This is a genomic window from Streptomyces sp. NPDC047917 (assembly GCF_043204345.1).
GTDB classification, from domain to species: Bacteria; Actinomycetota; Actinomycetes; order Streptomycetales; family Streptomycetaceae; genus Streptomyces; species Streptomyces sanglieri.
The window spans coordinates 219,487-274,743 of record NZ_JBIDCA010000007.1; the positions used below are offsets into that span (position 1 = coordinate 219,487).

The window sequence follows — 55,257 nt, forward strand, 5'->3', positions numbered from 1 at the left end:
GGGCGGTAGAGGGGAACGATCGCGTGGGGATCGAGAGCGACCAGCTGGTCTACGACTATCTGAGCCGGGTCGGGGACCTGGCACAGCAGCAACAGCTGTCCTCGGCCGCCCGGATGAGGCTGGTCTCGACGCTCCGGGGCGAGATCGACCGGCAGCGCGGAAAGCAGTCCGGGGACAGCCCGGCGGCGGTCCGCCGCATCATCGGGAGGCTCGGCGAACCGGACGAACTGGTGGCCGCCGCGGCCGCGGCGGGCGACGGCACGGTGGAGCTCGCGGCGCGGCCGGAGCCCGCGCCGGAGGAGGGGCGGGGCATTCCGCGCCCGCGCAAGGGGATGCTCCGCAAGGACGGCCGGAAAGACGGTTCCGGCAAGGGCGCGTCGCGGCCGCAGGAGCCCGGCCCCGGTGCACCGGGCGCCCCCGGTGCCCCCGATGCGCCCGAGGTGTCCGGCGTGCCCGGGGCACGGGGCGGTGGCCGGGTGCCGTCGCCGCCGCACATGGCCGGTACGGACGAGCTGGGCCCGTCCGGGAGCGAGCCCGACTGGTGGCGGGTCGAGCCGGGGCCGTTCGGCGAGGGGGTCGACGTACCGGGGTTCGTCGGCGGTGTCGAGATTCCGGACATGATGCAGCCGCCCCCGTCCCGGGAGGCGGTGCCGCGCCCGCGCAGGGCGGAGAACGGACCGGCGGACGGTGACGGGGACGGGGCCGAGGACGCCGCCCCGGAGGAGGACGAGGAGGAGGCGCCCAGGCGGCGCCGGCTTCCAGGACTGCGCCGCCGCGCGCCGCGCGAGCGCGGTGCGGGCGGCCACGGCTTCTCCCACCCGCTGCTGCTGCTCGCCGCCCTGCTGCTGGTGGCGGGTGTGGTGACGGGTTCCTGGCTGGCCCTGGGGGGTGGCTGGCTCCTCGCGTACAGCTCGCGCACGATGTCCCGCGCGGAAGCGAAGTGGGCCGCGATGGGCCTGCCGGGCGTGGTCGCGGCGGGCGCCCTGGTCTGGCTGTGGGGCAGGACCGAAGGCCGCTGGGGCGAGCCCATCGGGACCGGTCACCTGGGCGACGCGATCGGCGAGATGTGGCCGTGGGTGGTGCGGGGGGCGGCCGTCGCCTCCGCGCTCTACCTGGTGTGGCGGTCACGGAGGCCACGCACCTGACGCCTGACGGGCGCCGGGCCGTTCGCCGTCGCCGTGCGTCCGAGGACCGGGTGCCGGGCTGTTGGCCGTCGGCCGTGTGTCTGGCGTCCGGGCCGGGCTGTTGGCTGTGGGCGGTGCGCCTGGGGACCGGGTGTCGGGTGCGGCCGGTCGTTGCCCGCAGCCCGTCCGGGCCGTTCGCCGTCGCCGTGCGTCCGAGGACCGGGTGCCGGGCTGTTGGTCGTGGGCCGTGTGTCTGGCGTCCGGGCCGGGCTGTTGGTTGTGGGCGGTGTGTCTGGGGACCGGGTGTCGGGTGCGGCCGGTCGTTGCCCGCAGCCCGTCCGGGCCGTTCGCCGTCGCTGTGCGCCCGAGGACCGGGTGCCGGGCTGTTGGCCGTCGGCCGTGCGGCTGAGGACCGGGCGCCGGGCCGTTTGCCGCCGGGCACGGACCGGTCGTCGCCCGTGCCCCGTCCGGAGCGGGCCGACCGCTCCCGCTCCCGCCCCCCGCTCCCGCCCCCTGACCCCGCCCCCTGACCCCGCCCCCGGACCCCGCCCCCGGACCCCGTCCCCGGCTCGGCCGGCTGCTCAGCCCGTCATCTTCGCCTGGAACTCGTCGAGGATCTTGTCCGCGGCGGTGTAGCCGATGCCCGCGATCCACAGCCGGTCGTCGACCTTGAAGACCTTGCCGTTCTTGGACGCCTTCAGGCCCTTCCACAGGCCGCTGTTCATCGTCTTGGTCGTGCCCGCCTTCGCCGGGTCGCCGTACGTCGACGTGAAGACGACGTCCGCGTCCGCGAGGTCGATCTTCTCGGGCGACACGTCGTACGAGAAGCCGTCCTTGGCCTTGTCGGTGATCGCGGGGCGGCCCATGCCCAGGTCGGCGAGGATCGAGCCGATGTAGTTCTGCTTGCCGTAGATGCGGATGTCGGCACCCTCGACGAAGCGGACGAAGTTGACCTCGGTGGCGGCGGCCTTCTCCTTGCCGCCGATCGCCTCGGTCACCTTCGCGACACGGGCGTCGTAGTCGGCGACGACCTTCTTCGCCTCGGCCTGCTTGCCGAGCGCCTCCGCGTGCAGCTGGAAGTTCTCCTTCCAGGCCGATCCGGTGGACTCCGTCATCACGGTGGGGGCGATCGCCTTCAGCTGCTCGTAGCGGTCGCCGTCCCGCACCTTGCTGGTGAGGATCAGGTCCGGCTTCAGCGAGGCGACGGTCTCCAGGTTGGGGTTGGCGATCTCGCCGACCTGCTTGATGCTCTTCGTCCGGCTCGCCGGCAGGTACGAGGGGAAGCTGTCCTCCGACGCCGAGTGCGTCCCGCCGACCGGCTGCACCCCGAGGGTCAGCGCGGAGTCCAGCTCTCCCGTGTCCAGCACCACGACGCGCTGGGGGTGCACGGGGACCTCGACGTCGCCCATGGCCGTTTTGACGGTGTGAGTCTTCGCTTCTCCGGAGTCGGAGTCGGAGGAGCCGCTGGCGCTCCCGCCGGACTCCGAGAATCCGCAGGCGGAGAGGGTGAGCGCGCCGGCCAGGGAGAGGGCGCCGAGAGCGAGGGTGCGGCGGCGGACGGGACGGCGGACGGAGGAGGCCATCGGGTGCCTTTCGTAAGGGTCGGGAGTCAGGAACCAGGAGTCAGGAGCGGGTACGTGCGCCGGGGTGCCCGGGGCCGGTGCGCGGGCTCACGAGGCCGGTCCGGCCTGCCACGGCGCACCCGGCACGACGAGCGGCGAACCCGTCACCGGATCCGGGACGATCACCGCCTCCAGGCCGAAGACCTCGCGTACGAGATCGGCCGTGACGATGTCGTCGGGGCGGCCCTCGGCGACGATCCGGCCGGCCTTCATGGCGACCAGGTGGTCCGCGTACCGGGCGGCCTGGTTGAGGTCGTGGAGCACGGTGACGACGGTCCGGCCGCGGGTGCCGTCCGCCGCCGGGGCGGTGAGCCGGCGCACCAGGTCCAGGACCTCCACCTGGTGGGCGATGTCGAGGTACGTGGTCGGCTCGTCGAGCAGCAGCAGGTCGGTCTCCTGGGCGAGCGCCATCGCGATCCAGACCCGCTGGCGCTGACCGCCGGACAGCTCGTCCACGGACCGGTCGCCGAGCGCGGTGACATCCGTACGCTCCATCGCGTCGGTCACCGCCCGCTCGTCCTCGTCCGACCACTGCTGCCACCAGTGCTGGTGCGGCTGGCGCCCGCGGGCGACGAGGTCGCCGACGGTGATCGCCTCGGGGGCCACCGGGGTCTGCGGCAGCAGCCCGATCGACTGGGCGATCCTGCGGGTGGGGATCTTCGACAGCTCGGTGCCGTCGAGGAGGACCGCCCCGCCGCGCGGCTTGAGCAGCCGGCCGAGCGCGCGCAGGGTGGTCGACTTGCCGCAGGCGTTCGGGCCGACGATGACCGTGACCCGGCCGTCCGGGATGTCGAGGTCCAGCGAGTCGACGACGGTGCGGTCCTCGTACGCGAGTGTCAGCTCCCGTGCGGTGAGCCGGCCGGTACCCGCAGCCTTCGCCGTGGCGGTCTCCGCCGTGGCGGCCTCCGCGGCCGTCTCCGTGCTGCCGGACGTCGGGGTCGAACTCATGCTGTGCCTCCACTACGGCCGCGACCGCCGCCCTGACCGCGGATGATCAGCCAGATCAGATACGGGGCGCCGACCGCCGCCGTCAGTACGCCCACCGGCAGTTCGGTGGGGGAGAAGAGCCTGCGCGCCAGCAGATCCGCGAACACCACGATCACCGCGCCGAGCAGCGCCGAGGAGAGCAGCGGGATCTGCGCGGTCCGGGTCATCCGGCGGGCGATCTGCGGGGCGAGCAGCGCCACGAAGTCGACCGGACCGGCCGTGCCCGTCGCCACGGACGCCAGGACCACGCCGAGCGCGACCAGACCCAGCCGCACCCGGCCCAGCCGCACCCCGAGCGCGGTCGCGGTGTCGTCGTCCAGCGATACGGTGCGCTGGGCGCGGGCCGCCCACAGCACGGCGGGCAGCAGGATCAGCAGCGTCCAGCCGATCGGCGCGGCCTCGGACCAGCCGCGGCCGTTGAGCGAGCCGGTCATCCAGATGTGCGCCTGCTGGGCGACCAGGTAGTCGCCCTTCGTCAGGAACAGCGTGGTGACCGAGCGCAGCGCGATGGCGAAGCCGATGCCGATGAGGACGAAACGGGTGGCGTGCAGCCCGCCCCGCCAGGCGAAGACGTACACGAGCGCCGCCGCGGCCACCCCGCCGATCACCGAGAGGTAGGGCAGCACGGTGTACGAGGTGATGCCGAAGGTCATCGCGCCGACCGTGAGCGCGCTCGCGCCCTGGCTGATGCCGATGATGTCGGGACTGGCGAGCGGATTGCGGGCGACGGTCTGGATCAGCGCACCGGCGATCCCGAAGGCGGCGCCGACCAGCAGCCCCACCGTCATCCGGGGCAGCCGCAGCGTGCCCACGACCAGTTCGTCCGGGGACGGCTGACCCAGCACCACCTTCACGACCTCGCCGGGCGCGACGAAGCTCTCGCCGACGCAGAGGTACGCGACACAGACGGCGGCCAGCAGCACGACGAGGGCGGCGGCGACCAGGGCAGCCCGCCGGTGCAGCAGGAACCGCCCGCGCGCCCCGATCCGTACGACCCGATACCCGGCGGGCCGCACCCGGACCTTCGTACCGGCGCTCATGCGGGCACCGCCTTCCGGCGTACGAGGGCGACCAGGAACGGCACCCCGATCAGCGCTGTCATCACACCCGCCGGGACCTCGCTCGGCGGGAACACGATCCGGCCGATCACATCGGACACCAGCAGCATCACGGGCCCGATGAGGGCCGCCATCGGCAGCACCCAGCGGTGGTCGGAGCCGACGACCGCGCGGGCGATGTGCGGTACGGCGAGCCCGATGAACGCGATCGGCCCGGCCGCCGCGACACCGACACCGGTCAGTACCGTGGCACCGACACCGCCGACGACCCGGACCGTCGCGACGTTCTGCCCGAGCCCCTTCGCGACGTCCTCGCCGAGCGCCAGCGCGTCGAGCCCGCGGGCGACGGACAGCACCAGAACGACCCCCAGCAGCAGGAACGGCCAGATCTGCTGCGCCACATCGGCCTCGCGCCCCGCGATCGAGCCGACCTGCCAGAACCGGAACTCGTCCAGCGCGGACGCCCTGGTCGTCAGCACCGCCGAGACCACCGAGACCAGCAGCGCGTTGATCGCGGCACCGCCCAGCGCGAGTTTCACCGGGGTGGCGCCGCCACGCCCGCTCGACGCGATCGCGTACACGGCGACGGAGGCGATCGCCGCCCCCGCGAAGCCGAACCACACGTACCCCGTCAGGCTGTGCACCCCGGCGAACGCGATGGCCAGCACCACACCCACCGAGGCGCCCTGGCTGATGCCGAGGATTCCGGGGTCGGCGATGGGGTTACGGGTGATGCCCTGGAGCACCGTGCCCGCGATGGCCAGCGCGGCGCCGACCATCAGCCCGATCAGGGTGCGCGGCACGCGCATGTTCCGGATGACTTCGGCGTTGTCGGAGTGCCCGCCGTGCAGCAGCACGTCGAACACCTCGGACGGGGGTATGGAACGGGCCCCCACGGCCAGGCTGAGGAGTACCGCCACGAGCAGCGCCACGACGGCCGCCGCCGTCGCGAGTGCGCGTCTGGAGCGGCGTGGTGCGGCGGCTGACATCGGACCCAATCAAAAGGCGGAGAACATCAAATGGCGAATAACAATGCAAAGGTAAGGCTTGGCTAAGTCTAAGCACCGCCGTTTCGGACCCGAAGGCCGCACCGGGGACGGACCCTGCGCCCACCCGACGACAATGGACCTCATGCCCTCGCACCCCCTGACGGTCGGCTTCGACCTCGACATGACGCTCATCGACTCCCGCCCCGGAATCAAGGCCGCCTACCAGGCGCTCTCCGCCGAAACCGGGACGCCGATCGATGCCGACCTGGTGGTGAGCAGGCTCGGCCCGCCGGTCGAGGAGGAGCTGCGGAACTGGTTCCCGGCCGACGCGGTGGCGGCCACCGCCGACCGCTACCGGGAGATCTATCCCACACACGCCATCACCCCGAGTCCGGCGCTGCCGGGCGCACGGGAGTCGATGGCGGCGATCCGGAAGCGCGGCGGCCGCGCCATCGTCGTCACCGCGAAGTACCACCCCAACGCGGAACTCCACCTGACCCACCTCGGCATCGACCCCGACGCGGTCATCGGTGGCCTGTGGGCCGAGGCGAAGGGCCACGCCCTGCGTGAGCACGGCGCCCACATCTACGTCGGCGACCACACCGGCGACGTACGCGGCGCCCGCACGGCCGGCGCCCTGTCGGTGACGGTCACCACGGGCCCGTGCGACGCGGCGGAACTCCGGGCGGCGGGCGCGGACGTCGTCCTGTCGTCGCTGACGGAGTTCCCGGCGTGGCTGGCGCAGTACGAGGAGTACAGGGGGTAGCGCTTCTCCGGCGGCTCAGGTCCCGCTGCCGGCCGGGTTGCCGGGCGTGGCCCGCCGCAGGAGTTCGATGCCCAGCTCGTCGGTGCGGTCGGCCCGTCCGGTGAGGCGGTGGACCAGCACCCATCTGCCGTCCGGCACGGCCCCGGCGAAGACCGAGGCGTCGCCGGTGGCGCCGTTGTGCCAGAGCAGGGTGCCGGCTCGCTGCCAGGACAGGGCGGGCTCCCCCAGCTTCCGGTCGATGAGGAGCGCGGTCACCAGATCGGCGGTGGCCCGCGGGGTGGCCCAGAGCCCGCCGGCGGGGAGGATGGCGCCGGTCATGGTCCAGGGACGGCGCGGGCGGCCGAACCGGCCGCGGCCGCAGAGCCGTCTGTCCGGCGGCGGAGCGCTTGTCACCTCGGTGATGTCCAGAGGGGCAAGGACATAACGGTCCAGAAGCTCCTGGTAGGGCATACCCGCGGCGGAAGCCAGCGCAGCCCCGAGAACGGCGTACCCGAGGTTGGAGTACTCCTCCGTACGCCCCGGGGCAGCGGTGGCGAGGGCGTCCAGCCCCTGGAGCACGGCGAGCAGCGCGGCGTCGTCGAACGCGGCGTACGGATCCCGCCGTTTCACCCGCGGCGGGAGCCGCGGCAGCCCCGAGGTGTGCTGGGCGAGGTGCTCCAAGGTGATGCCGGTGCCCCGAGGAACGGGCAGGAACCGCTCCAGCAGGTCATCGGGACGGAGCACGTCCGCGGCAGCCAGCCGGGCCAGTGCGGTTCCGGTGAGCGCCTTGGTCAGAGACCCGATCTGGACGTACGCGTCGAGGGCATGGCCATGCAGGACCTGAGGGGCTTCGCCGTTGCTGAGAATGCAGGTGGGGACGGGGCGCATGCCCGAGTACTCCTTTGTTCCGGCTGCTTGTGCCTGGTCGGTTCCGGGGGAGGCCGATTCCGGAGCTCCCGAACGTAGTCGGGTTCTTGGACCATGCGGCTCGGTTCGAGCCACGGCACCGGGCGCGGGACGACGGGCGGCCTCAGCGAAGTGCGCCCGCGGTGCCCGGCGTACGGCCACGGGGCCGGGGACGCGGTTGGTGTGACGGCGGATCAAGCCTTAGGTTCGGTGGCCATGGGGGAATCCGAACGCTCGGCGCACACCGGCATCAACCTCGTCCGGACCAGGCGCCTTTGGGTGGCCGTCGCGCTGGGGGTGGCCACGCTGCTCGTCGCCGGCTGGGCCACGGTGGGCGACAAGTGGCCCTGGAGCCGCCTGCCGGACCGCGTGTGCTGGGGTTCCGTCGACCGATCGGTCCTGACGGAGGCGGCCCCGCCGGGCGACGGCTCGTGGAAGGTCACGGAGGGCAAGGACCACTGGGGCGACCCGGAGTGCACGGTGCGCAGGGGCGACTGGCAGCTCAGCACCACCGTGATGAAGACCCCTCTCAAGTCGCATCTGTGGTGGGACCTCGGCAGGATTCCGCTGCCCCACGACCTGCCCGGGATGATCAAGACGAACGGCGACCGGGTGGACGGCTGGCTCCATCTCCCGCAGTGCCCGAGCAAGCTGGTGAACGTCGACGTCCCCGGCGCGAAGGCGGACCCGCGCGCCGCCGCGGACCTCGCCGCCAGGACCCTGCTCGCCGTCGGCAACGCCCGGATCGCCGAGTGCGGCGGCAAGCCCTTCCCTGTCCCCAAGAGCTTCGACTGGCCCGCGCTGAAGCCGGTACGCCCTGCCGCGGGGGAGCCGCCCTGCGGCGTGGCGGACGCCGCGACCGTACGGAAATGGGCCGGCGGCGAGGTGACCCGGCTCGGTGCGTTCGATGACGCCCCGATCAGCAGGTGCTCGGTGCTCCAGGACGGCGAGGACGAGCTCGACCTGGGACTCTTCTCGGCGGTCGTCCTGCGTGACAGGGCGACCGTGGACGCCTTCTCGCCGACCGGCGTGCGGGCCGAAGTGCCGGTGTCGGCGGGCAGACCCCTGCACCTGACGGCCGAGGCCCTCCGCTACGACCGCGACGCCGTCACGGCTCTGATGTGCGCCGAAGGCCCCGGGAGCCGGTACGTGCACGTGTACGCCTCGGGCACGGACGCCCAGTACGCGGCGATCAAGCGCGCCGTCCTGACCAAGGTCGCCACCACCATGAACTGCCCCTGACACAGCGGCCGCGGCGCCGGACCGCCCGAGCCTCCGCTACACCTTCGCCGCGCACTCCACCCAGAGCAGCTTCCCGCCCTGCCCGGGCAGCCCGCCGCCGCGCATGGGGTACGCACCCCAGGACTCCGCGTAGAGCGTGACGAGATACAGCCCGCGCCCGCGTTCGGCCAGTTCCTCCGGCGCCTGGGGGCCGCCCCACCGGAACGGTGCCGGGATGTGCGGATCGCTGTCCCACACGCTCATCCGTACGCGGCTGCGCCCGGCATCGCGCAGCCGGAGCGAGTACGGCCCCGAGGAGTACAGGTAGGCGTTGGTGACCAGTTCGCTCGCCAGCAGCTCGGCGGTCTCGGTGAGTTCGGGCATGCCGTGCACGCGCAGGACGTTGCGGAGGGTGGCGCGGGCGACGCCGGGGGCACGGGGATCCTGCGGGAGTTGGAGGGTGTATGCCCAGGGCGGGGATACCGTGGAAGCGACCATGGAAGTCTCCGTTCACGGGGAGGAGTTGGATCGCGGATTTCCTGCTGCCCGGTGACGAGGCCGCTCCGTCGAGCGGGGTACTTCCGGGCGGGTGGCCTGAGACCCAAGGTAGCGATTCGCGGTTAACGTGTTAACCGAATCTCGGTGAATCCATAAACTGGCACCCTTGTGGGTGACAAGCCGCTCAAGGAGGCGAGCAAGCCCGTGAGAACCAACCCGACGGGTCGCCAACTCCGTTTTGGCTCCGAGCTGCGCAAACTCCGCGAGCGCGCAGGCATCACCGCTACCCAGGCCGGTCAACTCCTGGGCGTCAAGCAGAATCAGATCAGCAACATGGAGGCGGGACGCATCGGCGTGAGCCCTGAGCGCGTGCGCGCTCTGGCCTGCCACTACGAGTGCGCCGACCAGGACATCGTCGCCGCGCTCGGGCACATGACCAACGACCGCACGCGCGGCTGGTGGCAGGAGTACCGGGAGATCCTTCCCGCCCCACTCCTGGACCTTGCGGAGATCGAACACCACGCCCGTCGGCTGCGGACAGCCGTGACCGTTCACATCCCCGGTCTTCTCCAGACCGCGGAGTACGCGCGCGAGGTCTTCCGCCAGGACGTACCGGAGTTGTCGCCTCCCGGCATCGAGCACCGCATCTCGTTCCGCATCAAGCGACAGGCCGTCCTCTTCGGGGAATCACCGACACCTCACCAGGCCGTCATTCACGAGGCCGCTCTGCGCATGCGGTTCGGCGGCTCGGAAGTGACCCGTAAGCAGCTTCAACATCTCCTCGACATGGGCGAACGGGACCACATCACTCTTCAGGTGATCCCCTTCTCCGCAGGGACCTTTGCCGGGTCCGGCCAGTCGATCTACTACTTCCTGGGTCCGGTGCCGCAGCTCGACACCGTGAATCTGGACCAGTCCCACGGTCCTGTCTTCCTCGACGCCGAGGCCGAGTTGGAGAAGTACCGCGTACTGCTCGGCCGCATGGAAGCAACCGCGCTGGACCACAGCAGTTCCAGGAGCTTCATCCACAACGTCATCCGCGACCTGTGAAGGAAACCGAGATGCTCTCCCCCGCATGGCAGAAGTCGTCGTACTGCGCCCAGGGCAATTCCTGCGTGCACGTGGCCGCACTCGCCCCCGGCGCGGTCGCCCTCACCGAGTCCGCCGACCCCACCGGAGCGATACTCCGCACCACCCCCGCCGCGTGGTCCGCCCTCGTGCGCACCCTCAAGCAGGGCCACCGCGAGGGCTGATCCCCGGCCGCACGTTCTGGCCGGGGTCAGGCACCACTGCTGCCGGCTGCCAAGTGGCCGTTGATCTGCCGCAGGCGCTGCCACGCGGCGGGGTCGGTGCCGTCGCCGAGCGTGTAGTGGAGGGCAGGCCGGGTGGCCGGGCCGATTCGGACGGGTGCGGTGTCGGGGAGGGCCCGGCCGGCGTGGTCGAGGCCGAGGTCGGCTACGGCGTCGGGGCCGAGGGTGAAGGAGAGCGGCACCGGGGGCGGCTCGTGGTGGGCGGGGGTGGTCAGATCCGCGCGTGCGGTGCGCAGTTGGCCGATCATCGTGGCGAGGTTGTGCCTGGCGGCCAGGGATTCGGCCAGCTCGGGCATGGCGTCCACCGGAGCGTGCTGATCGGCGCGGTAGCCGACGGCCAGCGTGATGTGCTCCTCGACGCCGAGACGGGTGCGGGCGGTGCGTACGGTGGCGATCGCCGGGCGGTCGGGGGAGCCGATCGCGACGGCCCAGGTGGGCAGGGACTGCTGGGCACGGGTGCGGGCCAGGTCGGTCAACTGTCGTGGCGACCAAGGGGCGCTGACGGGCTCGGAGGTGGCCCATCCGGCGGGCGGGGCTCCGGTGAGTGTGCGCCAGGCCTGTTCCAGGGCGCCGCCCAGGACGAGATGCTCGTCGGCGGGGTGGACCGTACGGATGGAGAGCAGCAGTTGCCGTTCGCCCTCGGTGCCGGGGCGGGGCCGGAAGGCGTTCGCGACCTGGGGTCTGTCGCCGGTGGCGTGGGTGAATCGCCCCTCGTGCCAGCGCAGTACGGCTCCGGAGAGGCCGTCGTAGTAACCGCACTCGGGGTCGCTCATGACCCAGCGGGAGGGCAGCCCGTCCAGCAGCGTGCGGGCGGGGAAGGTGAGCCGGGTGCCGGGCGGGGTGACGATCTGCAGTTCGCGTTCGGTGCGAGCCGCGTTGCGCACCACGTCGGTCAGCCAGGTCGTGGCAGCGACCACGGGGCGGCCTTGGATGACGATGGCGGCCTCGTCGGTGAGTAGATCGACACCGATGGGGGCCACCTCCGTGACAGCGTCGGCGAGATCGGTCACGACATCGGTGTGACCGGCCTCGCGCGGCCAGACGTCGCCCCCGTGCATGGCGACCAGCCGCCCGGCGACGGACCCGGCCAGCCGCGCGGCATCCTCCACGGCACTGGTCGCCCGCGCCTCGGTCCACCACACGGGCGACTCCGCGTCGACGTCCGGCCCGAGCAACCTGGCTGCCTCACCCGGGACTTGGACGTACCGGGGCGCTTCGACCGACACCAACGCCTGCCCGGCGGCCGTGCACAGCTGAGCGACGGACCCGTCGCCCGCCCGATTCACGAGCAGATCGGGACCGCCGGCGAGGAGCCCGGCCAGCAGCGTCCTCGTGTCCGGCATCTGCGGGGTGAGGGCTATGACGTCCTGGGTCATGTGCGCTCCAGGCAGCCGGATCCGGGAGGCAGGGAAGGCGGTTTGCCCTCGTGAGCGGTCCGGGCTTCTTGTTTCAAGTGCCGGAACATCACTCGCGTCCTGAGAGGTCCTGCAAGTCCTCCAGGGAGGAGGCCTCTTGTTGAGACCCGGGCACAACAGTTCCGGAACGAGCGCTGCCGGGCCAGGACGCCAATTCACGCACCGCTTGGACAGATGTCAGCCCACGCTGCTTCGCCTCGCTGAGACGCATCAGCCAATCCTGTCCGGCGTCGATTGCCGCATCACCGGCCGGCGTACGAGGCTCAAACCCCGCCGCAATGCCATCCTCTGCTGCCCAGAGATAGCCGACTGTGCGCCCGTCTCTAGCCACTTCGGCGAAGCTGACCGGCGAATCGGTCTCCGTTGCAAAGCGAGGTGAGTTCGGCGGCAGAAGTGACTGGAGCCACTCGGTCCGACGTGGAATTTCCGCCATATACCAGGAGTCCAGAATGTCAGGGTCTTCGTCCGGAAGGTCTTCGAACCCGTCCTCGGTCGGGATTCCGTAGGAGGTGAAGTCCGAGGCAACGATCTCAACTCCGAGCATCCGCGTAATCGCGGCAAGTGCAGCCTTGAGGCGTGGAGCATTCTCCTTCTGAACGTCCGGCTGCTGATGGCCGCGCAGATCGTGAGACATCCAGGCATCACCGTAGGTGTCAAGTGTCACGGTTCCAGCGCCGCTTGCCCATTCTTCGACCGACATCACGAAGAGTTTCTCGACCCGGTGGGCTTCCCCGTTGCGCATGCAGGTGCCGGGCATGGTCAGGTTGACCTCCACCACGCCGACCCGCTCCAGGTCTGCCGACCTCAAGGCGGCGAAGAGCTCGCTGTCGTCCGCTGCATCGGCCAGGGCTGCGCGCACTCGCTTGCGCGCGAGCAATACGGAGTGGTCGTCCTCGGCACGCATGGTGACGTCAGCTGTCGCGTTTTCGGTGACGATGCCGAGAGTGTGCATCGCTGCCCATGCCCGCAGGACCGTGCGGCCACAACGCAGCGCGAGGTCTTGCCCCGGTTTTCCTTCGTTGGTCTCCCAGGACCAGCTACCCACAGGATTTGTCGTAATCACAGGACACCTCGCGGGTCGGCCTTGGCGCCCGGAGGGATCGTGATCGTCCCGTCTTCGAGCCGGATGACAAACAGGATGCCACGCCCCTTTCCGCTCTTGATGGCGTGTTCACCTCGGTGAACCTGAAGCAGCTCATCGGGGATTCCTCTGGCCTGCCATTCGGCTACGGTCCCCTGTCCGTCCACGAGCATGATCCTGTGATCGGCAGTCGACTTCGACAGCTGGCCCAGATGATCCGCCTTCGCAATTGATTCGAATGGATTCTTGGGGTTTTCCAGCCGCTTCATCTGGTATCCGTAACTTTCTCCGTTCGCGTCAGTCACCCGAACGTCCAGATCTGCCTTGAAGGCCTGGTTCTTGATCTCGAATTCGATGTCGCGCAGCCCGCTCCGGTAGAACTGGTCGCCGAGCCGGATCTGATCCATGGCCCGAAGATCTTGGCCGCGAACGCCGGATCCCAACATGGATACGACGTCTCTGAATTTGTGTGTCTGCGAGAGATGTCCGGAGGTGATTATGTCGGCGATTTCTCGACCGTGAGGGTACTCGCCCATTCGGGCGACGATCTTCTCCAGAACCTTGGGCTTTATATTGTTATTGGGGATTTTGCGCATTGCTTCGCGGAATTGGTGCTCGGCCTCACCTCCCAACTCCATGGGCCCGGAACCGGAGGGGGAGTCGGATCCGTGATCGCCATCGGCGTGCCCCGGACCGTCTCCGCCACCACCTGCCGTTGGGGAGTCCGCGTGCGCAGCATCTCCATGGCTGGAATCCGCAGCTTCGCCCGAGTGACTGCCGCCGCCCGAATGTTCGGCTGCTCCTGCGCCGTGACCATCCCTGGGGCCGTGCTGCCTCGCAGCGGCATGGCCGTCCTCGCCTCCCGGTCCATGCGGTGCGCTTCCCGAGTCATGTCTGCCGCGCGGTGGCAGTCCGTCGCCCGCGTGGGCGGTCGCACCGGGCGCGCGGCCTCCCACGCCGACCGGTTCGCGATCGCCGTGCGGTCGGCCGGCGCCCCGTTCGGCGGCGGAGGGTTCATGTCTGGCCGGGGTCAGGTCGGGGGTGCCGTCCCGGCCGAGCGGGATGAAGTTGCCGTCCTTGTCGACCCGGAAGCGGTCGCTGAGGTCGAGGGCGCCGTCGGGGAACCTGGTCTTCGGGATCTGGAGGTGGTCGCTGACGTTGGCCAGGACCTGGGAGACCTTGGGCAGGTCCGAGAGGGCCTTGGCGGCCTTGAAGGTGCCGGAGAGGGGGTCGAGGGCGTCGCCGATCTTCGCCATGGTGCCGGCGGCCTTCGCGATCGTGCCGCCCTTGCCGAGCTTCGCGGCGGCGGCGAGCGGGCCGGTGGCGAGGGTGAGGATGTTGAAGGAGAGCACGGCGTGGGCGCGGGCGGGGTCCTCGTTCGCCATGTCGTACGCGATGAACTGCTTGCCGAACTCCTTCGCGTACGCCTTGCTGTCGCGCTGCCAGCCGGACAGGTGCTCGCCCTGGCCGAACAGGTCCATGCCGTAGGCGTAACCGCCGACGGCGGTGCGCCGCAGACCGTCCCAGGCCTGGTCGCGGGCCTCGCCGCTGTGGAAGCCGATCAGGGTGCCCAGGCCGTCGATGCCGCCCCAGATGCTGTCCTTGGCTATGCCGTCCCACGCCCAGCTCTTGGCCCCGTGCCCCCACCACTCCAGGCTCCACCGCTCGTAGGTGCGCCCCTCCGGGCTGCCCCACGGGAGGTCCTTCATGCCCTTGAGCGTGTCGGCGTTCTGGCCGTACATGCCGAGCCCATGGGTGCCGTCGTCCACGATCCACGCAGGACGACAGGCGCCCGGACTGAGCTTGTTGATCTTGTTGGCCGCGTTGCGTTCGGCTTCCTGGAAGCCCTCACGCGCCGCGGCCACGCCGTCCATCAGCGCCTGGTGCCTGTCGGTCTTGTTCTTGTCCTCGGTCCAGTCGTCATCGCCCCTGACGCTGTCGACGAAGTCGATCGCGTCCAGCCTCAGCTGCTTGAGCCGGTCGGCGTGTGGTTTGGCCTCGAAGATGAACGTGTCCAGGGCGTCGGCGAGCGACTCGACGCTCCCCGCGAATTCGTCGGCCGTGTCCATGACCGGCTGGGTCGAGGAGAACAGTTGCTCTGCCTCGGGTGCCTTGTAGTACGCGGCCGTCGCCTGGAAGCGGGAGTGGACGTCCTTCCCGCCGCTCCGGATGCCCGTCGCATGCGTACGGAGACCGGACGCGGCCTTCTCCAACTGGCCGAAGTCACCGGTGTACTGAGGAATCCCGCCCGGTTCGATCACGGCGGTTACTTCCCGCCCCGGTGGCCGGGCTTCTGCCCGACCGCCCTGATCTCGGCGGGGGTCGGGGCCTTTGCCGCCTCGTGCTGGGCGCGCGCGGCCATGGCCAGATCGCCCTCGATGTACTCGGTGGTGGCCTTGACCGTTCCGTCCATCGACTTCTTCGTGCGGGCGGCCATGAACCTGATCTGCTGCTGGGTGTCCGAGATGAAGTTCGCCACCGCGGCTCCCACCGGGCCCGAGGGCGCCTCGCCGCAGTACGGCCCGCTGATCGTGCCGGCGTGCAGCGCGGCATCCTCCACGTTCGTGCCGTAGCCCCTGACACCCTTGCTCAGGTCATCGGCCGCCAGCCCCACCAGCGACAGAACGGACTCCACCCCGCTCGGCCTGATGTCCCACCCCGTCATGCCGTCCCCCCGCATCCCCCGGTCGATACGCCGTGTCAACTGCGCCAGGCGGCACGTGCGCCACTGGCGACAGGATCTTCATCTGTATCAAGGGGGGGGCGTAGCAGTGGCAACGCACTTCCGGCCAAACACGTGTTGGACCACATACCCAGCGTGGGGAGAGAGTGTCGCGGCGGCGGCGCCCCGCTGCCGAGTGAGCAGCTCGAACCGGCTTCTTCGTGCCCTGCAGCCGCCTCGCGCGGTGGCGGCCGGACGGCCGGTCGATGCGAACTGTCGTGTTTGCTTCAGGGAAGAGTGTGGCCGGTGTCCGGCCCGCGCCACCGCTTCGCCGCCCCCGCGCGCACCGACCGGATCACGCCCGCCGCGGCGATCAGGAAGCCGACGCCCATCAGCATGCACAGCGACCAGGCGATGGACGGCAGGGGGCGGGTGCCGAGGAAGAGGGGCGCCATGGTGACCAGGGTGGACAGTGCGCCGAGGAAGAAGACGATCGCGCCGATCCGGACCAGCCGGTCACCAGCGCCAGAAGGTGTAGTACTCACCCGGCCAGGGTAGTTCCCGGCGGCGGCGAACCGCCCCGCGGCCGACCCCGTGGCCAGCGGCTCGGAAAGCAAGCGCCGTTTCCGGACAGAGTCCGGATGACCAGGCTTGACGAGGGGTACTCCCCCTGGGGAGGCTGCTGCCAGCAGGGGAGCACCACCACTGGATAGCCTGACCTGCTGAGGCTTTGTTCCGGGTTCCGGCATACAGGTTGCATACGGGTTGAGATGGGGTGCGTGCTTTGCCGACTGGCAAGGTCAAGTGGTTCAACAGCGAGAAGGGCTTCGGCTTCCTCTCCCGCGACGACGGCGGCGACGTCTTCGTGCACTCCTCCGTGCTCCCCGACGGCGTCGACGCCCTCAAGCCCGGCCAACGCGTCGAGTTCGGGGTCGTCGCAGGTCAGCGAGGTGACCAGGCGCTCTCGGTGGCGATCTTGGACCCCACCCCCTCCGTCGCGGCCGCGCAGCGCCGCAAGCCGGACGAGCTGGCGTCCATCGTGCAGGACCTGACCACCCTGCTGGAGAACATCACGCCGATGCTGGAGCGCGGCCGCTACCCCGACAAGGTGGCCGGCAAGAAGATCGGCGGCCTGCTGCGCGCGGTCGCCGACCAGCTCGACGTCTGAGAACCGGCAGAAGGAGCGCGGCTCAGACGAACGACAGCGCGTCGGGGCCGAGGGGCGGTACCAGTCCCTCGGCCGCCGCGCGGGTCAGCAGTCCGCGGATCGCCGCGTAGCCGTCCTCGCCCAGGTCGGCGGTGAACTCGTTGACGTACAGCCCGATGTGCTGGTCGGCCACGGCCGGGTCCATCTCCTGGGCGTGCGCCAGCACGTAGGGCCGGGACGTCTCCGGATCGTCCCAGGCCATCCGCACCGAGGTGCGCACCGAGTCGGCGAGCAGCTTCAGCGTGCCCTCGCCCAGCGAGCGCTTGGCGATGATCGCGCCGAGCGGGATCGGCAGCCCGGTCGTCTCCTCCCAGTGCCGGCCCATGTCCGCGAGGTTGTGCAGCCCGTAGTTCTGGTACGTGAACCGGGCCTCGTGGATGACGAGCCCGGCGTCCACCTTCCCGTCGCGCACGGCGGGCATGATCTCGTCGAACGGCATCACGACGATCTCGCCGACCCCGCCCGGCACCACCTCGGCCGCCCAGAGGCGGAACAGCAGGTACGCGGTGGAGCGCTCGCTCGGTACGGCGACGGTCCTCCCCGTCAGGTCGGTGCCCGCCTCCTTGGTGAGGACCAGCGGGCCGCAGCCCCGCCCCAGCGCCCCGCCGCACGGCAGCAGCGCGTACTCGTCGAGCACCCACGGCAGCACCGCGTACGAGACCTTGAGGACGTCGAGCTCACCGCGCTCGGCCATGCCGTTGGTGATGTCGATGTCCGCGAAGGTGACATCGAGGGCGGGCGCGCCGGGGACCCTTCCGTGCGCCCAGGCGTCGAAGACGAAGGTGTCGTTCGGGCAGGGCGAGAACGCGATCCGCAGCGGGGCCGACGGGGCGCCCGACGGGCTGTCCGGCAGATCGTTCGACGGGTCAGGAGTCGTGTCGGTCATGGTGGGTCCAACCTTCCAGTACGGGTACGAGCTTCCCGAACGCCCCGGTGAGCGCGGCCAGCGCGTCGCCGATGCGCCAGGCGTCCCGGTCACGCGGGCCCACGGCGTTCGAGACCGCCCTGATCTCCAGGACGGGCAGGCCGACGAGCCCGGCGGCCTCCGCGACCCCGAAGCCCTCCATGGACTCGGCGGCGGCCCGGGGGTGCGCGGCGAGCAGGGCGGCGGCGCGGTCGGCGGAACCGGTCACGGTGGAGACGGTGAGGATGTCACCGGTGAGCGCGCCGGTGGCGGCGGCCGCCTCCCGTACCAGCGACCGGGGCGGGAGGTGCCAGGCGCGGCCGAAACCGAGTTCGGTGACCGGCACGAAGCCCGCCGCGGTCTCGGCACCCAGGTCCGCCGCGCCGATGCGGTCGGCCACCACGAGGGAGCCGACCGGTGCGACAGGGGCGAACCCGCCGCCGATGCCGGCCGAGATCACCAGGCCGTAGCCGTCGTCCGAGGCCAGGCCGAAGGCCGCCGAGGCCGCCGAGGCGCCCGGCCCCGCGCCGCCCGCGAGGACGTCGAACGCGCCCGTGCGGTGGATCTCCGCGCCCGGGACGCGCCGGACCGACGCCTCGGGAACGGCCCCGAACACACGCGTGACCGCGTCCCGTTCCGCGGGGACAGCGGTCACGACGAGCACACGCACGGGGCGAATCCTCCGAGGTCAGGAGGGGAGGAGATCAGGAGGGGGAGGGGATCAGGAGGTCTTCTTCAGCTCGAAGTGCCAGATGCCGACGAGCTCCTTGCCCTTGGTCTCCACGATGCTGATCTGCGTCTTGTTCGTGGTCTCGCCGGTCTGGCTGGAGAAGAAGGCGCTGCCCGGGATGGACCGGTAGGTCTTCTTGTACGGCTCCTGCTCGGCCTGCTGACCGTTGATGAACAGGGTCCAGCCGTTGTCCGCGACCTCGGGGTCGACGCCGAAGCGGACCTTGTCGTCCATCGCGACCTCGACGGACTTCTCCGCCTTCTTGTTGAGGCAGCTCTGGTACTCGGACTTGTCGAGGGCCTTGCCGTCGTTGTAGCAGGACGCCTCGGCGCTCACCGAGTTGCCGCCGACCGTTACGGTCGCGAGCGGCGTCGGCTTGTCGCAGGCGGAGAGGACGAGGAGTCCCGCGGACACGGCACCAAGAGCGACGCCGATTCGGCGGCCCTTACCGGAGAAGAACGCAACGGTCATGGGCCGAAGGCTATCGGTCGCTCCGGTTCACGCCACGCGGGGGTGCGGCGAGCCGTGGCGCGCCGCGCTCAGCAGACCCCGTACGGACGTTGCGGCGCCGAGGGCGAGGATGCCCGCGGCGACCGACATGCCCAGTACGCCGTTGAGGGGGAGGGCGATGCCGATGCCGCCGCCGACCACCCAGGCCATCTGGAGCACGGTCTCGGACCGGGCGAACGCCGAGCTGCGCACCTCCTCGGGCACGTCGCGCTGGATCATCGCGTCCAGCGAGAGCTTCGACAGGGCCAGCGTGAAACCCGCGGTGGCGCTGAGCGCGGCGACCATGACCGTGCTGAAGAAGAGCGCGGCGAGCACCGCGACGAGCAGGGCCAGGGCCAGCACGGCGACGACGATCGCCTCGGGGCCGCGGGCCCGCAGCCAGGAGCCGACGGCCGTACCGGACGCGTTGCCCAGGCCGGCCGCGACGCCGGCGATGCCGAGCGAGACGGCGGCGCTCTGCCCGGCGAACGGGTGCTCGCGCAGCAGGAACGCCAGGAAGAAGATCAGGAAGCCGGAGAGCGCGCGGTGCGCGGAGTTGGCCTGGAGCCCGTTCAGTACGGACGGGCCCACGGACCGCAGACCTGGCCGCTTCTCGCCGTTCCGCTCCCGGCGCCGCGCCCGGCCCGGCCGCCCGCCGGTCCGCCCCGGCTCCCGCAGGGAGACCGCCATGCCGTGCGGCGGCACCAGCTGGGCCTTCCGCTCGCCCTTCGCGGAGTCGACCTTGGGCGGCAGCGTGAAGGCGAGCACGGTACCGCCGAGGAAGATCACGCACGCGCCGTACAGCGGCCAGCCGGGCCCGACGGTCTGGAGCCCCGCCCCGATCGGGGCCGCGATCCCGGTCGCCAGGAGCCCGGCCAGGGTGACCCGGGAATTCGCCTTCACCAAGGAGAAGCGCGGCGGCAGCAGACGCGGTACGACGGCGCTGCGCACCACCCCGTACGCCTTCGAACAGACCAGGACCCCCAGCGCGGCCGGATACAGCTCCAGGCCGCCGGTGGCGACCGCGCCCGACATGGTGAGCGCCAGCACCGCACGGGCCAGCATCGCCCCGGCCATCGCCGCGCGGCGGCCGTGCGGCAGCCGGTCCAGGAGCGGGCCGATCACGGGGGCCAGGAGCGTGAAGGGGGCCATGGTGACGGCGAGGTAGAGGGCGACCCGGCCACGGGCCTCGTCCGTCGGTACGGAGAAGAAGACCGTCGAGGCGAGGGCGACCGTGATCATCACGTCGCCCGCGCCGTTCACAGCATGCAGCTCGATCAGTTTGCCGAGCCCGGACTCCCCGGCGCCGTGTGCGTGGGTCGCCTTCCGGATGCCCTTCGCGGTGCCGGTGAACGGCTTGTGGAGGGCATGACCGACCGCCCGGCCCGTCCTGCGGAGCGGGCCGGACTCTTCGTGCGACCGGGCGGAAGTCACTTCGTCATAGTGCCCCAGCCGCGGTGGTGGCGAACCGGCATCGGCACGGGGCGCGGCGCGCTTGGCCCTGTCGGGTCAGCGATCCGCCCCGGCCGGACGGGGCGGGGGCGGCGGCCGGACGCGGGTTCCGGCGGGCGTTCTCTGTGAGCGGCGCGGGCGTCCCTCTGGGTTCCGGCGTTGTTCGGCACGGGTTCGGGCGGGTGTTTCCCGCAGGCGCCGGCGGGCGTTTCTCGCGGGTTCGGGCGGGTGTTTCTCGCGGGCGCCGGCGGGTGTTTCTCGCGGGTGACACGGTGCCGGGCACGGGGTTGTCCGCCACCTGATCCGGGGTTGTTCGATACCGGATCCGGCGTTGTTCGGCACAGGATCCGGCGTTGTTTGGGACGGGCAGGTGGGCGGGGGGCGGCGGAGAGGGTAGCGTGCGTAGCGCGCCACCGGCGGTTGTTCTCGGCCGCGCGCCTCTCGGCGATCCCGCAGAATGGGTTGCAGAAGGTGTGCCCGAGGCAGGCAGTAACGGGTGTGGACGTCGACGCGGCCCTCAGGTCCGCTCCGCCTCCACCCGTCATGGCCGAAATCGATGGATGTGCTGGCGCGCTCGTGAGACTGGCGTAGGAGAGAAGCGAGACCTGTGAGTGCTGCGACGACGCGAAGCCGTACGGCCCGTACCCCTGTTCCCGACCGTCTGTGCGCCGAGGCGGTAGACCTGGCCCGCGCGGCGGCCGAGGAGGCAGCCGCGCCGGGGGTCGTCGGTGAGCATGTGGCCGTGGTCTCCGAGGGGGACCGGGTCGTCACGCACTTCTTCGAGTGCAAGGAGCCCGGCTACCGGGGCTGGCGCTGGGCGGTGACGGTCGCCCGGGCCTCCCGCGCGAAGAACGTCACCCTCGACGAAACGGTGCTGCTGCCCGGCAGCGACGCGATCCTCGCCCCGGAGTGGGTGCCGTGGAGCGAGCGGCTGCGCCCCGGCGACATGGGACCGGGCGATCTGCTGCCCACCGAGGCGGACGACATCCGTCTGGAGCCCGGCTACACCGGTGAGGATGAGCCGCCGCCGAACTCCGCGGTCTCCGAGGTCTCCCAGGAGATCGCCGACCTCGTCGACGCGGAGGACGCGGAGCTGACGACCCGCCCCGCGACGACGAGCCGGGGCTCGATCGCGGCGGTCGCGGACGAGCTCGGCATGCGGCGGGCGCGGGTGCTGTCCCGGTACGGGCTGCATGCGGCGGCCGACCGGTGGGACGAGGAGTTCGGCGCGAAGACGCCGATGGCCCAGGCGGCTCCGGCCTCGTGTGTGACCTGCGCGTTCCTGGTGCCGTTGGCGGGCTCGCTGCGGCAGGCGTTCGGGGTGTGCGCGAACGAGTTCGGTCCGGCGGACGGGCGGGTCGTGTCGCTGTCCTACGGGTGCGGCGGGCACTCGGAGGCGGCGGTGATGCCGAAGCCGCCGAAGCCGGCGCCGCATGCGCTGGACACGATGCAGGTGGACGAGTACCGGTTGCGGCCGGCCCGGGACTCCGGCTCCGTCCCGGCGGAGGCGGACGCGCCCACGGAGGACCTCGGCCACTCGTAGGCGGCGGCCGGGGCGGTGGGGCTTCCCGCGGCGGGCGGGGTACGGGTTGCTCCGGCGGACCGGTTCCGTCCTCGATCGCCGGACGGGCTTGAGCGGGACGCCGGGTGCCCTGGCGAACCGCTCCGTCCTCAGTCGCCGGACGGGCTCGAATCGCCGGGCGGACTGAATCGCCGGACGGGCTTGATCCTGTCGCTCGTCCGGGGATTTTCTGCGGGCCCCGGTTCCGCCGACCGCCCGGGAATTCGCCGAGGGCTCGGATCCCGCCGCCCGGAGGCCCGATGATCTTCCGGCGGTCCGGGGTTCCCATGCCGGACTGAGGGGCTTGCGTCGGTCCGAGGGGGCTTACGCCGGTGCGAAGATCTTCCGGCGGTCCGAGAGGCTTGTGCCGGCCCGAGAATCTTCCGCACGTCCGAGGATCTTCCGTCCGTTCAGGCAGTCCGCAGCGGCCCTGCGAACGCGGGCCGGACGATCCGCGTCGGCCTGGCAGACCAGGGCCGGACGATCCGCGTCGGCCCACCGACCCCGGGCCGGGCGATCCGCTCCGGCCCCGGCCCGGCAAACCCGGCCCGTCCGGCGCTTGAGGACGGAACCCTTGCCGTGCAGGGCGGTGAGGCAACCCGTGGCCGAGCGGAAGGCAACGCCGAAGCCGACGCGGAAGCCAAGGCCGCAGGCAACGCCGAAGCCGAACGCGGAGTCCGAAGGCCCGAACCGGCCGATGCGCTGTCCGGCGGGCCCCGTCCGGTGCGAGGACCCGGTACCTTCGGGCGCACACTTGGCGGCACGGGCAGTGCGCTATCGGAAAGAGCGGAGTCAGAGCGTGAGCATGAATGCGACCGAGGGGGCCGATCCGTTCGGGACCGCACGGCTGCGGCGCGGTGTGCTCGACGCCTGGGGCGCCGGCCCCGCCAGGTTCCGCGAGGACGCCAACGCCGAGGAGGACCTGGCGCTCGGCGGCTACCGCGACCGGCTCGTCGTCGAGCTGGCGCAGAACGCCGCCGACGCCGCCGCCCGCGCCCGGGTCCCCGGCCGGCTCCGGCTCACCCTGCACCCGGCGACCCCGGACAACCCCGCCGTCCTTGCCGCCGCCAACACCGGCGCCCCGCTCGACGCCACCGGCGTGGAGTCGCTCTCCACGCTGCGTGCCTCCGCCAAGCGCGAAGGGCACGAAGGCGCCGTCGGCAGGTTCGGCGTCGGGTTCGCCGCCGTGCTCGCGGTGAGTGACGAGCCCGCCGTCGTCGGCCGGCACGGCGGTGTCCGCTGGTCGCTCGCCGAGGCCCGCGACCTCGCCGCCCGGACGGCCGTCGCCAGCCCCGGCCTCGGCGACGAACTGCGCCGCCGCGACGGTCACGTACCGCTGCTCCGGCTCCCGCTGCCCGCCGAGGGCACCGCACCCGACGGGTACGACACCGTCGTCGTCCTCCCGCTGCGCGACGGCGGCGCCGAGGACCTCGTGGCCCGGCTGCTCGACGCGGTCGACGACGCCCTGCTGCTCACCCTGCGCGGCCTCGAAGAGATCGTGATCGAGACCCCGGACACCGTACGGACGCTGCGCCGCTCCGAGCACGGCCCGTACACCCACGTCGAGGACTCCGCGCACGGTACGAACCGCTGGCGCACCGTCGCCCACCACGGCCCCGTGGAGCCCGCGCTGCTCGCCGACCGCCCCCGCGAGGAGCGGCTGCGCCCGCACTGGTCGGTCACCTGGGCGGTCCCGGTGGACGCGGAGGGCGCCCCGGTACGCCCCCGCACCCTCCCCGTCGTCCACGCCCCGACCCCCACCGACGAACCCCTCGGCATCCCCGCCCTGCTCATCGCCTCGCTGCCGCTGGACACCGCCCGCCGCCACTTCGCGCCGGGACCGCTCACCGACTTCCTGGTGCAGCGCGCCGCCGACGCGTACGCCGAACTGCTCGCCGGCTGGCAGCCGGTGTCCGTCGACACCATCGACCTCGTACCGGGACCGCTCGGCAAGGGCGAACTGGACGGGGCGCTGCGCGGCGCGATCCTGGAACGGCTGCCGCGCGTCGCGTTCCTGGCGCCCGCCGCCCCACGCGACACCACCGCCGCCGAGGCGGACCGGTGGGACACCTGGGACGTGCAGCCGGACGGCCTCCCCGCCCCGGCCACCACCGCGCTGCGGCCCATCGAGGCCGAGGTGCTGGAAGGCGTCGGCGCCGAGACCGTACGGGTGCTCGCCGAGGTCCTGCCGTGTCTGCTGCCCGCCGGACTGGAACGCCGCAGCGAGCTGCGTACGCTCCAGGTCGCCCGGGTCCCGCTGACCGAGGCGATCGACCGGCTCGCCGGTCTGGAGCGCGACCCCGGCTGGTGGCGGCGGCTGTACGACAGCCTCTCCGGCATCGACCCGGACCGCCTCTCCGGCCTGCCCGTACCGCTGGCCGGGACGGCGCAGGACGCGGGCTCCGGGGCCCCGGCGGTGCCCCGCACCACCATCGGGCCCCGCCAGGTGCTGCTGCCGCTGCCCGACACAGCTGCCGGGCCGGTGCTGGAACGCCTCGCCCGGCTCGGGCTGAAGGTCGCCCACCCGGACGCCGCCCATCCGCTGCTGGAGAAGCTGGGCGCCCTGCCCGCCACCCCGCGCGCCGTGCTGACGACCCCGCAGGTGCGGGCCGCCGTCGCCGGGTCGCTGGACGCTGGCGAGATCTGGGACGAGGACGCGCTGGACGGCGACGAGCTCGCCGAGACCGTGCTCACCCTCGTACGGGACGCCGATCTGGCACCCGGCGACGAGCCCTGGCTCGGCGCGCTGGCCCTCCCCGACGAGGACGGCGAACCGGCCCCCGCGGGCGAACTGGTGCTGCCCGCGAGCCCGTTCGCGGCCATCATGCGCGAGGGCGAACTGGCGCTCTGCGACCAGGAGCTGGCCGACCGCTGGGGCGAGCAGCCGCTCACCGCCTGCGGTGTCCTCGCCACCTTCGCCCTCGTGCGGACCACCGACGTGGTGCTGGACCCGGACGAACTGGAACCGCGCGAGGGAGACTTCGCCGAGCCCGACGACGCCGGGCTGCTGGACGCCGTGGACGTGTGGTGCGAGGACATCCTCGACCAGCTGCCCGACACCCCCGTGCCGCCGGTCGCCACCGAGATCGTCGCGGTCCGCGATCTGGACCTGGTCGACGACGACGCCTGGCCGCAGGCGCTCGCCATGCTCGCCCGGCCGCCGCTGCGCGACGCGCTGACCCAGCCGGTGCGGGTGCTGCTGCCGGACGGCACCACGCAGTCCGTCCGCCCGTACACGGCCTGGTGGCTGCGCGACCACCCGGTGCTCGACGGCCGCCGCCCCGCCGGACTGCGGGCCGCGGGCGGCGACCCCCGGCTGGCCGGGCTGTACGACTCCGCCGACGCCACCGGCTTCGACGACGCCCAGGTGCTGCGCGCCCTCGGCGTACGGACCTCCGTGGCCGCACTGCTCGACGAGCCCGGCGGCGCCGCCGAACTCCTCGGCCGGCTCGCGGACGACGAGCGTCCGGTCGGCCCCGTACAACTGCACTCGCTGTACACCGCGCTGGCCGACCTCGACCCGGAACAGGTCACGCTGCCGGACGAGCTGCGGGCCGTGGTCGACGGCGAGGTGCGGGTCGTCGACGCGGCGGACGCCGTGATCGCGGACGCCCCCGATCTGCTGCCGCTCACCGACGGCATCCCGCTGCTCCCGGTCGCCCCGACGCGCGCGGCGGAGCTGGCCGAACTGTTCCAGGTGCGCCGGCTCGGCGAGAGCGTCGAGGCGGAGGTGTCGACGGAGGGCGAGGAGCACCGGGTGCCGGACGCGGTGCGGGTGCTGCTCGGCGCCGGGACGCCGGACGCGTACGTCGAGCACGGCGAACTGCGCGCGGGCGGCGTCGAACTGGACTGGCGCCGCACCCCCGACGGCACGGTCCACGCCGCCACGCTGGAGGGCGTCGCGGCGGGCCTGGCCTGGGCGGCGGGCCAGTGGCCGCGCCGCTTCGAGGTCGCGGCGCTGCTGGAGGACCCGTCCCGGACGGAGGAGCTGGCCCGGGACCGCTGGTTCGACTGAGAGCCTCTACGCGTACCGGGGCCGAACGCGCGGGGAATTCGCGAGAAAACCCCAATGGCCGCACAACCCTTCACGTTTGAGGATGGTCTCGTCTGTGAAGCCACCAGGCTTCACAGACGATCTTGGCCCTGCGGGCGGTCAACCTCCGCGGGCCCTTCTCCAACTTGGGGAATGAACATGCGCATTCGTGCCACCGTGGCCGCCGTCAGCGGCGCCCTGGCTCTTTCCGCCCTCGTCGTACCGTCGGCCGCCCAGGCCGGCGACGCGCACGGCGCGACCGGCTCCGTCGCCGATGCCGCGCGTGCGGCCCAGTCCGGCTCCGCCGCGAAGTCCGGCGCGCGCTCCCTCGCGGCCGCGGACACCGTCGGCCGGCTCAACCTGGTCTTCTCCAAGTTCACGGTCAACGGCGGCAAGCCGATCGCCGTGGGCACCGCCGCCACGAAGATCGTGCCGACCACGTTCACCGTGACGCACGGCGCCGACGTGAACATCTTCGCCTCGGACTTCGAGCTCGGCGTGGGCCTCTACCGCGGTTCGTTCGACGCCCCGACGAACGAGCTGTACGGCGACACCGCCCCCACCTGCAAGAAGGTCTCCTCCACGGTCGCCACCTGCACCGGGCGGATCGCCGTCTCGCCCGTCTACGACCTGATCGGCAACGCCGACGCCACCACGTGGAAGGGACAGGGCTTCGCCGTCGACTACAACGGCGAGAACCGGAACGACCCCGACCCCTCCAAGCTCGGGTTCGCGCTCCAGGACAACCTGGGCAGCACCAGGGTCCAGCGCTTCTCGAAGCTGACCGTCAACGCCGCTCCGGAGCCCGTCAAGAAGGGCAGGACCATCACGGTCACCGGGAAGCTGTCGCGGGCCAACTTCGACGACCTGGCCTACCACGGCTACGCCACACAGGCCGTGAAGCTCCAGTTCCGCAAGAAGACCAGCTCCACGTACTCCACGGTCAAGACGATCAAGACGAGCAGCACCGGCACGCTGAAGACCACGGTCAAGGCCTCGGTCGACGGTTACTGGCGCTACAGCTTCGCCGGTACGGCCAGCACCCCGGCCGTCACCACCGCCGGTGACTTCGTCGACGTGAAGTAGTTCCACCCGGCACCGTCTCGGCCATCCGTGGCCACCCGTGAGCAGCGGGATCCCTCCGCGAGGGGTCCCGCTGCTCACGCATCCGTCCCGTGCGTTCCCGTCCGGCCTTCACGGCCTCAGTCCACGGAGAAAACCATGCGCTTTCGTGCCACCGTCGCCGCCGCCTCCGGCGCCCTGGTCCTGTCCGCCCTCGCCGTACCGGCGGCGCACGCGGCCTCGGCCGATCCCGTCCTGACCAAGATCACCGTCAACGGCGGCAAGGACGTGGTCCTGGGCACCACCGCCAAGAAGACCGTCACTGTGTCGGTGACCGCCTCGCACGCCTCCGGCATCGAGACCGGCTGGCTGATCCTGTGGCACGGCAAGGACCAGGACGAGGGCATGGACGGCGCGCTGCTGCCCAACGAGGACGACGCGACCTGCAAGGCCGCGAGCGCGACCACCAGCACCTGCTCCCTCACCATCACCATCGACCCCAGGGTCGACCTGTACAAGAACGCGCTGGCCGGCTCCTGGCACGTGCTCGCGGGCGCGGAGGCCAAGGACGGCTCCAGCTACTACTCGGACTACGCCGCCACGGCGAAGATCCAGCGGCTGTCGAAGCTGACGGTCAACGCCGCTCCGGAGCCGGTGAAGAAGGGCAAGACCATCACGGTGACCGGGAAGCTGTCGCGGGCGAACTGGGAGGACCACGCGTACCACGGCTACACCGGCCAGTCGGTGAAGCTCCAGTTCCGCAAGAAGACCAGCTCCACGTACTCCACGGTGAAGACGATCAGGACGAACAGCACCGGGAACCTGAAGACCACGGTCAAGGCCTCGGTCGACGGTTACTGGCGCTACAGCTTCGCGGGGACGTCCACCACCCCGGCCGTCACCACCGCCGGCGACTTCGTCGACGTGAAGTAACGGCAGGGCGGGGGACCCCGTACCGCGCGGGGAAGCGCCCTACACCGGGAAGCGTCGGCCGACCAGCCGCCAGGCGTACTCCAGGCCGGCCGACGCCACCACCGCGATGCCCACCGCCGCCCACGGCATCGTCGTCCCCACCAGCTTCAGCGCGAAGAAGTCCTGTAGCCACGGCACCACCAGCACGACCAGGAACGCCAGCCCCATCGCCGCCACCAGCGCGATACGCCACCAGGTGTACGGGCGGGCGATGATCGCCAGCACCCACATCGAGACCAGGAACAGCGTGAGCGTGGCCGCGCTGGTCTCGGCGTCGAGGGCGCCCGGACCGGAGTAGTGGCTCCGGGCGATCAGATACGTCGCGAAGGTGGCGACGGCCGCGATGACGCCCGACGGGATCGCGTACCGCATGACCCGGCGCACGAAGTGCGGATGGGCCCGCTCCGTGTTGGGGGCCAGGGCCAGGAAGAACGCCGGGATGCCGATGGTCAGCGTCGACAGCAGGGTCAGATGGCGCGGCAGGAACGGGTAGTCGACCTGCGTGCAGACCACCAGGACCGCCAGCAGCACCGAGTAGACGGTCTTGGTCAGGAACAGGGTGGCGACCCGGGTGATGTTGCCGATCACCCGGCGGCCCTCGGCGACCACGGACGGCAGCGTCGCGAAACTGTTGTTCAGCAGCACGATCTGGGCGACGGCCCGGGTCGCCTCGGAACCCGATCCCATGGCGACGCCGATGTCGGCGTCCTTCAGCGCGAGTACGTCGTTGACTCCGTCGCCGGTCATGGCGACGGTGTGGCCGCGGGACTGGAGGGCGGCGACCATGTCCCGCTTCTGCTGCGGGGTGACCCGGCCGAAGACCGCGTTCTCCTCCATGGCCGTGGCCATCTCGTCCGGGTCGGTGGGCATCCGGCGGGCGTCCAGGGTGTGCTCGGCGCCGGGCAGGCCCAGCTTCCCGGCGACCGCGCCGACGGAGACCGCGTTGTCACCGGAGATGACCTTCGCCGCGACCCGCTGGTCGTCGAAGTAGGCCAGGGTCGCCGCGGCGTCGGGCCGCAGCCGCTGCTCCAGGACGACCAGCGCGTTCGGTACCGCCCCGGCGGCGATGTCCGGCCCGTCGAGCGCCCCCTGCGCGCGGGCCAGCAGCAGCACCCGCAGGCCCTGCTTGTTGAGCTGCTCGATCTCGGTGAGCGCCGGGTCCTGCTCGGGCAGCAGCACATCGGGGGCGCCGAGCAGCCAGGACGACTCCCGGCCGCCGCCCTCGTCGAACGCGGCGCCGCTGTACTTACGGGCCGAGGAGAACGGCAGCGTCCGGGTGCACAGCCACTTCTCGCCGTCCGGGTAGGCGTCCACGATGGCCTGGAGGCTGGCGTTGGGCCGGGGGTCGGAGGAGCCGAGGGCACCCAGCACGTTCCGGACGTACGCGTCGTCCGCCCCGCCCAGCATCCGGACCTCGGTGACGTCCATGCCGCCCTCGGTGAGGGTGCCGGTCTTGTCCAGGCAGACGACGTCGACGCGGGCCAACCCCTCGATGGCGGGGAGCTCCTGCACCAGGCACTGCTTGCGGCCGAGCCGTACGACGCCGATCGCGAACGCGACCGAGGTGAGCAGCACCAGGCCCTCGGGGATCATCGGGACGATGCCGCCGACGGTCCGGGCGATCGACCCCTTGAGGTCGTTGTCGTTGACGACGAGCTGGCTGATGACCAGGCCGATCGCGGTCGGCACCATCATCCAGGTGACGTACTTGAGGATGGTGGAGATGCCGGTGCGCAGCTCGGACTGGACGAGGGTGAAGCGGGACGCCTCCTCGGCGAGCTGGGCGGCGTAGGCCTCCCGGCCGACCTTGGTGGCGGTGAAGGCGCCGCCGCCGGCGACCACGAAGCTGCCGGACATCACGGGGTCGCCGGGCCGTTTCAGTACCGGGTCGGCCTCGCCGGTGAGCAGCGACTCGTCGATCTCCAGGCTGTCGGCCTCGGCGACCGTGCCGTCCACGACGGCCTTGTCGCCGGGGCCCAGCTCGACGAGGTCGCCGAGGACGATCTCGGAGGTGGAGATCTCGGCCGCGACCCCGTCGCGGCGCACCGTGGGTTTCGCCTCGCCGATGACCGCGAGGCTGTCCAGGGTCTTCTTGGCCCGCCACTCCTGGACGATGCCGATGCCGGTGTTGGCGATGATCACGAAGCCGAAGAGGCTGTCCTGGATCGGCGCGACGAACAGCATGATCAGCCAGAGCACGCCGATGATCAGGTTGAACCGGGTGAAGACGTTGGCGCGGACGATCTCGCGGACGGAACGGGACGAGCGGACGGGTACGTCGTTGACCTCGCCGCGGGCGATCCGCTCGGCGACCTCGGCGGCGGTCAGCCCGCGTGGGTCCACGGCCGGGGCGGGCAATTTGACCGGGTGGACCGGATCGAGCTCGGCTCCGGCGTCGATCATGGCCGAGCCCGGATGGCCGGTGGAACCGCTTGCTTCGGGGGACTGCTCGCCGAAGGAATGGGATGCCCGCTGCGTCATGGTTCCGACGGTACGGGTGGATGGTCCGATTCACCCACTGGGCGGTCCGAAGATCAGACCGGAGGAGGAGGGTAATGGTCCTGAGGTGGTACGGGTCCGGTGCCGGATCCCTAGGGCCTCCCGTCCGGATCCGGGCGGAAGACCCTAGAGGCTGTCGGGCGACGCCTCGGCCGCGGCCGCCGCGCGCTTGATCGCCGCGTCGCGCCCCCGTACGTACCAGATGCCGATCAGGCCGAGCCCCGCGCCGGCCAGGCAGGTCCACACCCACCACAGATGTCCGTGGTCGTCGAACCAGCCGTAGAAGGGGATCTGGACCAGGAAGAGGACGAACCAGAGGATCGTGCCGCCGGTGATGGTGGCGACGACGGGCCCCTCCAGGGGCTCGGGTGCCTCGTGCTTCGGTGTCCACTTCGCCATGGACTCAGTGTATGGGGCCCCTGTACGAAGGGCGTCCGGGCCAGGTGGCCCAAGGGTCTACGCGCGGAGATAGCGATCTTCGCCTTATGTATTCATACTGAATCTGCTTAAGACTGACTCGAATTGTTCGTGTGAAAGTCCAAAGCTGACCACTTTCTTCCCCCTCTACGTACGACTGAGGTCATACATGTCCCCCTCGGCCACCGCTCCGGTCGATGCCCAGCAGCCTGCGGCCCCCCAGCCGCGCGGCGGCGTGGATCGTTTCTTCAGGATCTCCGAGCGGGGGTCGTCGGTCGCCCGCGAGATCCGTGGCGGATTCGCCACGTTCTTCGCGATGGCGTACATCATCGTGCTGAACCCGATCATTCTCGGCAGCGCCAAGGACATGTACGGACATCAGCTCGACGGTGGCCAGCTGGTCACCGCCACCGTGCTGACCGCCGCGTTCTCCACGCTCCTGATGGGTGTCATCGGCAATGTGCCGATCGCGCTGGCGGCCGGCCTCGGTGTCAACACCGTCGTCGCCCTCCAGCTCGCCCCCCGGATGAGCTGGCCGGACGCCATGGGCATGGTCGTCCTCGCGGGCATCGTGGTGATGCTGCTGGTCGCGACCGGGCTGCGGGAACGCGTGATGCACGCCGTGCCGACGTCGCTCCGCAAGGGCATCGCGATCGGCATCGGCCTCTTCATCCTGCTCATCGGCCTGGTCGACTCGGGCTTCGTCTCCCGCGTCCCGGACGCCGCGCACACCACCGTGCCGCTCCAGCTCGGCAGCGACGGCCACCTCAACGGCTGGCCGGTCCTGGTCTTCATCATCGGCGCGCTGCTCACCCTCGCGCTGATCGTCCGCAAGGTGCCGGGCGCGATCCTGATCTCCATCGTCGCGATGACGGTCGTCGCGATGATCATCGACGTGATCGCCGATCTGCCGGCCGGGGCGTGGGGCCTGACCGTCCCGCAGTGGCCGGGCAACCCGGTCGCCACTCCGGACTTCGGGCTGTTCGGTCAGGCCAGTCTGTTCGGCGGCTTCAGCAAGGTCGGCGTGCTCACCGGCATCCTGTTCGTCTTCACCGTGCTGCTGTCCTGCTTCTTCGACGCGATGGGCACGATCCTCGGGGTCGGCGACGAGGCGAATCTGACGGACAAGGACGGCAACTTCCCCGGCATCAACAGGGTGCTGTTCGTGGACGGCATCGCGGTCGCCGCGGGCGGCGGGACCTCCGCCTCCGCGGGCACCTGCTTCGTGGAGTCCACGGCGGGTGTCGGCGAGGGCGCCCGCACCGGCTTCGCGAGCATCGTGACGGGTCTGCTGTTCACGGTGGCGCTGTTCCTGACACCGCTGGCGACCATGGTCCCGTCGCAGGCGGCCACCCCGGCGCTGCTGGCGGTGGGCTTCCTGATCATCTCGGGCTCGGTGCGGGACATCGACTGGAGCGACTACACGCTCGCCATCCCGGCCTTCCTCGCCATGCTGATGATGCCGCTCACGTACTCGATCACCAACGGCATCGGCATCGGCTTCATCGCCTTCTCCGTGCTGCGCGTGGTGGCCGGGCGCTGGCGCGAGGTGCCGGTGCCCATGTACGTGGTCTCCGCGGTCTTCGTCTTCTACTACGCGATGCCGGCCCTCGGTCTCACGTGACCTCTCCGGCTCTGATCCCCGCGGTCCCCTCCGGGCCGTAGAACCTCTCCGTCTCGTCGACGGCCGCCTTGAAGCGCTCGTCGAAATCATCGCGAATGAGCGTCCGGACCACATAGTCCTGGACGCTCATTCCGCGTTTGGCGGCATGCTGCCGGAGCCGGTCGAGCAGCTCACCGTCTATCCGCAGGCTGAGCACAGTCGATCCCATGGCAAGCAGGGTTACGGCCCAGCGGGTCGGTTCGCGTCACTTTACGGATCCGACTCACTCGTTCGGGTGACCGATTGGGTGAAGTGCCTCTCGCGCGTGTAACACGAATGGTCTTTAGGACGACTAATGAGTTACGCTAATAAACATGCCTGACCTGATCCACGACGGCGACAGTGCCGCCGCCGTGAGCTCCCTTCGCTCCGCCGTGATGCTGCTCAGCCGGCGCCTCAAGCACCAGCGCGTCGACGAGTCGCTGAGCCCCACCGAGATGTCGGTGCTCGGCACGCTCGCCAGGTGCGGCTCGGCCACGCCGGGCGAGCTGGCCCGCAAGGAGCATGTGCAGCCTCCGTCGATGACCCGCATCGTCGCGCTGCTGGAAGCGAAGGGGCTGGTCAGACTGGAACCGCACCCCGATGACCGTCGCCAGAAGGTGGTCAGCCAGACCGAGCAGGCCGAAGCCATGCTCGAAGAGAGCCGCTCCAAGCGGAACGCCTGGCTGACCGCCCTCGCCGAGGGCCTGGACGAGGACGAGTGGGAGACGCTGCGCAAGGCGGCGCCCGTGCTGGAGAAGCTCGCTCACCTGTAGCGGTACGGGCCGCGCCGGACCGAGTCCGGCGCACCGCCCGCCCCGCCGCACCCCGTCAGTCAGCGAAACGTATACGCCCGAGGAGGCGAACCCTTTTGAGTACGGGATCCGGAGCAGACTCCGCCCCCGCACCGACTTCCACCCACGAGAGCAAGCCCGGCGGGACCTTCTCGTCGCTGAAGATCCGTAACTACCGCCTGTTCGCCACGGGCGCCGTGATCTCCAACACCGGTACCTGGATGTCCCGCATCACGCAGGACTGGCTCGTCCTGAGCCTCACCGGGTCCGCCGCCGCCGTCGGTATCACCACGGCGCTCCAGTTCCTCCCGATGCTTCTGTTCGGCCTCTACGGTGGTGTCATCGCGGACCGCCTCCCGAAGCGGAAGCTCCTCCTCTTCAGCCAGGCGGCGCTCGGCCTCTGCGGGATCGCCCTCGCGGTGCTCACGCTCTCCGGTGTCGTCCAGGTGTGGCACGTCTACCTCATCGCGTTCCTGCTCGGCATGGTGACGGTCGTCGACAACCCGGCCCGCCAGTCGTTCGTGTCCGAGATGGTCGGCCCCGCCCAGCTGCGCAACGCGGTCAGTCTCAACTCGGCGAACTTCCAGTCCGCCCGGCTCATCGGCCCGGCCGTCGCCGGTGTCCTGATCACCACGGTCGGCAGCGGCTGGGCCTTCATGTTCAACGGCCTGTCGTTCGCCGCCCCGCTCGTCGGCCTGATGCTGATGCGCACGAACGAGCTGCACAAGGCCACCGTCGTACCGCGCGCCAAGGGACAGCTGCGGGAGGGCCTGCGTTACGTCTCCGGCCGCCCCGAGCTGATCTGGCCCATCGTCCTGGTCGGCTTCGTCGGCACGTTCGGGTTCAACTTCCCGATCTGGCTGACCGCCTTCGCCGACGAGATCTTCCACGGCGGCGCCGGGATGTACTCCTTCTTCAACATCCTGATGGCGGCCGGCTCCCTGGCCGGTGCCCTGCTCGCCGCCCGTCGCCGCTCCTCCCGGCTGCGGATGCTGGTGGCCGCGGGCACGGCGTTCGGCGTGCTGGAGATCATCGCGTCGCTGTCCCCGTCCGTCTGGCTCTTCTCGATCCTGCTGGTTCCGATCGGCATGATCGGCCTGACGACCAACATCAGCGCGAACACCAGCGTCCAGATGGCCGCCGACCCGGCCATGCGGGGCCGGGTCATGAGCCTGTACATGATGGTCTTCGCCGGTGGTACGCCGGTGGGCGCCCCGATCGTCGGCTGGATCAGCGACGCCTACGGGGTCCGTACCGGCATGGCCGTCGGCGGCGCGTTCTCGCTGCTGGCCGCACTCGGCGTCGGCCTGATGCTGGCCCGCGTCGGCGGACTGCGCCTGCGCGTCGACCTCCGTCCGGGCCGCCCGCACCTGCGGTTCGTCCCGCGCGAGGAGCTGGCCACGGCGGCGTGAGCACCACCCCGTGACGCACGGGAGACGGCCCCGACCGGGTGGGTGACGGTCGGGGCCGTGCCGTGTGCCGAGGAGGAGGGCGGAGCCGTCCCGGGGCGGTGCGACACGCGGCGCATGAGCCGTCCCGGGACGGTGACACTCGGCGCATGAGCCGCCCCGGGGCGGTGCGACACTCGGCGCATGAGCCGTCTCAGACTCTTCGTCGCCGTGCTGCCGCCCGCCCCCGCCGTCGAGGAACTGCGCCGCGCCGTCGCCCCGCTGCACGCGCTCCCCCAGGCCGAGGGGCTGCGCTGGACCGGGGTGCCCGGCTGGCACTTCACGCTGGCGTTCCTCGGGGCCGTGGGCGAGGAGCTGCTGCCCGAGCTGGAGGAGCGCCTCGCTCGGGCCGCCCGGCGCACCGAGCCGTTCCCGCTGCGCGTCCACGGGGCCGGCCGGTTCGGCGGGCGGGCGCTGTGGGCGGGGGCCGCGGGGGCGCTGGACACGTTGCGGCTGCTCGCCGAGCGCGCCGACGCCGCCGCCCGCCGCACCGGCATCCCGATGGACGAGCACCGCCGCTACCACCCGCACCTCACCCTCGCCCGCAGCCGCCGCGCCGAGACCGACCTGCGCCCCTGCGTCGAGGCGCTCGGCGGCTTCGAGGGCACCGGGTGGGAGGTCGGCGAGATGGCCCTGGTGCGGAGCGATCTGCCGGACAGCGGGGTGCCGGGTGAGCAGCCCGGGTACGAGGTGGTCGCATCCTGGTCGCTGGGGCACTGAGGGCGGCGGTTACGCTCGAAGGGTGGACCCGAAGACCAGAAACCGCATCATGGCGGCCGTGCTCGTGCTGATGTTCGTCGTCGTCGCCGTGGCGGCCGCCGTCGGGGCGTGACCGGCGGGCGGCCCGACCGGACGGGTCTCAGCGGCGGCGCAGCCGGCCGAACCGGCGCCGCAGCCCCCGCAGCGGCCTGCGCGCGGGCGCTCGCCCACGGCGTACGCCTCCCGCGTCCGGCGACGGTGGCCGCCATGCGCCGTCCGGCGAGAGGACCGGCACCCGGCGCTCCGCCTGCGCCCGGATCTCGTGGTACGCCTGATGGGCGGTGCCCTGGTACGCCTCGTTGTACGAGGCCAGCGCGGCGCTCAGGGCCGAGCCCGCGACCCCGCGCCGACGGGCGAGGACCGCGAGCCAGGTGAAGAAGCCCATGACCACGGCCAGGGCCGCGACCATGATCAGGAACGGCACGACTTCGTCCATGCGGCGAGCATAGGACCGCTCCGCGCTCATCGGACAGTGAGCGCCGCCGCCGTCTCCCGGGCGAACGCCTCCGGGTTGTCCAGCATGATGTTGTGCCCGCAGTCCGGGACCGCCACGACGCGTACCCCGTGCTCGACGAGCACGCTCTCGCCGGGCAGCGGGCCGTCCGCCGCAGGGCGCAGGAACGTGCGCGGGATCTTCAGGCCGAGCAGCAGCTCGCGCATGGCCGGCGTCGTCCCGGCGGCGAGGTGCACCGCGCTGCGGTGCAGTGCCTCGCGGCCCGCCAGCCGCATGGTCGCCCACCAGTGCGGCCCGACCCGGTCATGCACCTCGGACCAGCCGTGCGCCAGGAACTCCTCCTCCGAGTACGCCGCGATGCCGCTGCTGCCCGGCCGGGCGGGGCCGGGCGGGGCAGGGTCCAGATTGGCGTCGACCAGGACCAGCCGGGCCACCAGGTGCGGATGGCGCGCCGCGAGCACGATGGCCACCGCGCCGCCCATGCTGTGCGCGATCACGTCGGTGTCGTGTGCCCCGGCCGCCTCCAGTGCCGCCGCCACCGCGTCGGCGTGCTCCTCCAGCGTGTAGCCGAACTCCGTGGGGCGGTCGCTGATCCCGAAGCCGAGCAGGTCCATGAGCAGCGAGCGGCTGTCCGCCAGCAGCGGGTGGGCGGCGCTCGCGGTGAAGTACGGGCCGGACGAGGCCCCGAGCCCGTGCACATAGACCCGGGTCCGGGCGCCGCCGGACCGGCCGGGCAGCTCCACCCACCTGATACGCGCGCCGTCCGCCGTCACCCGGGCATGCTGCATGACTCCTCCTCCGCTCGCTCTTCAACCATCGGCGAGACTATACATCGATGCCGAGGTATATCTGGAGGCATCGGAGAGGATACGCACATGCTGGAACTGGCCATCCTTGGATTTCTGTACGAGCAACCGCTGCACGGCTACGAGCTGAAGCGCCGGGTAGCCCACCTCACCGGGCACGTCCGCCCCATCGCGGACGGCACGCTGTATCCGGCGATCAAGCGCCTGGAGCGCGCCGGATGGCTGGAGCGCCGCACCGAACCCGGCAGCAGGGCCGCCCCCCGCCACACCCTCACGCTGACCGGCCCGGGCCGCGAGGAGCTGCGGCGACGGCTGCGGGAGGCCGGCGAGGTGGACATCAGCGACGAGAACCGCTGGTTCACCGTCCTCGCCTTCCTCCGCCACCTCTCGTCCCCGGCCGAACAGGCGGACGTGCTGCGGCGCCGGCTCGCGTTCCTGGAGGAGCCGAGCAGCTTCTTCTACGAGGGGGAACGGCCGCTGGGCGCCGAGTCGTTCGACGACCCGTTCCGGCGCGGGCTGCTGAGGATCGCCCGCGCGACCAGCGAGGCGGAGCTGGACTGGCTGGCGGCGACGCTGGAGGAACTCGACGCGTCCTGAACCGGGGCGTGCGGGAGGGCCGCCGCCGCCCGCCGGAGGGCCGCCGCCGCCCCGCCGGAAGGCAGTGCGGCAGCGACCCGTCAGACGGCCCTCACGGGCAGCCGCTCACGGGCAGGTCCTCACAGGCAGGTCCTCACGGGCGGCCGCTCACGGGCAGGCCCTCACGGGCAGGTCGGCGCGAGGTGGTCTTCGTGAGCGGGTCCTCACCAGGCGAACGCCTCCGGCGAAGGACCGGGCCCCGGGAAGATCCTGTCCAGCGACGCCAGCAGCTCCGCCGAGAGGTCGAGCTCCAGCGCCCGCAGCGCCGAGTCCAGCTGCTCCCGGTTGCGCGGCCCGACGATCGGCCCCGTCACCCCCGGCCTGGTGAGCAGCCAGGCCAGACCGACCTCGCCCGGCTCCAGGGCGTGCTCGTCGAGCAGGTCCTCGTAAGCCTGGATCTTCTCGCGCTGCGCCGAGTCCTTCAGCGCGTCCGCGCTGCGGCCGGAGGCCGACCGCCCGGCCGTGCCCTCGCGCTCCTTCCGGAGCACACCGCCCAGCAGCCCGCCGTGCAGCGGGGACCACGGGATGACGCCGAGGCCGTAGTCCTGCGCGGCCGGGATGACCTCCATCTCGGCACGGCGCTCGATCAGGTTGTAGATGCACTGCTCGCTGACCAGACCCAACGAGCCGCGCCGGGCGGCCAGTTCATTGGCCTGGGCGATCTTGTAGCCGGCGAAGTTCGACGAGCCCGCGTACAGGATCTTGCCCTGCTGGACCAGGACGTCGATCGCCTGCCAGATCTCCTCGAAGGGGGTGTTCCGGTCGACGTGGTGGAACTGGTAGAGGTCGATGTGGTCCGTCTGGAGCCGCTTCAGCGAGGCATCGACGGAGCGCCGGATGTTCACGGCCGAGAGCTTGTCGTGATTGGGCCAGGGCTCGCCGTCCGCGCCCATGTTCCCGTACATCTTGGTGGCCAGGACCACCTTGTCGCGCCGTTCGCCGCCCTTGGCGAACCAGGTGCCGATGATCTCCTCGGTGCGGCCCTTGTTCTCGCCCCAGCCGTACACGTTCGCGGTGTCGAAGAAGTTCAGCCCCGTGTCCAGCGCCGCGTCCATGATGGCGTGGCTGTCCACCTCATTGGTCTGCGGGCCGAAGTTCATCGTGCCGAGGACGAGGCGGCTGACCTTGAGTCCGGTGCGTCCGAGCTGTGTGTACTCCATGGGAATCAACCCAACGCCTTCGAGTCCGCTCGAAGCAAGGACGACCGGATGATGTCGACGCCGGCGGCCCTCGGTCTGCGCGTAGCCTGGCGTCGTGAACTCCGTACCGCGTGTTCTTGCCGTACTCGACGAGCTGCTCCGCGGCGCGACCCGCGAGGACCGCGGCGCGCTGTGGCAACTGGCCGAGCGGGGGCGGGAGCTGGATGCCAACCTGGTACGTCTGCCGCCGGGCGGCTCGGTCGGTGCGCATCAGGAGGACGTGCTGGACGTGCTTCTGGTCGCCGTCGCGGGCGACGGCCGGATCGAGGCGGGGGACGATTCGCTGGAGTTGACCCCCGGCACCGTCGCCTGGCTGCCCCGGACCTCCCGCCGCGCCCTCGCGGCCGGCCCGGACGGCGTCGCCTACCTGACCGTCCACCGCCGCCGCCCCGGCCTCACCATCAAACCCCCGGCCCCGGCCGTGCCCGCGCCGGTGCGCGCTCCGGCGTACGAGGGCGGCGAGGCGCCCTGCATGCTGGACCTGGTCTGCCCGGCGTGCGGCCGGCTCTCGCAGGACCCGGAGCCGGTGTTCTGCAGCCGGTGCGGGGAGCGGTTCGCGGAGGGGTGAGCGGCAGGGAGGCGGAGAGGGCGCGGCGGTAGCGCGGAAAGGGCGCGACGGTAGCGCGGCGGGGGAGTGGCGGGAGCGCGGCGAGGAGCGGCGGGGGCCGGATCGCCGGTGCGGCCTGCTGTAAGTGACCGAATCGCAAGTCCTGTGAGCAGGCCCGGATATGGCCGAGCGTCTAGTCTGTTGCCTCCATGTAGTCCACAGGGGGTCGCATGCACAGCGAGGGTACGGCCGGTCGTGATTCGGGCCACGGGCAGGGCGACGGCTCCCCTCGTGGGGCCGGCGACTTCCTCCGGAGCGACTCCACCGAACACGCTCGGCCGTGGCCGGAGACGCAGCCGACGCAGGAGTCGTCCGAGCCGTCCGGTCAGGCGGCCGCCCCCGCACCGCACAAGGTGATCGACGGCCGTTACGAGCTGCTGCACAGCCTCGGGCGCGGTGGCATGGGCGAGGTCTGGAAGGCCCTGGACACCCGCCTCGACCGGCACGTCGCGGTGAAGGGTCTGCTCGGCCGGGACGCCGTCGGGGCGGCCACGCAGGAGCAGATGATGCAGCGGGCCCGGCGGGAGGCCGCGGCCATCGCCAAGATCAGGCACCAGAACGTGGTGGCGGTGCACGACAGGGTCGAGTCCGGCAACCAGGTCTGGATCGTGATGGACCTGCTCAACGCGCGTTCCCTGGCGGACCTGATGCGCGAGGAGCGGCGGCTGCCGGTGCGGCGGACGGCCGCGATCGGGCTCCAGGTGCTGGGCGGGCTGCGGGCGGTCCACGAGGCGCGAGTGGTCCACCGTGACGTGAAGCCGGCCAACATCCTGTTCGCCAAGGACGACTTCGCGATCCTGGCGGACTTCGGCATCGCGACCTTCGACGGCGCCGTCCCGCTCACCAGAGCCGGTGAACTCATCGGCACCTTCAAGTACCTGGCGCCCGAACTGCTCGGCCAGACGTCGCAGGTGAGCGCCGCGACCCCGGCGTCCGACCTGTGGTCGCTGGGCGTCACGCTGTACGAGATGGTCGAGGGCAGGCACCCCTTCGACCGGCCGAACGAGTACGAACTCCTGGTCGCCGCCTGCCAGTCCGCCCCGCTCCCGATGGAGCACGGTGAGGAGCTGGCCGAGGTGGTGGGGCAGCTGATGCACAAGGACCCGCGGCGGCGGCTGAGCGCGGAGCGCGCGGAGGAACTGCTCCAGGAGATCCTGCGCACCTCCACCGCGAAACCGGATCCGGTACGCCCGCCGGCCCCGGTGGCGGAGAAGCAGACGAAGCCACAGGCGGAGGTGGAGGCAGAGCAGGCGGAGGCGGAGCAGGCGGAGGCCGGTAAGGCGGAGGAGCCCGCTCCGGACCCCGCTCCGGCCCCTGCCCCGGACCCCGCCCCCGTACGGCCGCAGGTGCCGCCCCCCTCCCCGCCGCAGGCGTCGCGCAAGCGCGTGCCCGGCCGGCGGAAGCTCACGGCGGTCGCGGTGTGCGCGGCGCTGGTGGCCGGTCTCGGATGGTTCGCCGTGGAGCAGTTGCGGGAGGACGGCGACCCGGACACGGGCGGCCGTCCGGGCCAGGGGCCCGTGTCGGAGCCGTACATCAAGACGCACCCGGTCCTGAAGGTGGGCGTCAAGGCCGACCAGCCCGGACTGAGCGAGAAGACCAAGGACGGGAAGTACCGCGGGTACGAGATCGATGTGGCCTACGCCATCGCACAGGACATGGGCTACAGCCGCGACAAGGTCACCTTCGAGCCCGTGAGCAGCGAGAACCGGAGCACGATACTGGAGAAGGGCGATGTGGATCTGGTCATCGCCACCTACAGCATCACGGACGAACGCAAGCACGCCGAGGCTCCCGACTACAGCGTCGCGTTCGCCGGTCCGTACTACGTGGCGAGCCGGAGCTTCATGGTCCGCAAGAAGGCGAAGGCGGTGTCGATCGACGACACCAGAGTGCTGGAGAAGAAGCAGCTCGAAGTGTGTACGGCGCGGAGTTCGACGTACGAGGCGTGGCTGCCCAAGGCGGGCTACAACATGACGGAGTCGCTGCCGAGCGGCTACGACCGGTGCGTACACGACCTGCTGGACCCGATGTCGCCGGTCTACGCGGTGAGCACCGACGACGTCATCCTCGCCGGGTTCGTCAAGAACGACCCCACCGAGCTGAAACGGCTGGACAGCGGTCCGGGCGCGGAGGGCTACGGCGTCGCGATGAACCCGGACGAGAAGGGGCTGAAGGGGGAGGTGTGTTCGTCTCTGAAGAAGATCATGACGGACGGTGTCTGGGAGAAGCTGTACGCCGACCACCTCGCCCCGCTGCTGAACAGGGTGAGCCCGCCGAACAAGCCGAAACTGACGGAATGCCCGTCCTGAAGCCCTGATCCGCGGGGCTCCGGCTCAGCGGTCGGCCACCCAGGCCGCGTCGGCCGGCGGCCGGCCGGTGGCGAGGACGTGGCGGACGATCCGGAGGGCTTCGTCGAGTGGCACGGTGTCCGTGTCGGGGTACTCGTCGGCCTGCCCGTTCGACAGCTCGAACCCGTCGCTCCACCCCTCTGCCCCGGGGTCCGCGGCGTGCTCGCCGGGATCACCCGGATGGTCGATCAGCATCACCATCGCCCGCTCGGTGTTGCTCACGACGTACAGGGTCTGCCCGGACGAACTCTCCAGCAGCGACTCCAGCTTCCCGTCGGCGATCCTCACCCGAAGCGCCTCCGCCACGGTGTCGGCGGCCACGGCACCGCCACCGGCACCGCCACCGGCAAAGCTCCACGATTCCGCCATGCTCAGGACGATCCCACACCCCGCCGTGCGGAGGCGTCGTGGGGCGTGGGGCGTGGGGGCGAGAACGACCGGGAAGCCGGCCCGGCCCGCCCGGTAGCCTCACGCCATGGGGCTCGACATCACGGTGGTGATCGCCGACTGGTCATGGCTGGGCGAAGTGGCGGCGCGCGAACGGCTGTTGAGGCTGAGGAACGCCTGGTACGCCGAGGAGACCGGCCTGTGGGAGCACGACGCCCCGGTGGTCGAGGGCGACTGGGAGTGGCCGAAGGGGCCGAACGGCGACCGCTTCGCCCTCTACGAGTTCCTGCGGACCCTCGGCTCGTACAAGCCGCATTTCTGGGCCACGCACCACTGGGAACGCGTCCGCGACCACGCCGATCCGCTGCTGCGGGCCGGGCTGGACACCTTCCTGCTCGGACTGATCTGGGAAGGCATGGACGGCGAGTCGGGGGAGACGGACGCCGGCTTCTTCTCCGGCGAACCGGAGGTCGCTTACGGCCTGTTGGTCGCGTGCTCCCCGGACAGCGTCCGGAGGCTGGCCACGGTCTGGCAGGACGTACGGCCACGGCTGGGCGGGCTGCGTGAGGCCTTCACCGGGTACGCCGCCACCCCCGACGGCAGGGGCGCCGACTTCGACTCGTTCGCCCTCCTGCTGGCGGAGTGGGGCCGCGTCCTCACCGAAGCCGCCGGGCGGGGCTGGGGTGTTGTGGGGCTGAGCGAGTAGGGCCGCGTCCGCCGGCGGTCTGCGGGGGCGCCCCACGGCCCAAAACATGTGGAGGTGCGCCGCTGCCCGCGGACATGATGACGGCATGAGCGATCACGCACTTCCCGTACAGGCACTGCTCGTTGTCGACGTCCAGGCGGACGCGGTCGAGGGAGACCGGGCGGTGCCCGAGGCGGCGCGGCTGCTGGACCGGACCGCGGATCTGATCACACGGGCACGCAGCGGAGGGGCGCTCGTCGTCCATGTGCAGAACGACGGCCCGCCCGGGGCGGGGGACGAGCCGGGTACGGCCGGGTGGGAGCTCCACCACCGCGTCGATGCCTCGGGCACGGAGGTCGTCGTCCGCAAGACCCGGGACGACGGGTTCCACGGAACGCCCCTGGGCGGCCTGCTGACCGATTCGGGGGTGCGGGCGCTCGCCATCTGCGGGGTGATGTCGGAGATGTGCGTACAGGCGACGGCCCGTACCGCCCTGGAGCTGGGGTACCGGGTCGTCATGCCGCACGACGCCCACGCGACGCACGACATCCCGGCCGCGCCCGGAATCAGTGACCGGATCCCGGCCGCAGCGGTCTCGCGGGTCGCCGAGTGGGCCCTCGGCAGTGACGTCGAAGTCGTCGCGCGCGCCGCGGACGTGGCCTTCACCGCGCTGCCGGTGCGAGCCGCCTGAACCGGCCGGCGCGCGCCGTGTTGTGGCGGATCGGACCGGTCGGCGCGGTCCGGGAACCGCGGCGCCCGCTCCTGTCGTCATCACGCCCGCGCCACCATGCGTGGACCCGCACCGAGTGCCGAGCGGGCCGCGCCACACACACGGACCAAGGAGCAGCATGAGCGTTAACGGCAGCACGCGACCCCTCAGCGGCAGCCGAAGAAGCACCGTTTCCTCGCCGCGCCGAGGCTCTCGTGCGACTCTCCTGAACGGCTCGAAGGCAGTGCTGGCCCTCGCACTCGTCCTGGCGGCCGCCACCGCGTGCAGTAAGTCGTCCGACGACGGAACGCACGAGGCCAAGGACTGGAAGGCCGGCGACTGCGCCGGGCCCGACAGCAGCAAGAAGGACGCCTACCAGCCGCTGGACTGCGGCGACTCCAAGGCGACGCTCAAGGCGCTGGAGATCAAGGACGGCTCCATGTTCGCCGACTCGATCCAGTGCCCGGCCGGCACGGACGCGATCATCTCGGTGAAGGTCTCCTTCGGTTCGGGTGACGCCAGCGCCGGTATCCCCAGCAAGACCATCTGCGGCCGCAACCTGAGCGGCGACCACCCCGGTGACGCCGGTGCGGGCGGCGGGCAGTTGGTCAAGGGCGACTGCGTGGACGACCAGGCCAAGGAGGTCGCTTGCGGGAGTGGTGGCAGCGGAGTGACCAAGGTGCTCGACCTGACGAAGACCGCCAAGGAGTGCCCGGCCGGGAGCAAGCCCCTGGAGCTGTTCCCGAGCCCCGGCCGCCCCTACGACGCCATCTGCACCGGCAAGGCGTGACGTACGAGGCGTGATGTACGAGGCGTGATGTACGAGGCGTGACGTACGAGGCGTGACGTACGAGGCGTGATGTACGAGGTGCGACGTGCAGGACGTGACGTGCAGGACGTGACGTTCCGGGCTTGATGTACCAGGCTTGAAGCGGACACCACGGCCGGTGGAGCGGGTGCTCCACCGGCCGTGGCATGTCCGCGGGACGGGTTCGCGATCCGGTGCTGGCGAGGAGAAGCGGTGCCCGGGACGGGCGGCCCCGGCGGGGCGTACGCCTGCGTCCGAAGCCCCGGCGGGCGATCCGTCAGACGGGCTTTTCGGCGGGCCGGTGGAACAGGGCCGTCCAGAGGAAGGGTTCGCCGAAGAGCGGGGAGCCGGACGGTTCGTCGCGCATCCGGCGGAGTTCGGTCTCCGTCAGGCCGGAGAAGATCCGGCGCAGCGACTCCGGTGCGTAGGCGAGGCCGCCCTGGAGCCCGCCCCTCTCGTAGAAGGCCGCGTCGGGGAGCTCGGAGCCCATGCCGCCCTCACCGGCCGCGAAGCAGGTGAGGGCGAAGCCGCCGCCGGGGGCGAGGACCCGGTCGAGCAGCGCGAGATAGCTGACGCGGCGGTGCGGCGGCAGGTGGTGGAAGCAGCCGGAGTCGTACACGAGGTCGTACGGGCCGGTCAGCTCCGTCGCCGTGAGGTCGAAGACGTCGCCGTGGTGGAACCGGACGTCGACCCCCGCCTCGCGGGCCCGGTCCCCGGCCCAGGCGAGGGCGGACGGCGACAGGTCCACCGCGTCGACCTCGAAGCCCAGCGACGCCAGATGGACGGCGTTGCGGCCCGGCCCGCAGCCGAGTTCGAGGGCGCGGCCCGGCGCGATCAGACCACGGTCCACGTACGAGACGAGGTTCTCGTCCGGCTTCGCCACGAAGAACGGCACGGACCGTTCCCGGTCCGCGTAGAAGCCGTCCCACCAGGAGCCGGCCCCGGCCGTCCACCGGTCGCCGTCCTGTGCGAACAGACCGTCCATGAGCCGGAGTACGTCATCCGTCGTGCATATGTTCCGGTCCACGTGGACCCCCTTTCCACACGTTCGAATCGTAGATTCGCAGGGCCCCCGGGCCCAGTTGGGCGAAGTCCCGCGAAACCTCCCGGCGGCAGCCTGGCGGGCGGGTACGGGCGGGGCCGACAACCCCGGTCGCACCGGCCCGGATCGGGGGCGGGGGCGCCTGCGCCGAGGCGTGAAGGGGCAGGTCTCGCGCCCCCCGAGAGTTGTTTCTTGGGGAGTTCCGGAGGCGGGGGAGCGCGGGAAGTGATGGAGTCCGGAGTGCGTGGCGGACCCACCACCGACGTGGCGGAGCGGGAAGAGTGGCAGCAGCGGTAAGGACGACGAAGGAGGACCGATGGCGGGTGTCGTGGCGAGCCGGCGGAGGAAGACGGTTCGGCAGCCCATGGAGCTCCTGGGAGCACGGGACCGACTCCTGAGGGCGGGGCGCGAGTTGTTCGGCGCGTACGGGTACGCGCACACCGGGATCGAGGAGTTGTGCGCCCGCGCGAAGGTGCCCGGCCACGTCTTCCAGCAGGAGTTCCTCTCCCGGGAGGTGCTGCTGATGGCGCTCTACGACGAGGTGGCGACCCACGGGCTGCGCGCGGCCGAGAACGCCCTGATGGCGGAGGGCATGGAGGACTGCCCGACGGCGGAACGGGTCCGGCTGCTCTTCGCCGCCTATGTGAAGGCGGTCACCGAGGACCCGTGCGCGGCCCGGGTCGCCTTCGTCGAGGTGCTCGGGGTGAGCCGGGAGGTGGACAACCACCTCGCCACCTGGCGGGCGATGTGGATCGAGTTCCTGACGTCCGAGGCCGAGCGGGCCGTGCGCCGGGGCGAGGCGGAGCCGAGCGACCACAAGGTGACCGTCACGGTGCTGAACCACGCGGTGGACGAGCTCATGGCCCACCACGGCCGCCGCCCCCGCCAGGTCGACGCCGAGTGGCTGACCGACGAGCTGACCCGGCTCTCGCTGGCGATGATCCTGCCGTCCTGACGCGCCCGCTTGCCGGGACGGCAAATAATGGGCGGATGGACGACGGCGCACAGCACGCGGAACAACCGGACGACGAGATCACGACCGTCCTGACAGGCGTCGGCCCGCGCCTGCGGGCCCTGCGCCAGGAGCGCGGCACGACCCTGGCCCAGCTCAGCGAGACGACCGGGATCTCGCTGAGCACCCTCTCCCGTCTGGAGTCGGGCGGCCGCAAGCCCACCCTCGAACTGCTGCTGCCGCTGGCCAAGGCGTACGGGGTCCAGCTGGACGAGCTGGTCGGCGCCCCGGCCACCGGCGACCCGCGCATCCACTTCCGCCCCTTCGTCCGTGACGGCATGACCTTCGTGCCCCTCACCCGGCACCTCGGCGGACTGCACGCGTACAAGCAGATCCTGCCCGGCGGCCGCGGGGCCACCGGGCCGCTGGAGCAGCGGGTGCACGAGGGGTATGAGTGGCTGTACGTGCTGGCGGGGCGGTTGCGGCTGCTGCTGGGCGAGCACGATCTGGTGCTCATGGCCGGCGAGGTCGCCGAGTTCGACACCCGTACACCGCACGCGTGGGCCAGTGCCGGGCCCGAGCCGGTCGAATTCCTCAGCCTGTTCGGGCAGCAGGGCGAGCGGATGCACGTACGGGCCCGGCCCACCTCGGACCGCTAGGGCCTTTCGTTTGGATCAGGCCGGATCAGGCACCGGGGCACGCGAGCCCGGCATGATCCAAACGAAAGGCCCTAGGGCCCTTCGGCCCGGGTCGTGCCGGGTCTTCTCATGGCCGGGGCGTGTACGGGCCGCCCAGCCCCCAGGCCTGGTGCATCGCGTCGGCGAACGCCGCCGCCAGCGCGTGCTCGCCGGTCGGGCCGGGGTGGGTGCCGTCGTACGTGTCCTCGTGGATGTCGTACCCCGGCGGGCGGGAGGCCAGCAGGACCGGGGACATCGGGTCGTCCAGGTCGGCGACGGCCTTCGCCAGGAGCTCGTTGAAGCGGTCGCACTCGGCGGCGAACGGGGCGTCCGACTCGGCCCGGATGTTCGGTATCACGGGCAGCAGGACCAGCTTCACGCGTGGGTTCGCGGTGCGCGCCGCCGCGATGAACGCCCTTGCGTTCAGGGCGGTCCGGCCGCTGTCCGTGTAGAACCCGAGGTCTATCAGGCCGAGCGAGACGAGCAGCACGTCGGTGCCGTGCGCGGCCACCGCGTCGGCGATCACCGGCGCCATGTGCAGCCAGCCCTCGCCCCAGCCGGCCAGGTGGGTGCGGGCCCCGGCGGGGAAGTCCGGCGCGCCGTACTCGTGACTGACGGGCCCGCCCGCCCCGGTGTCGTACAGCTCGCTGCGCGGTCCGACGATCGTGAACGGAGCACCGAGAGTGGCATCGAGGTGCTGCCACATCCGGTAGCGCCAGGTGAAGTCGCCGGCGCAGCCGATGGTCATGGAATCGCCGACAAACGTGAACCGCATGGCGTCATCATCGCGGATCACTCCCACGGCCTGCGACGTGACGATGGACACTTGTGCCATGCGTTCGTACCTGACTGTGTCCGGAGCCGCCGCGCTCCTCCTGTTCGCCGGGGCGGTTCCGGCCGTGGCCGACGACGGGGCCGACCGGAGCTTCACGATCGAGGACCCCCGGATCACCGAGTCCAGTGGTCTCGCCGCGAGCCGCGCCCACCCCGGCATCTACTGGACGCACAACGACAGCGACGACGGGCCGTACGTCTACGCCGTCGACTCCCGGACCGGGAAGACCGTCGCGACGATCACCATGAAGGGGGTGGGTGAACCCCGCGACGTGGAGGCCATCTCGCTGGGGCCGGACGGCGATCTGTACGTCGGTGACATCGGCGACAACCTGAACGGCAGCTGGGACCACGTCTGGATCTACCGCTTCCCGGAGCCGAAGGAGCTGAAGGACGCGACGGTACGGGCCACCCAGTTCGACGTGAAGTACGCGGACGGCCCGCGCAACGCCGAGGCGCTGATGGTCCACCCGAAGACCGGACGCGTCTACATCGCCTCGAAGAACGAGGACGGCGGCGGACTGTACGAGGGCCCCGCGAAGCTGACCACCGGCGGCGCCAACGTGTTCCGGCGGGTGGGCGAGGTGCCGTGGGTGACGGACGGGGCGTTCTCGCCGGACGGCAAGGAGCTGGTGCTGCGCTCCTACTTCAGCGCCCGCGGCTACGTCTTCGAGAACGGCAGGCTCGGCGCCGACACCGCGGTCCGGGCGCCGATCCAGCGGCAGGCGGAGTCCGTGACGTACACGGCGGACGGCTCGGCGCTGATGTTCGGCTCGGAGGGGGAGCAGAGCGACGTGGAGCGGGTGGACGTGGCGGGCGGCGGGGGCGGAGGGCAGTCGCCGGCCAGGGGCGGCGACTCGTCGGCCTCCTCGGCCGGAGCGGGGAGCGGAGGCACCGGGGACGTGAAGGGGACGACCCTGACCGGGGCGCTCGTCCTCGCCGGGATCGGATTCCTGGTGGTCATGGGGCGGCGGCGGAAGACAAAGTGAGCGCATGATCCTTGAACCCGGCCCCTTCACCACCGCACGGCTGGACGCGCTGCCGCTGCGGGTCGCGTACGCGGACGAGATGGCGGCGGTGCTCGGCGACCCGGCCCTGCACACGTACACCGGGGGCGCCCCGGAGACCGCCGACGGGCTGAGGGCCCGCTACGCACGCCAGACCGCCGGTTCGCCGGATCCCGGGGTGCGGTGGTGGAACTGGGTGCTGCGGGTACGGGCCGAGGGCCGCCTGGCCGGATACGTCCAGGCGACGGTGGACGTGCCGGGCGCGGCGGCGGAGATCGCCTGGGTGGTCGGGACGCGGTGGCAGGGGCGGGGGTACGCGAAGGAGGCCGCGGAGGGGCTGGTGGCACACCTGCTGGCGGGAGCGGGAGCGGGGACGGGAGCGGGAGCGGGAGCGGGAGCGGGAGCGGGGGTGGTGCGTACGGTCCTCGCCCACATCCATCCGGACCACGACGCCTCCGCCGCCGTGGCCGGGGCGGCGGGACTGGCGCCCACGGAGCGGTGGTGCGAGGGCGAACGGCGCTGGGAGCGGGGCGCAGGAGAGCACTGACCCGCCGTTGTCAGTGGTGGATGCCAGAGTGGCGTACGTAAGCAACGCACTTGCGGAGGGGACCTCATGGGCACCTGGGACACCGGCCATTTCGACAACGACACCGCTGCGGACTTCTCGGGGCGGATCGATGACGCGCCCGAGGCCGGGAAGGAAGCGGTGATCCGCAAGGCCCTGGAGGGGGCGGTCGCCCCCACGGACTACCTGGACAGCGACGAGGCCGTGATCGCCGTCGCCTCGGCCGCCCTGGTAGCCGCCCAGTGCCCGGGAGGTGAGCCGGTGACCACCGCGTACGGCCCCGACAAGCCGCTGCCCGTCCTCGCGACGGACCTGCGCCCCCTCGCGGTGAAGGCCCTCGACGCGGTGCTGGGCGAGGACTCGGAGCTGCGCGAGCTGTGGGACGAAGCGGGGGACAAGGAGTGGGCCCCGGGCATAGCCCGGCTCCGGGAGGTGCTGGTGGCGGCGGGCGAGTGATCAGGAGCGGCGGCGGCCGGCCCGGATGAGCTGGTCGACGTCGAGGGTCACCGGGGCGCCGATCGACTCGGGCAGGGTGACGGTCTGCCCGGGGGCGTACACCTCGTGGCTGTCGTAGCCGCCGCCCATGGGCTCGGTCAGGACGTGCAGTCGGCCGTGCTTGCGGTCGACGATCACGTACACCGGGATCTTGGCTTCGGAGTAGACGGCCACCTTGTTGCGCAGATCGCTCCGGTAGTTGCTGGACGTTACTTCGAGGACGAGGCGGAAGACGGCGGGGTCGTAGCAGTTGTTCTCGACCAGATGCTCGTCGAAATCGGCGTCGACGAGCGCCAGGTCGGGGATGGCGTAATCCTCCGGGCCGCCGGGGAGCCACAGGCCGATCCCTTGGAGGACGCGGGTCTCCTCGCCGTGAAGGCCTGCGGCCAGGAAAGGGACCATGAGCGTGGTCAGTGCGTTGGCGTGCGGTCCGTCCGGGGGCGGTGCCGCTGTGATGACGCCTCCGATGATCTCGACACGGCAACCCGGGTTCTGCTCCGCGAGCCTGTTGGCCGTGGCGAGCAGCGATTCCGGTTCACCGTCACAGGGGCGCTCGACTGCTTCAGACATTGCGGGCCTCCTGACGGGGTGATGTCGAGGTCATCGTCGTAGGCCGATCCGATCGCCCGTGCCCGAAAGCCGTTCCGCCACCCGACCGAGTGAACGACGAAGGGCCCCGCGCACCGGCGCGAAGCCCTTCCTCGTACGAGGTACGAGTACGCGTTACAGCTTCTCGATCACGTAGTCGACGCAGGCGGTCAGCGCCTGGATGTCGGCCGGGTCGATCGCCGGGAACATCGCCACGCGCAGCTGGTTGCGGCCCAGCTTGCGGTACGGCTCGGTGTCGACGATACCGTTGGCGCGCAGCACCTTGGCGACGGCGGCCGCGTCGATCTCGTCCGCGAAGTCGATCGTGCCGATGACCTGCGAGCGCTTCGCCGGGTCGGTGACGAACGGGGTCGCGTACTTCGACTCCTCGGCCCAGCCGTACAGGTTCTGCGCCGAGGCGGCCGTGCGGCCGGTGGTGAAGTCCAGGCCGCCCTGGGTGTTCATCCAGGTCAGCTGCTCGTTCAGCAGGAACAGCGTGGCCAGGGCGGGGGTGTTGTACGTCTGGTTCTTCAGGGAGTTGTCGATCGCCGTCGGCAGCGAGAAGAACTCCGGGATGTGCCGGCCCGAGGCGTGGACGCGCGCGGCGCGCTCCAGGGCCGCCGGGGAGAAGACACCGATCCACAGGCCGCCGTCGGAGGCGAAGGACTTCTGCGGCGCGAAGTAGTAGACGTCCGTCTCGGCGATGTCGACCGGCAGGCCGCCCGCGCCGGAGGTGGCATCCACCACGACCAGGGAGCCCTCGTCGGCGCCCGCGACGCGCTTGATCGGCGCGGCGACACCGGTCGAGGTCTCGTTGTGGGTGAAGGCGTAGACGTCGACGCCCGCCTCGGCCCGCGGGTCCGGGTGGGTGCCCGGGTCGGAGGCGATCACGGTCGGGTCGGCCAGCCACGGGGCGAGCTTGGCGGCCTTCGCGAACTTCGAGGAGAACTCACCGAAGTTGAGGTGCTGGGACTTCGTCTCGATGAGCCCGTGCGTCGCGATGTCCCAGAAGGCGGTGGAGCCGCCGTTGCCCAGGATCACCTCGTAGCCCTCGGGGAGGGAGAAGAGGTCGCGCACGCCCTGACGCACCGCGCCGACCAGGTTCTTGACCGGGGCCTGGCGGTGGGACGTACCGAGAAGAGACGTGCCGGTGGCGGCCAGCGCGTCGAGCGCCTCCGTCCGCACCTTGGAAGGACCGGCGCCGAAGCGTCCGTCGGCGGGCTTGATGTCAGCGGGAATCTGGATATCGGCCACGAACCGGAGCGTAGTGCCTCCCGGACACGGCCGAGCGCCGTGTCCGTCGGATGAGACGCCCGCTCCGGTCCGTGGACCGCGTACGGACCGCGTACGGACCGCGTACGGGCCGCGTACGGACCGCGTACGGACCGCGTACGGGGAGTGCCGTCAGCCCAGTTCCACCGGCAGGTCGTGCAGGTCGTTCTGGGTGACGATCGGCTTGTTCCGCAGCTCGGACGCGGGGACCGCGAGCTCCAGCTCCGGGAACCGCTCGTACAGCGCGGGCAGCGCCACGCCCGCCTCCAGCCGGGAGAGTGCCGCACCCGGGCAGACGTGCGGGCCGTGACCGAACGCGATGTGGCGGTTGGGCGAGCGGGTGATGTCGAAGTCACCGGCCGTCGGGCCGTGCTGCGCCTCGTCGCGGCCGAGCGCGCCGAAGGACACGATCAGCGCCTCGCCCTTGGGCAGGACCTTGTCGCCCACCTCGACGTCCTCGGTGGCGAACCGGATCAGGACGTGCGACGTGGGGGTGTTCCAGCGCAGCGTCTCCTCGATCACGTTCTCCCACGGCACCTCGCCGCTCAGCACCTGCTTGCGCTGCTCGGGGTGGGTCTGGAGCGCGACGACCGCGTTCACGATCAGGCTGATCGTGGTCTCGTGGCCGGCCGCGATGATCAGCTGGAGGGTGTTGACGATCTCCTCGTCGGTGAGCTGGTCACCGTTCTCGGAGGCCGCGATCAGGGCGCTGGTGAGGTCGTCGCCGGGGTTCTGCCGCTTGCCGTCGACGATCTTCGTGAAGAGCGTGCCGAGGTCCGCCATCATCTGCGGGACCTCCTCCGGCGGCGTCTGCGTCGAGAAGAACTTCTCGAACAGCTCCTTCAGCCGCGGGTGGTCCGCGCTGTCCACGCCCATCAGCTCGCTGATCACGTTCATCGGCAGCGGGTAGGCGAACTCCGCCTTCAGGTCGACCTGCCCGCCCTCGGGCAGCGCGGCCAGCCGGTCCAGGCTCGCCGTGGTCAGCGCCTCGATACCGGCCCGCAGCCGCTCCACCCGCTTCACGGTCAGCGCCTGGGCGACCAGGGTGCGCAGCCTGCGGTGGTCCGCGCCGTCGACCGTCAGCATGGAGCGGCCCGGGTTGGCGAGGCCGATCAGCGGCCAGTCCATCGGTATCTCGCCGCGCTGCCAGGCGTTCCAGACGTCGATGTCCTTCACGATCCGGCTGTCGGTGAGCAGCTGCCGCGCCTCGGCGTGGTGGGTGACCGCGTAGCAGTGCACCCCGCCGGGCAGTTCCACCTCGGCGAGCGGACCCGCGGCCCGCAGCCGGGCGCTCTCGCCGTCGAGGTCGGCGACGAAGGGGTCGAGGGTGATCCGGGTCATCTCTGGCCTCCGGTGGCGGTTCCCGCGGTGGGTCCCAGGGCGAGGGTGGGCGTGAAGGTCAACGGCAGGTCGGTCAGCCCCCGCAGCCACGGGGACGGGCGCCGGGTGAGCCGGTCGGCGGGGACGGCGAGGTCGATGTCCGGGAGCCGGTCGAGCAGTACCTCGATGCCGGTACGGGCGATGACCTCGGCGGTCTCCTGGGCGGTGAACGGGCAGCGGTGCTCGCCGTGGCCGAAGGAGAGGAACGCGTTGTTGCCGCCGGTCAGGGTGGAGCCGTCGGTGCGGACCTGCGGGTCGGCGTTGGCGGCGGCGATGCCCAGCAGCAGCAGGTCGCCCGCCTGGATGTGACGGCCGCCGAGCCGGGTGTCGCGCGAGGCCCAGCGCCCCGCGACGTTCTGCGTCGGGGTGTCCTCCCACAGGACCTCGTTCATGGCCTCGGCGACACTGTGCCGGCCACCCGAGAGGGAGGCGGCGAACCGGTCGTCGGTGAGCATCAGCCGCAGCGAGTTGCCGATCCAGTCGGCGGTCGGCTGGTGGCCGGCGGCCATCATGACCATCAGGTCCTGGGCGACCTCCTCGTCGGTGAAGCCGCCGCGGTCGGCGAGCATCCGCGAGGCGACGTCGTCGCCGGGCTCGGCGTGCTTGTCGGCCAGCAGCTGGAACATGGACGAGGCGAGGTGCTGCTGGCCCGCCAGGGCCCGCTCCCGGCCGTCGATCATGTCGTTGAGCGAGCCGACGAGCGCATGGCCGATGGTGTCGCTGAAGCCGTAGATCTTCGCCAGCACGAGGGCGGGCAGCAGCATCGCGTACTCGGCGATGACCTCGGTGCCGCCGGTGGCGCAGAACCGGTCGATGAGACCGTCGGCGAACTCCTCCGCGTACCGCTTCAGCGCGAACGGGTCGACGGCCTCCAGCGCGTTGCTGATCATCGCGGCGCGCTCGGTGTGCCGGGGGCCGACCGTGTACAGGATCGACGGCTGCTTGCGGCCGATCATCGGCAGCAGCGGCCAGTCGCCGGGGATCCGGTCCCACTGGTTCCACAGGTCCGAGTCGCGGCTGAACAGCACCGGATCGCCGGTGACCTGGTGCAGCTCGCGGTAGCCGAGCACGAGCCAGGCGGGGATGTCGCCGTCGAGGACGACCGGCGCCACGGCCCCGTGGTCGCGGCGCATCTCCCGGTAGAGCCGGGTCGGGTCGGTCTGGAACCGGGGGCCGGAGAGCGGCACGCGGCCCTGGGAGACGGGGCAGCCGGAGGGCGGCGCCGGGGGCTGGGTCACGGGGTGGGCTCCGGGGTCTTCGCCGGCGCGAGCCCCGTACGGGTGGCGGCGGACGGGTCGGTGTCGGGGGCGCCGGACCGGGCACCGGCCCCGCGCTGCGAGAGGGCGTGGAGGTACTCGACCAGCGTGATCAGTACGTACTTGCTGGACGAACGGTCCCGGGCGTCGCACTCCACCAGCGGCACGTCGTCCGAGAGGGCGAGCGCCTCGCGTATCTGCTGCTCGGTGTGGAGCGGGCCGCCGAAGTCGTTGCACGCCACGATGAACGGCGTGCCGTGGTGCTCCAGCCGGTCGATCGCGTACCAGGAGTCGGCGAGCCTGCGGGTGTCGACGAGCACGACGGCGCCGAGCGTGCCGGAGAACAGCCGGTCCCACAGGAACCAGAACCGCTCCTGGCCGGGGGCGCCGAAGAGGTACAGCACCGAGCGTTCGTCGAGCGAGATCCGGCCGAAGTCGAAGGCGACGGTGGTGGACGTCTTCGACTGCACACCGTCGAGGTGGTCGACGGCCTCGCCCGCGCGGGTCATGGTCTCTTCGGTGTTCAGCGGACGGATCTCGCTGACGGAGCGGACCATGGTGGTCTTGCCGACCCCGAAGCCGCCGACGACGACGATCTTCAGTCCGTTGTCGGCCGTCGCCTGCAGGGCGGCACGGTCAGAGGTTGCGGAGTCCAACGAGCACCTGTTCCAGGATGTCGGGGTCGGGGAGCCGGTCCGCGACACGGGCAGTACGGGGGTGACGGGCGCTGATCCGGCCGGTGTCCAGCAGATCGGACAGCATGATCCGGATGATGCTGACGGGCAGCCCGAGGGCCGCCGCGATCTCCACGACCGCGGTGGGCAGTTGGCACATCCGCAGGATCGTGACGTGCTCCGACTGCATGCCGGGGGCCGGCTCGCACTCGGACACCACCAGCGTCACCAGGTCGAACGCGTCCGAGTCGGACCGGCTGCGCCCTCCGGTGAGGGTGTACAGCCGGTC

General features: G+C 71.4%; 55 protein-coding genes (1 of these 55 only partly in view). 25 read left to right on the forward strand and 30 right to left on the reverse strand.

The window, feature by feature from the left end; translation table 11 throughout:
- Positions 1–23: 23 nt before the first annotated feature.
- On the forward strand, positions 24–1,145 hold the full coding sequence (locus tag ACGF8B_RS18800; RefSeq protein WP_392739657.1) for a hypothetical protein: 1,122 nt from the start codon (positions 24–26) through the stop codon (positions 1,143–1,145).
- A 560-nt stretch (positions 1,146–1,705) separates the two neighbouring features.
- Here ACGF8B_RS18800 and ACGF8B_RS18805 read toward each other — a convergent pair.
- The 4 genes from ACGF8B_RS18805 to ACGF8B_RS18820 all read right to left on the reverse strand — a co-directional run bounded on the left by ACGF8B_RS18805 (position 1,706) and on the right by ACGF8B_RS18820 (position 5,780).
- The gene (locus ACGF8B_RS18805; RefSeq protein ID WP_392739659.1) at positions 1,706–2,707 is read right to left on the reverse strand and encodes an ABC transporter substrate-binding protein; all 1,002 of its coding nucleotides are present in this window, start codon (positions 2,705–2,707) and stop codon (positions 1,706–1,708) included.
- Between the two features lie 87 nt (positions 2,708–2,794).
- Positions 2,795–3,694 (reverse strand): ABC transporter ATP-binding protein, encoded by a 900-nt coding sequence (locus ACGF8B_RS18810; protein WP_392739661.1) that lies wholly within the window; start codon positions 3,692–3,694, stop codon positions 2,795–2,797.
- Entirely contained in the window at positions 3,691–4,773 is a 1,083-nt protein-coding gene (locus ACGF8B_RS18815) for a FecCD family ABC transporter permease (RefSeq protein WP_392739663.1), read from the reverse strand. The genes ACGF8B_RS18810 and ACGF8B_RS18815 overlap by 4 nt, the downstream gene beginning before the upstream one ends.
- On the reverse strand, positions 4,770–5,780 hold the full coding sequence (locus ACGF8B_RS18820; RefSeq protein ID WP_342286939.1) for an iron ABC transporter permease: 1,011 nt from the start codon (positions 5,778–5,780) through the stop codon (positions 4,770–4,772). Before ACGF8B_RS18820 ends, ACGF8B_RS18815 begins: the two co-directional genes overlap by 4 nt.
- A 133-nt stretch (positions 5,781–5,913) precedes the next feature.
- On the opposite strand from ACGF8B_RS18820, the gene ACGF8B_RS18825 reads away from it, so the two are divergent.
- Positions 5,914–6,546 (forward strand): HAD family hydrolase, encoded by a 633-nt coding sequence (locus ACGF8B_RS18825; protein WP_392739665.1) that lies wholly within the window; start codon positions 5,914–5,916, stop codon positions 6,544–6,546.
- A 15-nt stretch (positions 6,547–6,561) separates the two neighbouring features.
- On the opposite strand, the gene ACGF8B_RS18830 is transcribed toward ACGF8B_RS18825, so the two are convergent.
- Positions 6,562–7,413, reverse strand: coding sequence for a serine hydrolase domain-containing protein (locus ACGF8B_RS18830; protein WP_392739667.1), 852 nt, complete (start codon positions 7,411–7,413; stop codon positions 6,562–6,564).
- Positions 7,414–7,647: 234 nt separating this feature from the next.
- On the opposite strand from ACGF8B_RS18830, the gene ACGF8B_RS18835 reads away from it, so the two are divergent.
- Positions 7,648–8,673, forward strand: coding sequence for a hypothetical protein (locus ACGF8B_RS18835; RefSeq protein WP_392739669.1), 1,026 nt, complete (start codon positions 7,648–7,650; stop codon positions 8,671–8,673).
- A 36-nt stretch (positions 8,674–8,709) separates the two neighbouring features.
- Here ACGF8B_RS18835 and ACGF8B_RS18840 read toward each other — a convergent pair whose 3' ends face one another.
- Positions 8,710–9,150, reverse strand: coding sequence for an ATP-binding protein (locus ACGF8B_RS18840; protein WP_392739671.1), 441 nt, complete (start codon positions 9,148–9,150; stop codon positions 8,710–8,712).
- A gap of 204 nt (positions 9,151–9,354) precedes the next feature.
- Here ACGF8B_RS18840 and ACGF8B_RS18845 point away from each other — a divergent pair, with 204 nt between their 5' ends.
- Together ACGF8B_RS18845 and ACGF8B_RS18850 are read left to right on the forward strand one after the other, a co-directional pair.
- A complete protein-coding gene (locus ACGF8B_RS18845) occupies positions 9,355–10,200 on the forward strand; it encodes a helix-turn-helix domain-containing protein (RefSeq protein WP_392739672.1) in 846 nt (281 codons plus the stop codon).
- 11 nt (positions 10,201–10,211) lie between these two features.
- Positions 10,212–10,403 (forward strand): DUF397 domain-containing protein, encoded by a 192-nt coding sequence (locus ACGF8B_RS18850; protein WP_392739674.1) that lies wholly within the window; start codon positions 10,212–10,214, stop codon positions 10,401–10,403.
- Positions 10,404–10,429: 26 nt separating this feature from the next.
- Here the strand turns inward: ACGF8B_RS18850 and ACGF8B_RS18855 are convergent, their stop codons facing one another.
- The 5 genes from ACGF8B_RS18855 to ACGF8B_RS18875 all read right to left on the reverse strand — a co-directional run bounded on the left by ACGF8B_RS18855 (position 10,430) and on the right by ACGF8B_RS18875 (position 16,163).
- On the reverse strand, positions 10,430–11,836 hold the full coding sequence (locus tag ACGF8B_RS18855; protein WP_392739676.1) for a DUF6177 family protein: 1,407 nt from the start codon (positions 11,834–11,836) through the stop codon (positions 10,430–10,432).
- A gap of 88 nt (positions 11,837–11,924) precedes the next feature.
- Complete coding sequence (locus ACGF8B_RS18860; protein ID WP_392739678.1) at positions 11,925–12,920, reverse strand: hypothetical protein; 996 nt, start codon at positions 12,918–12,920, stop codon at positions 11,925–11,927.
- Between the two features lie 14 nt (positions 12,921–12,934).
- Positions 12,935–15,217: a hypothetical protein gene (locus ACGF8B_RS18865; protein ID WP_392739680.1), complete on the reverse strand. Its 2,283-nt coding sequence runs from the start codon at positions 15,215–15,217 to the stop codon at positions 12,935–12,937.
- A 5-nt stretch (positions 15,218–15,222) separates the two neighbouring features.
- Positions 15,223–15,621 carry a DUF6507 family protein gene (locus ACGF8B_RS18870; protein ID WP_392739682.1) on the reverse strand — a complete coding sequence of 133 codons (399 nt, stop codon included), beginning with the start codon at positions 15,619–15,621 and terminating at the stop codon, positions 15,223–15,225.
- A 284-nt stretch (positions 15,622–15,905) separates the two neighbouring features.
- Entirely contained in the window at positions 15,906–16,163 is a 258-nt protein-coding gene (locus ACGF8B_RS18875; RefSeq protein ID WP_392739684.1) for a hypothetical protein, read from the reverse strand.
- Positions 16,164–16,402: 239 nt separating this feature from the next.
- On the opposite strand from ACGF8B_RS18875, the gene ACGF8B_RS18880 reads away from it, so the two are divergent.
- A complete protein-coding gene (locus tag ACGF8B_RS18880) occupies positions 16,403–16,786 on the forward strand; it encodes a cold-shock protein (protein ID WP_392739686.1) in 384 nt (127 codons plus the stop codon).
- Between the two features lie 22 nt (positions 16,787–16,808).
- Here the strand turns inward: ACGF8B_RS18880 and ACGF8B_RS18885 are convergent, their stop codons facing one another.
- The 4 genes from ACGF8B_RS18885 to ACGF8B_RS18900 are packed head-to-tail and all read right to left on the reverse strand — an operon-like array spanning position 16,809 to position 20,382.
- On the reverse strand, positions 16,809–17,711 hold the full coding sequence (locus ACGF8B_RS18885; protein WP_392739688.1) for a 1,4-dihydroxy-6-naphthoate synthase: 903 nt from the start codon (positions 17,709–17,711) through the stop codon (positions 16,809–16,811).
- Positions 17,692–18,399, reverse strand: a complete 708-nt coding sequence (locus ACGF8B_RS18890) for a futalosine hydrolase (protein WP_392739690.1) — start codon at positions 18,397–18,399, stop codon at positions 17,692–17,694. The genes ACGF8B_RS18885 and ACGF8B_RS18890 overlap by 20 nt, the downstream gene beginning before the upstream one ends.
- A 51-nt stretch (positions 18,400–18,450) precedes the next feature.
- The gene (locus ACGF8B_RS18895) at positions 18,451–18,930 is read right to left on the reverse strand and encodes a DUF2771 domain-containing protein (RefSeq protein ID WP_124717161.1); all 480 of its coding nucleotides are present in this window, start codon (positions 18,928–18,930) and stop codon (positions 18,451–18,453) included.
- Between the two features lie 27 nt (positions 18,931–18,957).
- A complete protein-coding gene (locus ACGF8B_RS18900) occupies positions 18,958–20,382 on the reverse strand; it encodes an MFS transporter (protein ID WP_392739693.1) in 1,425 nt (474 codons plus the stop codon).
- A 625-nt stretch (positions 20,383–21,007) separates the two neighbouring features.
- On the opposite strand from ACGF8B_RS18900, the gene ACGF8B_RS18905 reads away from it, so the two are divergent.
- The 4 genes from ACGF8B_RS18905 (at position 21,008) to ACGF8B_RS18920 (ending at position 27,989) form a co-directional block, all read left to right on the forward strand.
- On the forward strand, positions 21,008–21,943 hold the full coding sequence (locus tag ACGF8B_RS18905) for a DUF3027 domain-containing protein (protein WP_392739695.1): 936 nt from the start codon (positions 21,008–21,010) through the stop codon (positions 21,941–21,943).
- Positions 21,944–22,766: 823 nt separating this feature from the next.
- Entirely contained in the window at positions 22,767–25,976 is a 3,210-nt protein-coding gene (locus tag ACGF8B_RS18910; protein WP_392740128.1) for a sacsin N-terminal ATP-binding-like domain-containing protein, read from the forward strand.
- A gap of 177 nt (positions 25,977–26,153) precedes the next feature.
- Complete coding sequence (locus ACGF8B_RS18915; protein ID WP_392739696.1) at positions 26,154–27,080, forward strand: hypothetical protein; 927 nt, start codon at positions 26,154–26,156, stop codon at positions 27,078–27,080.
- A 135-nt stretch (positions 27,081–27,215) separates the two neighbouring features.
- Positions 27,216–27,989 carry a DUF5707 domain-containing protein gene (locus ACGF8B_RS18920; protein WP_392739698.1) on the forward strand — a complete coding sequence of 258 codons (774 nt, stop codon included), beginning with the start codon at positions 27,216–27,218 and terminating at the stop codon, positions 27,987–27,989.
- Positions 27,990–28,028: 39 nt separating this feature from the next.
- Here ACGF8B_RS18920 and ACGF8B_RS18925 read toward each other — a convergent pair whose 3' ends face one another.
- Positions 28,029–30,509: an HAD-IC family P-type ATPase gene (locus ACGF8B_RS18925; protein WP_392739700.1), complete on the reverse strand. Its 2,481-nt coding sequence runs from the start codon at positions 30,507–30,509 to the stop codon at positions 28,029–28,031.
- A gap of 144 nt (positions 30,510–30,653) precedes the next feature.
- Positions 30,654–30,926, reverse strand: coding sequence for a DUF2530 domain-containing protein (locus ACGF8B_RS18930; RefSeq protein ID WP_392739702.1), 273 nt, complete (start codon positions 30,924–30,926; stop codon positions 30,654–30,656).
- 187 nt (positions 30,927–31,113) lie between these two features.
- Between ACGF8B_RS18930 and ACGF8B_RS18935 the strand changes: the two genes are divergently transcribed.
- Entirely contained in the window at positions 31,114–32,568 is a 1,455-nt protein-coding gene (locus tag ACGF8B_RS18935; protein ID WP_392739704.1) for an NCS2 family permease, read from the forward strand.
- Here the strand turns inward: ACGF8B_RS18935 and ACGF8B_RS18940 are convergent.
- A complete protein-coding gene (locus ACGF8B_RS18940) occupies positions 32,561–32,776 on the reverse strand; it encodes a ribbon-helix-helix protein, CopG family (RefSeq protein ID WP_342285898.1) in 216 nt (71 codons plus the stop codon). The genes ACGF8B_RS18935 and ACGF8B_RS18940 overlap by 8 nt on opposite strands.
- Before the next feature lie 145 nt (positions 32,777–32,921).
- On the opposite strand from ACGF8B_RS18940, the gene ACGF8B_RS18945 reads away from it, so the two are divergent.
- From ACGF8B_RS18945 to thpR, 3 genes are all read left to right on the forward strand, one after another.
- Positions 32,922–33,362 carry a MarR family winged helix-turn-helix transcriptional regulator gene (locus ACGF8B_RS18945; RefSeq protein ID WP_072485764.1) on the forward strand — a complete coding sequence of 147 codons (441 nt, stop codon included), beginning with the start codon at positions 32,922–32,924 and terminating at the stop codon, positions 33,360–33,362.
- A 95-nt stretch (positions 33,363–33,457) separates the two neighbouring features.
- Entirely contained in the window at positions 33,458–34,792 is a 1,335-nt protein-coding gene (locus ACGF8B_RS18950; RefSeq protein WP_392739707.1) for an MFS transporter, read from the forward strand.
- Between the two features lie 180 nt (positions 34,793–34,972).
- The gene (gene thpR / locus ACGF8B_RS18955) at positions 34,973–35,548 is read left to right on the forward strand and encodes an RNA 2',3'-cyclic phosphodiesterase (protein WP_392739709.1); all 576 of its coding nucleotides are present in this window, start codon (positions 34,973–34,975) and stop codon (positions 35,546–35,548) included.
- Between the two features lie 139 nt (positions 35,549–35,687).
- Here thpR and ACGF8B_RS18960 read toward each other — a convergent pair whose 3' ends face one another.
- Together ACGF8B_RS18960 and ACGF8B_RS18965 are read right to left on the reverse strand one after the other, a co-directional pair.
- Positions 35,688–36,023, reverse strand: a complete 336-nt coding sequence (locus tag ACGF8B_RS18960) for a hypothetical protein (protein ID WP_392739711.1) — start codon at positions 36,021–36,023, stop codon at positions 35,688–35,690.
- Between the two features lie 26 nt (positions 36,024–36,049).
- Positions 36,050–36,829: an alpha/beta fold hydrolase gene (locus tag ACGF8B_RS18965; protein WP_392739713.1), complete on the reverse strand. Its 780-nt coding sequence runs from the start codon at positions 36,827–36,829 to the stop codon at positions 36,050–36,052.
- An 87-nt stretch (positions 36,830–36,916) separates the two neighbouring features.
- Here ACGF8B_RS18965 and ACGF8B_RS18970 point away from each other — a divergent pair, with 87 nt between their 5' ends.
- Positions 36,917–37,444 carry a PadR family transcriptional regulator gene (locus tag ACGF8B_RS18970; protein WP_392739715.1) on the forward strand — a complete coding sequence of 176 codons (528 nt, stop codon included), beginning with the start codon at positions 36,917–36,919 and terminating at the stop codon, positions 37,442–37,444.
- 203 nt (positions 37,445–37,647) lie between these two features.
- Here the strand turns inward: ACGF8B_RS18970 and ACGF8B_RS18975 are convergent, their stop codons facing one another.
- Complete coding sequence (locus ACGF8B_RS18975) at positions 37,648–38,643, reverse strand: aldo/keto reductase (protein WP_392739717.1); 996 nt, start codon at positions 38,641–38,643, stop codon at positions 37,648–37,650.
- 94 nt (positions 38,644–38,737) lie between these two features.
- On the opposite strand from ACGF8B_RS18975, the gene ACGF8B_RS18980 reads away from it, so the two are divergent.
- Together ACGF8B_RS18980 and ACGF8B_RS18985 are read left to right on the forward strand one after the other, a co-directional pair.
- Positions 38,738–39,250: a cupin domain-containing protein gene (locus ACGF8B_RS18980; RefSeq protein ID WP_392739719.1), complete on the forward strand. Its 513-nt coding sequence runs from the start codon at positions 38,738–38,740 to the stop codon at positions 39,248–39,250.
- A gap of 209 nt (positions 39,251–39,459) precedes the next feature.
- The gene (locus ACGF8B_RS18985) at positions 39,460–41,598 is read left to right on the forward strand and encodes a serine/threonine-protein kinase (RefSeq protein WP_392739721.1); all 2,139 of its coding nucleotides are present in this window, start codon (positions 39,460–39,462) and stop codon (positions 41,596–41,598) included.
- A gap of 24 nt (positions 41,599–41,622) precedes the next feature.
- On the opposite strand, the gene ACGF8B_RS18990 is transcribed toward ACGF8B_RS18985, so the two are convergent.
- A complete protein-coding gene (locus ACGF8B_RS18990; RefSeq protein WP_392739723.1) occupies positions 41,623–42,006 on the reverse strand; it encodes a hypothetical protein in 384 nt (127 codons plus the stop codon).
- 106 nt (positions 42,007–42,112) lie between these two features.
- Here ACGF8B_RS18990 and ACGF8B_RS18995 point away from each other — a divergent pair, with 106 nt between their 5' ends.
- From ACGF8B_RS18995 to ACGF8B_RS19005, 3 genes are all read left to right on the forward strand, one after another.
- Entirely contained in the window at positions 42,113–42,730 is a 618-nt protein-coding gene (locus tag ACGF8B_RS18995; protein ID WP_392739725.1) for a hypothetical protein, read from the forward strand.
- Between the two features lie 85 nt (positions 42,731–42,815).
- Positions 42,816–43,400, forward strand: coding sequence for a cysteine hydrolase family protein (locus tag ACGF8B_RS19000; protein ID WP_392739727.1), 585 nt, complete (start codon positions 42,816–42,818; stop codon positions 43,398–43,400).
- Between the two features lie 157 nt (positions 43,401–43,557).
- Positions 43,558–44,208, forward strand: a complete 651-nt coding sequence (locus ACGF8B_RS19005) for a hypothetical protein (protein ID WP_392739728.1) — start codon at positions 43,558–43,560, stop codon at positions 44,206–44,208.
- Positions 44,209–44,503: 295 nt separating this feature from the next.
- Here the strand turns inward: ACGF8B_RS19005 and ACGF8B_RS19010 are convergent, their stop codons facing one another.
- Entirely contained in the window at positions 44,504–45,253 is a 750-nt protein-coding gene (locus ACGF8B_RS19010; RefSeq protein ID WP_392739730.1) for a class I SAM-dependent methyltransferase, read from the reverse strand.
- 379 nt (positions 45,254–45,632) lie between these two features.
- On the opposite strand from ACGF8B_RS19010, the gene ACGF8B_RS19015 reads away from it, so the two are divergent.
- Positions 45,633–46,223: a TetR/AcrR family transcriptional regulator gene (locus ACGF8B_RS19015; protein ID WP_392739732.1), complete on the forward strand. Its 591-nt coding sequence runs from the start codon at positions 45,633–45,635 to the stop codon at positions 46,221–46,223.
- A gap of 35 nt (positions 46,224–46,258) precedes the next feature.
- Positions 46,259–46,879, forward strand: a complete 621-nt coding sequence (locus ACGF8B_RS19020; RefSeq protein ID WP_392739734.1) for a helix-turn-helix domain-containing protein — start codon at positions 46,259–46,261, stop codon at positions 46,877–46,879.
- A 106-nt stretch (positions 46,880–46,985) separates the two neighbouring features.
- Here the strand turns inward: ACGF8B_RS19020 and ACGF8B_RS19025 are convergent, their stop codons facing one another.
- A complete protein-coding gene (locus tag ACGF8B_RS19025) occupies positions 46,986–47,672 on the reverse strand; it encodes a GDSL-type esterase/lipase family protein (protein ID WP_392739735.1) in 687 nt (228 codons plus the stop codon).
- 58 nt (positions 47,673–47,730) lie between these two features.
- On the opposite strand from ACGF8B_RS19025, the gene ACGF8B_RS19030 reads away from it, so the two are divergent.
- From ACGF8B_RS19030 to ACGF8B_RS19040, 3 genes are all read left to right on the forward strand, one after another.
- Positions 47,731–48,720: a WD40 repeat domain-containing protein gene (locus tag ACGF8B_RS19030; protein ID WP_392739737.1), complete on the forward strand. Its 990-nt coding sequence runs from the start codon at positions 47,731–47,733 to the stop codon at positions 48,718–48,720.
- Positions 48,721–48,724: 4 nt separating this feature from the next.
- Positions 48,725–49,285: a GNAT family N-acetyltransferase gene (locus ACGF8B_RS19035; RefSeq protein ID WP_392739739.1), complete on the forward strand. Its 561-nt coding sequence runs from the start codon at positions 48,725–48,727 to the stop codon at positions 49,283–49,285.
- 66 nt (positions 49,286–49,351) lie between these two features.
- A complete protein-coding gene (locus ACGF8B_RS19040) occupies positions 49,352–49,759 on the forward strand; it encodes a DUF4259 domain-containing protein (RefSeq protein ID WP_392739741.1) in 408 nt (135 codons plus the stop codon).
- On the opposite strand, the gene ACGF8B_RS19045 is transcribed toward ACGF8B_RS19040, so the two are convergent.
- The 6 genes from ACGF8B_RS19045 to ACGF8B_RS19070 form a co-directional block, all read right to left on the reverse strand.
- Positions 49,760–50,368: a Uma2 family endonuclease gene (locus ACGF8B_RS19045; protein ID WP_392739743.1), complete on the reverse strand. Its 609-nt coding sequence runs from the start codon at positions 50,366–50,368 to the stop codon at positions 49,760–49,762. It abuts the gene before it with no gap.
- A 153-nt stretch (positions 50,369–50,521) separates the two neighbouring features.
- Entirely contained in the window at positions 50,522–51,640 is a 1,119-nt protein-coding gene (gene serC, locus ACGF8B_RS19050) for a phosphoserine transaminase (protein ID WP_392739744.1), read from the reverse strand.
- A gap of 150 nt (positions 51,641–51,790) precedes the next feature.
- The gene (locus ACGF8B_RS19055) at positions 51,791–52,999 is read right to left on the reverse strand and encodes a cytochrome P450 (protein ID WP_392739746.1); all 1,209 of its coding nucleotides are present in this window, start codon (positions 52,997–52,999) and stop codon (positions 51,791–51,793) included.
- Complete coding sequence (locus ACGF8B_RS19060) at positions 52,996–54,276, reverse strand: cytochrome P450 (RefSeq protein ID WP_392739748.1); 1,281 nt, start codon at positions 54,274–54,276, stop codon at positions 52,996–52,998. The genes ACGF8B_RS19055 and ACGF8B_RS19060 overlap by 4 nt, the downstream gene beginning before the upstream one ends.
- Complete coding sequence (locus ACGF8B_RS19065; protein WP_392739750.1) at positions 54,273–54,950, reverse strand: ATP/GTP-binding protein; 678 nt, start codon at positions 54,948–54,950, stop codon at positions 54,273–54,275. Before ACGF8B_RS19065 ends, ACGF8B_RS19060 begins: the two co-directional genes overlap by 4 nt.
- On the reverse strand, positions 54,931–55,257 hold the 3' portion of the coding sequence (locus tag ACGF8B_RS19070; RefSeq protein ID WP_392739751.1) for a DUF742 domain-containing protein. The gene runs 39 nt beyond the window's last position; the window shows 327 of its 366 coding nt (coding positions 40–366); its start codon lies off the right edge, out of view; the stop codon is at positions 54,931–54,933. The genes ACGF8B_RS19065 and ACGF8B_RS19070 overlap by 20 nt, the downstream gene beginning before the upstream one ends.

Excerpts from the sequence above, each read along its gene's own strand:
- ACGF8B_RS18805 (WP_392739659.1), bottom strand. The coding sequence starts at position 2,707 with ATGGCCTCCTCCGTCCGCCGTCCCGTCCGCCGCCGCACCCTCGCTCTC.
- ACGF8B_RS18810 (WP_392739661.1), bottom strand. The coding sequence starts at position 3,694 with ATGAGTTCGACCCCGACGTCCGGCAGCACGGAGACGGCCGCGGAGGCC.
- ACGF8B_RS18815 (WP_392739663.1), bottom strand. The coding sequence starts at position 4,773 with ATGAGCGCCGGTACGAAGGTCCGGGTGCGGCCCGCCGGGTATCGGGTC.
- ACGF8B_RS18820 (WP_342286939.1), bottom strand. The coding sequence starts at position 5,780 with ATGTCAGCCGCCGCACCACGCCGCTCCAGACGCGCACTCGCGACGGCG.
- ACGF8B_RS18825 (WP_392739665.1), top strand. The coding sequence starts at position 5,914 with ATGGACCTCATGCCCTCGCACCCCCTGACGGTCGGCTTCGACCTCGAC.
- ACGF8B_RS18830 (WP_392739667.1), bottom strand. The coding sequence starts at position 7,413 with ATGCGCCCCGTCCCCACCTGCATTCTCAGCAACGGCGAAGCCCCTCAG.
- ACGF8B_RS18835 (WP_392739669.1), top strand. The coding sequence starts at position 7,648 with ATGGGGGAATCCGAACGCTCGGCGCACACCGGCATCAACCTCGTCCGG.
- ACGF8B_RS18840 (WP_392739671.1), bottom strand. The coding sequence starts at position 9,150 with ATGGTCGCTTCCACGGTATCCCCGCCCTGGGCATACACCCTCCAACTC.
- ACGF8B_RS18850 (WP_392739674.1), top strand. The coding sequence starts at position 10,212 with ATGCTCTCCCCCGCATGGCAGAAGTCGTCGTACTGCGCCCAGGGCAAT.
- ACGF8B_RS18855 (WP_392739676.1), bottom strand. The coding sequence starts at position 11,836 with ATGACCCAGGACGTCATAGCCCTCACCCCGCAGATGCCGGACACGAGG.
- ACGF8B_RS18870 (WP_392739682.1), bottom strand. The coding sequence starts at position 15,621 with ATGACGGGGTGGGACATCAGGCCGAGCGGGGTGGAGTCCGTTCTGTCG.
- ACGF8B_RS18885 (WP_392739688.1), bottom strand. The coding sequence starts at position 17,711 with ATGACCGACACGACTCCTGACCCGTCGAACGATCTGCCGGACAGCCCG.
- ACGF8B_RS18895 (WP_124717161.1), bottom strand. The coding sequence starts at position 18,930 with ATGACCGTTGCGTTCTTCTCCGGTAAGGGCCGCCGAATCGGCGTCGCT.
- ACGF8B_RS18910 (WP_392740128.1), top strand. The coding sequence starts at position 22,767 with ATGAATGCGACCGAGGGGGCCGATCCGTTCGGGACCGCACGGCTGCGG.
- ACGF8B_RS18915 (WP_392739696.1), top strand. The coding sequence starts at position 26,154 with ATGCGCATTCGTGCCACCGTGGCCGCCGTCAGCGGCGCCCTGGCTCTT.
- ACGF8B_RS18920 (WP_392739698.1), top strand. The coding sequence starts at position 27,216 with ATGCGCTTTCGTGCCACCGTCGCCGCCGCCTCCGGCGCCCTGGTCCTG.
- ACGF8B_RS18925 (WP_392739700.1), bottom strand. The coding sequence starts at position 30,509 with ATGACGCAGCGGGCATCCCATTCCTTCGGCGAGCAGTCCCCCGAAGCA.
- ACGF8B_RS18930 (WP_392739702.1), bottom strand. The coding sequence starts at position 30,926 with ATGGCGAAGTGGACACCGAAGCACGAGGCACCCGAGCCCCTGGAGGGG.
- ACGF8B_RS18935 (WP_392739704.1), top strand. The coding sequence starts at position 31,114 with ATGTCCCCCTCGGCCACCGCTCCGGTCGATGCCCAGCAGCCTGCGGCC.
- ACGF8B_RS18940 (WP_342285898.1), bottom strand. The coding sequence starts at position 32,776 with ATGGGATCGACTGTGCTCAGCCTGCGGATAGACGGTGAGCTGCTCGAC.
- ACGF8B_RS18945 (WP_072485764.1), top strand. The coding sequence starts at position 32,922 with ATGCCTGACCTGATCCACGACGGCGACAGTGCCGCCGCCGTGAGCTCC.
- thpR (WP_392739709.1), top strand. The coding sequence starts at position 34,973 with ATGAGCCGTCTCAGACTCTTCGTCGCCGTGCTGCCGCCCGCCCCCGCC.
- ACGF8B_RS18960 (WP_392739711.1), bottom strand. The coding sequence starts at position 36,023 with ATGGACGAAGTCGTGCCGTTCCTGATCATGGTCGCGGCCCTGGCCGTG.
- ACGF8B_RS18965 (WP_392739713.1), bottom strand. The coding sequence starts at position 36,829 with ATGCAGCATGCCCGGGTGACGGCGGACGGCGCGCGTATCAGGTGGGTG.
- ACGF8B_RS18970 (WP_392739715.1), top strand. The coding sequence starts at position 36,917 with ATGCTGGAACTGGCCATCCTTGGATTTCTGTACGAGCAACCGCTGCAC.
- ACGF8B_RS18975 (WP_392739717.1), bottom strand. The coding sequence starts at position 38,643 with ATGGAGTACACACAGCTCGGACGCACCGGACTCAAGGTCAGCCGCCTC.
- ACGF8B_RS18985 (WP_392739721.1), top strand. The coding sequence starts at position 39,460 with ATGCACAGCGAGGGTACGGCCGGTCGTGATTCGGGCCACGGGCAGGGC.
- ACGF8B_RS18990 (WP_392739723.1), bottom strand. The coding sequence starts at position 42,006 with ATGGCGGAATCGTGGAGCTTTGCCGGTGGCGGTGCCGGTGGCGGTGCC.
- ACGF8B_RS18995 (WP_392739725.1), top strand. The coding sequence starts at position 42,113 with ATGGGGCTCGACATCACGGTGGTGATCGCCGACTGGTCATGGCTGGGC.
- ACGF8B_RS19000 (WP_392739727.1), top strand. The coding sequence starts at position 42,816 with ATGAGCGATCACGCACTTCCCGTACAGGCACTGCTCGTTGTCGACGTC.
- ACGF8B_RS19005 (WP_392739728.1), top strand. The coding sequence starts at position 43,558 with ATGAGCGTTAACGGCAGCACGCGACCCCTCAGCGGCAGCCGAAGAAGC.
- ACGF8B_RS19015 (WP_392739732.1), top strand. The coding sequence starts at position 45,633 with ATGGAGCTCCTGGGAGCACGGGACCGACTCCTGAGGGCGGGGCGCGAG.
- ACGF8B_RS19020 (WP_392739734.1), top strand. The coding sequence starts at position 46,259 with ATGGACGACGGCGCACAGCACGCGGAACAACCGGACGACGAGATCACG.
- ACGF8B_RS19025 (WP_392739735.1), bottom strand. The coding sequence starts at position 47,672 with ATGCGGTTCACGTTTGTCGGCGATTCCATGACCATCGGCTGCGCCGGC.
- ACGF8B_RS19030 (WP_392739737.1), top strand. The coding sequence starts at position 47,731 with ATGCGTTCGTACCTGACTGTGTCCGGAGCCGCCGCGCTCCTCCTGTTC.
- ACGF8B_RS19035 (WP_392739739.1), top strand. The coding sequence starts at position 48,725 with ATGATCCTTGAACCCGGCCCCTTCACCACCGCACGGCTGGACGCGCTG.
- ACGF8B_RS19040 (WP_392739741.1), top strand. The coding sequence starts at position 49,352 with ATGGGCACCTGGGACACCGGCCATTTCGACAACGACACCGCTGCGGAC.
- ACGF8B_RS19045 (WP_392739743.1), bottom strand. The coding sequence starts at position 50,368 with ATGTCTGAAGCAGTCGAGCGCCCCTGTGACGGTGAACCGGAATCGCTG.
- ACGF8B_RS19055 (WP_392739746.1), bottom strand. The coding sequence starts at position 52,999 with ATGACCCGGATCACCCTCGACCCCTTCGTCGCCGACCTCGACGGCGAG.